Consider the following 56583-nt stretch of genomic DNA (forward strand, 5'->3'; position numbering starts at 1 on the left):
CATCACTTTATTGACCGCGATATCACCCTGAAAAGGATGCTGGGACTGCGCATCCACTCTCCCTCTGAAAAGGAAAAATGATATGTTCAAAAAAACGCTTCTGGCTGTTACCGCTACTGCCCTGCTGCTGGGATCACTGACCGCTAATGCCGCCGATTACAAAATCGATAAAGAAGGCCAGCACGCCTTTGTTCAGTTCCGTATTCAGCATCTGGGCTACAGCTGGCTGTATGGGACGTTTAAAGATTTTGATGGCTCATTCACCTTCGATGCAGACAATCCCACCGCCGATAAAGTCGATGTCACGATTAAAACCAACAGCGTGGATACCAACCACGCCGAGCGTGACAAACATATTCGTGGCCCTGAATTTCTGAACGTGGCGAAACATCCCACCGCGACGTTCAAATCGACTTCCGTGAAAAAAGACGGTGACAAACTGGCGGTCACCGGGGATTTAACGCTGAATGGCGTGACAAAACCGGTGACGCTGGAAGCCAAAATGATGGGCGAAGGAAAAGATCCGTGGGGCGGTTATCGAGCCGGTTTTGAAGCTGAAGGCGAGATTGCGCTGAAAGACTTTAATATCACCCATGACCTGGGCCCTGCCTCGCAGAACGTCGAGTTAATTATCTCTGTTGAAGGCGTCCGTCAGTAACAAAACACCCGCCTGAAGTCGGCCTTCAGGCGGGGTCGGTTATTTCCGCGTCGGTGCCGGAATGGTCATATTCAGCAAGCCACGCGACTTGTTAAAGATTTTATTGCCATTCTCACGTCCCGCCCGACGGGCACGCTGTTCTTCAGGCGACAGACGGGCTTCTTCCTGGCACAACGGGCTACAGCAGTGCTCATACTTCTCGGCACAACTTTCGCACTGTATAAACAGTAAGTGACAACCATCATTGACGCAGTTGACGTGCGTATCGCAGGGCTCACCACACTGATGACAATGCGCCAGAACATCATCCGATATACGCTCGCCCATGCGTTCATCAAAAACAAAGTTTTTACCTTTAAAACGCACCGGTAAATTTTGTTCCCGCGCCCGACGAGCATATTCAATAATCCCACCCTCGACATGATAAACATCCTGAAAACCGTTGTGTCGCATCCAGGCGCTGGCTTTTTCACAGCGAATCCCTCCGGTGCAGTACATCACGATTTTTTTGTCTTTCTTGTCTTTGAGCATATCCACGGCCATGGGCAGCTGATCGCGGAACGTGTCGGCAGGCACCTCTAATGCGTTATCGAAACGCCCGACTTCATACTCATAATGATTGCGCATATCGACAAAGACCGCATCAGGATCGTCGAGCATGGCGTTAACTTCGGCCGCTTTCAGGTAGTTGCCGACGTTACTGGCATCAAAGGTGTCGTCCTCAATCCCGTCAGCCACGATGCGATCGCGCACTTTCAGGCGCAGCACCCAAAACGACTTGCCATCATCATCCAGCGCAATATTCATGCGCAGATTGTCCAGCGCAGGATCAAAGCCGTACAAAAAGGCTTTCATAGCCTCGTACTGGCTGGCTGGCACGCTGATCTGCGCATTGATGCCCTCATGGGCAACGTAGATGCGACCAAACACCTTTAATGCGGTTAACCCGACATAGAGCGCATCGCGAAAGGCTTTGGGATCGGCAATGGTGAAGTACTTGTAAAAAGAGACTGTGGTGCGCGGTTCGGTTTCGGCCAACATACGCGCCTTCAGCTCTTTATTGGAAACAAGGTTGTGTAACACTGGCATGGTGTTCGTTCCTGTTATCAATAGAAGAAATTTAGCGCGCACATGATACCTGAAATGAAAAAAATGCGAAGCGTATAAGAAAAATTGATAGGTAAAACGGTAAATTTCGTTGCGCGATGGTGTTGTGCCCTCATTTTCATCTTCTGCAACACCCGGAGAAATGCTCTAACATTTCAGCCGCGGGGAAAAAAATGGCACAATAACCGCAACTGACGAATAACAGCACCGCAGGTGCACGACGCAGGATAACAGTATTCAAGATGACCCAATTGCCTCAATTTTCACGTGCACTTTTTCATCCCCGCTATTGGTTGACCTGGTTGGGTATCATTTTTCTTTATATTTTGGTCCTGTTACCTTATCCCCTGCTCTACGCGCTGGGTAGCGGTATTGGCCGTATCGCTATGCGGTTTATGAAGCGACGTGTGGCCATTGCTCGCCGCAACCTGGAACTGAGCTTTCCGGATATGCCGACCAACGATCGTGAAGCCATGATTAAGCATAATTTTGAATCTGTGGGCATGGGTCTGATTGAAACCGGCATGGCGTGGTTCTGGCCCGACTGGCGGATTCATAAATGGCACACACCTTCCGGTCTGGAACATATTCAGCAGGCCCATGATACCCAGCGCGGCGTGTTACTTATCGGTATGCATTTCCTGACGCTGGAAATTGGCGCGCGTATGTTTGGCATTCATAATCCCGGTATTGGCGTTTACCGGCCGAATGACAATAAATTGATCGACTGGTTACAAACCCGTGGTCGTATGCGCTCCAATAAAGGCATGCTGGATCGTAAGGACCTGAAAGGCATGATCCGGGCCTTAAAACGTGGGGATATCATCTGGTATGCGCCCGATCATGATTATGGTCCCCGCAGCAGCGTGTTCGTCCCCTTCTTTGGCGTCGACAAAGCCGCCACCACCGTAGGGACACATATGTTAATGCGTACCGGAAAACCGGCGGTTATCCCGTTTGTGCCGCGCCGTCTGCCGGAAGGACGCGGTTACGAGTTGATCATTTTGCCTGATGTCAGCGCTGATTTTCCGCTGACCAGCGAAGAAGACACCGCCGCGCGCATGAATAAAGTGGTGGAAGAAGGCGTACTGCTGGCACCTGAGCAGTACATGTGGCTGCATCGCCGCTTTAAAACCCGCCCTGAAGGCGAACCCTCGCGCTATTAACCTCACCGCTGCCCGACACCGATGCGGGCAGCGCTTTTCCCTTACGGGGTGGTAAACCGTTTGTTCTGCACCCGACCTGGCGGTACGACCTCGCCCTGCCCCCATTCCACCGTCGGGCATGCCCTTCATGTTAAGCTGGATAATGCGTTGCGGTTGAACAGGAGAAAACGATGCTCTGGCTGCTTTCAAAATATGCAATAACGGCCCTGATGGTGGTGGTGATCTCGGAAGCGGCAAAACGCAGCGATCGTCTTGGCGGCCTGCTTGCGGCGCTGCCACTGGTCACGATTCTGGTGCTTGTCTGGATGAAACTGGAAGGACAAACGCAGGCCAAAATTGCCGCCCACGCCTGGTACACCTTCTGGTATGTGGTGCCGACCTTGCCCATGTTTATCCTGTTTCCTTTTTTGTATCAGCGTACAGGCTTCTGGCTTACCCTGGGACTGAGCTGCGTCCTGACGCTTATCGTATTCGTTCTCTGGGCCGTTCTGCTGAAACGCTGGGGCATCGAACTGCTGTGATGGCCTTCTCTGCGAGACAAGCCAGCACGATGTACCGCCTGATTTCATCACATCATTTTGCCTGCCGAACCACCAGACATATTCGCCCTCTGACGCACTGACTTTCTCTCCTGCGATTTTGGTCTATCCTTCACTGAAATCACGTTAATCAGGCAAGGAGAGAAGCATGAGTATGTTCACTACACTGGAAGAAGCGATTGACGCTGCGCGTGAAGAGTTTCTCGCCAACCATCCAGACCTTGAGCAAGATGATGCAGCTATCAATCAGTTCGGTCTGCAAAAATATGTTATGCAGGATGGCGATATCATGTGGCAGGCAGAGTTCTTCGAAGACGAAGGGGATTCAGGCGAATGTTTACCGATTCGCAGTGGTGAAGCCGCTCAGGCAATTTTTGACGGTGACTTCGATGAGATTGAGTTGCGTCAGGAGTGGTTAGCGGAAAACACGCTGCATGAATGGGACGATGGCGAATTTCAGCTTGAGCCTCCACTGGACAGTGAAGAAGGTAAGGCTGCCGCCGAAGAGTGGGAAGACGATAACAACGATTCCGATCGCGGTTACGTGTAAGGTCCATGGCTGGCGTCGACCGGAATAAGCAACGTATCGACGACCAGTGATAACGGCAGGTCGAGAATGGTGATAATCCGCCATGCCCCCTCCCTGACGTCCCACTTTACGCCGGGATAAAACTGGTTACCGTGTCCCTGTCCGGGCACGGTACGGCTGATAATACTGCCACAGCCGCTCAGCGTAACGATAGCGAGGGACAGCAGCGTTAACATAACGAGTTTATTCACAATAGCGACTCAGGTTAGACAGCCGTCATTTTAATCATGACTCAGGTGGCGTTACCATCCTGTTTACGTAAAACTGCAAAATAATGTTGCTGTCTGTGTCGGGCCAGGGGCAAAAAAAAGCGGCATCTCTGCCGCTTTTTTCATTATGCCTGATGCGGAAGCGCGTCAGGATTAAGCGAAAGTTTTTGATAACTCTCTACCCATTGATGGTATTTCTCGCCACTTTCCCACAAACGGGTGTGAACGCGCGCCAGTACCACCGGATCGCTGATCAGCTGCAAACGTTGTTCACGACCCAGCTTCTCGGGCGCATCGCTCAGTGCCTGATCAACCCGCCGATCGCGCGCATGATCTAACAACTGGCTGTGCTTGTGCCGTGAGGTCGCCAGCGCTGTCGCCAGTGCGTTAAACGCCGGGTTAAACAACGCGTGCATAAAGCCGTTTTTCAGGACGCGCTGGCGGTTCAGCTCGACGTAACGGTCAGTATCGATCAGCTCTTTTGGCGGATCATACTCTTCCGGAATCAGGAACAGCTTCGCCTTCTTGGTCTTCAGGCCCAGCCCCGAACGGCTCGACATCACTGAGACAAACGGTGACAGAATCAGTGAGAAGACAATAGGCGCCAGCCACCACAGGAAGTTGAGATCCAGCCAGCCCATTCCGGCTGCCCATACGATACCCAATGCCATCTGCGAGCCATGACGTTTAAAGGCCTCGCTCCAGGGCGTTGCATCATCATCACGCTGCGGTGAGTTCCAGACGACTTCCCAGCCCAGGAACGCGCTGACCACAAATACGGTGTGGAACAGCATGCGCACCGGTGCCAGCAGAACCGAGAACAGCATTTCCAGCAGCAGCGACACAAACAGACGTAGTGCGCCACCGTAAGGTTTCGCGCCTTTACACCAGATCAGCACTACGCTCAGCAGCTTCGGCAGGAACAGCAGCACCAGCGTGGTGGAGAACAGCGCAATCGCCAGTTCAGGACGCCACTGCGGCCAGACCGGGAACAGCTGTCGAGGCTGCAGGAAGTAGGTCGGTTCCATCAGCGTGTGGACCACCTGTAGGGCGGTGGACAGCGCCAGGAACATAAACCACAGCGGGGCTGAAAGGTATGACATCACGCCCGTCAGGAAGACCGCACGGTGAACCGGGTGCATCCCTTTAACGAGGAACAGGCGGAAGTTCATCAGGTTACCATGACACCAGCGGCGATCGCGTTTGAGCTCATCCAGCAGATTCGGCGGCAATTCCTCGTACGAGCCAGGCAGATCATAGGCAATCCATACGCCCCAACCCGCACGGCGCATCAGTGCCGCTTCCACAAAGTCGTGAGACAAAATGGATCCCGCAAAAGACCCTTCACCGGGCAGCGGTGCCAGCGCACAGTGCTCAATAAACGGTTTCACACGGATGATGGCGTTATGGCCCCAGTAATGCGATTCCCCTAACTGCCAGAAATGCAGACCCGCGGTAAACAACGGCCCATAAACACGCGTCGCAAACTGCTGGCAGCGCGCATACAGCGTGTCCATTCCGGACGCTTTTGGTGACGACTGAATGATCCCGGCATTCGGGTTCGCTTCCATCATGCGCACCAGACCGGTCAGACATTCCCCGCTCATGACGCTGTCCGCATCCAGTACGACCATGTAGCTGTAGTTGCTGCCCCAGCGACGACAGAAGTCATCAATGTTGCCGCTCTTACGCTTCACACGACGACGGCGACGGCGGTAGAAGATCTTTCCTGCCCCACCGACATCACGCACCAGCTCCATCCAGGCCTTTTGCTCAGCAACAGCAATATCGGCATCGTAGCTGTCACTCAGGATATAGACATCGAAGTGCTCAGCGTTGCCTGTACGCACAACGGATTCCCAGGTGGCGCGCAAGCCTGCGAACACACGGCCCACATCTTCATTACAGATGGGCATGATCAGCGCGGTACGGTGCTCTGGATTCAGCGCCTCATCCCCGACTGTCGAGTAAGAGATGCTGTATTTATCCCGACCGATCAGCAGTTGTAAAAAGCCCATCAGTGCTGTCCAGAAGCCCGCCGACACCCAGCAGAACAGAATCGCAAACAGGAACAAAATTCCCGTCTGCAACACATAAGGCAGAATCTGCATGACAGACTGCTGCCAGTTCTGGTTGATCATGTCCATCGGATCCAGCAGCGTCCAGCCCTGGTAAGGCAGAATGGTCTTCATGTACCACGTTGCCACCACGGTTTGAAACACCGTAAGAATCAGGAGGATATAGCGGCGAACAGAACCGACATGGCGCCATTTTTCTTCTGCGCGCTGCTCTTCCGCCGTGGCATAACGCGGAACCGCCTTATGACCCCGTAATGAGTCCCAGGCACGTGCCAGCGGGTTAGTGCGCCAGGCTTCCGGAAACATCAGTGAACGCTTCACCTTTGGCATCGCTTTCAGGGTGGTACGTTCCAGATAGTCTTTGCCTAGCTGTGCACCACCCGCGAGGGAATCAGGCCAGGCCATTTCAATACGTGATGAAACGGACTTCAGCGGTGCATCGTCAGGACGATCGCTGGCGGCCACATCCTGACCCAGCGATTCGTGCAGTTGATGGAACGTCTGGGCATTCTGTAAAGACGCCGCCAGACGCGCTTTTCCTGCCGCATCCAGCGGCAGGGCTTCTACATAGCGTTGAGGTGTAAAAGTCAGATTATTCATTGGCAGGTAACTGATAGCTCCAGGTTTCCGTCAATGTTTTGTCACCGCTTACCAGCGCGGCACGCATTTCAGTCGCCTGCTTGTTATCTTTAACCCGGATACGCAGAACCAAGCGCCAGCCTTTGGTAACCGGATTGTAGCGAACGCTCTGTTCCACCACTTCCCCGTTTTTACCTACGCTGACCTGAGGCGCAACCTGGCTGTCGGCCGGCATTTCACTCATGTCTTTCCCTACGAAATCGATGGTGAAGGCCACGGTGCCATCCGGCTGACGAACCAGGTTTGACTGCTTCACGTCGCCCGCCGAGCGCAGCGTATCTTTGACCCAGGCAACATCATCTGAATGCAGCTTGTTTTCATTACGGCCAAAGTGCAGACGGTAGTCAAAGTCCATGGCTTTGCCGGGTTCCGGCAGATTTTCCGGTGTCCAGAACGCCACGATGTTATCGTTGGTTTCGTCAGCGGTGGGGATTTCCACCAGCTCAACATGGCCTTTGCCCCACTCGCCTAATGGCTCAACCCAGCCGCTTGGGCGCAGATCGTAACGATCGTCCAGATCCTGATAATTATTGAAATCACGTCCGCGCTGCAGCAGCCCGAAGCCTTTCGGATTTTCAATCGTGTAGGTGCTGACCGCCAGATGGCGCGGGTTGTTGAGTGGACGCCAGATCCATTCACCATTGCCGCTGTGGATCGACAAACCGTCCGAATCATGCAGTTCAGGGCGGAAATTCGAGACCGTCGATGGCTGATTGCGGCCAAACAGGAACATGCTGGTTAACGGCGCGATGCCCAGTTTACCGACCTTGTCACGCAAATAGACCTGCGTCTTAACATCGACGGTAGTCTCCTGGCCTGGGTGAATCGTGAAACGGTAGGCACCGGTGGCACGTGGAGAATCCAGCAGCGCATAAATCACTAACTGCTTGTCCTGGGGTTTTGGACGTTCAATCCAGAACTCTTTGAAACGCGGGAACTCTTCACCTGACGGCAGCGCGGTATCGATCGCCAGACCACGGGCAGACAGACCATAAACCTGGCCTGCACCAATCACACGAAAATAACTGGCCCCCAGGAAGCTGGCGATTTCGTCATCTTTCTTATTCTTGCTGTTCAACGGATACAGGACTTTAAAACCGGCAAAGCCAAGGTTTTTAACCGCATCAGCATCGTGCTTCACGTTGCCAAAGTTGAAATAGTCAGGATTGTATTTGATCTCACGTACGGTATTGGCGGTGATTTCATTGATCTTCACCGGCAAATCAAAGTACATGCCCTGATGGTAAAACTCGAGCTTAAACGGCGTACGCAGTTTGCCCCAATACGCTTTATCGTGGTTGAACTGAATCTGCTGATAATCAGCAAATTTCATGTCACGAAACTGAGAGGGTAAATTACTTTTTGGCGCTTCAAAGCTTTTTCCAGACAACTCTTTCGCTTGTTTCGCGACATCATCAAAGTTAAACGCCCAACTGTTGTTGGCATACAAAGCCAGCAGGACCGCTGCGCCAATCCAGCGCATTTTCGTCAGCCCCACATTATTTTTTACATTAGTCAGCACATCCCCCCCTTTCGTGTGCTTAATACAAACCCGCTTATCTTAATGGATAATTCGGCTTTCCGACAGCATATGCACAACAATGTTCCCGATAATCATCTACTCGCGAGGTGATTTTAGGACAATTAAACGTTACGGGCTCAACTGAGATTCAACTGATAGTATACTCTGTTATCTCCAGCTAGAATTTCCCTCCAACATAAAACGGTTTCAGGGCGAAACCGCCTAAAACGTACTAACGAACTGGAACTTTATGAGTACAAAAAAACCTGAGCGTGAATATTTTCTCGACTCCATTCGGGCCTGTTTGATGTTGTTAGGCGTGCCGTTTCACGTCTCCCTGATCTATTCGTCTCAGTCATGGGCCGTCAACAGCCACGATGCCTCACTATGGCTCACTACCCTCAATGATTTTATTCATTCGTTTCGTATGCAGGTGTTCTTTGTTATCTCGGGCTACTTCTCTTATATGCTCTATCTGCGCTATCAGCCTCAGCGCTTTCTGAAAGTCCGCTTAGAGCGCGTCGGGATTCCGATGCTCACCGCGGTTCCGCTGATCACGCTGCCGCAGTTCTTTATGCTGAAAGCCTGGACACCAAAGCTGTCGAACTGGAACAATTTGTCGCTGTATGACAAATACAATACGCTGATGTGGGAGTTGATCTCGCACCTGTGGTTTTTGCTGGTGCTGGTATTGCTTACCACACTGGGCATGCTCACCTTCCGCTGGCTACGCGATCAGCAGCGCAATATTGACTACCAACGTGTCGGCTGGACAAAGCTGGCTCTGGGGCTGTTGTTGTGGGCCGTGCTCTGGGGAGCGGTACGGCGGGCGATTTTTTATGCCCACCCTTCCCTGTTGGGCGATGCGCTGTTTAACTTTGCCGTTATGCAGTGTCTGTTCTTCCTGCCGTTTTTTATGCTGGGTGCCCTCAGCTGGAAACATCAGGCGCTGAAAACGCTGTTTGTCCGGGCAAACCCGCTGCTGTACGTTGGGGCCGTCGTGATGCTGGTCGCCTACATTGCAAACCAACGGCTGAACAGTGGCGAAGGCTGGCTGTATGAAACCGACGCGCTGATCAGCAGCATGATGGGGCTTTGCATGCTGAACGTTTGTTACAGCCTGGGTCATAAATGGCTGAATTCTCACTCTCCTCAGATCATGTACCTGGTCAATGCCTCCCTGTTCATTTACCTGGTGCATCACCCTTTGACCCTGCTGTACGGAATTTTTATGACGCCGCATCTGCACAACAACACGTTTGGCTTTTTTCTGGGCCTCTTAATGGTGTTTGGTGCCTCCTTCATTTTGTATGAGTTGCACCTGCGCATTCCTCTGCTGCGCTTTCTGTTCTCCGGTAAACCGCAAAAGCGTTAAGGTAAAGGCGACCATCCGGGTCGCCTTTTTTATTACAGTAGCCACTCAATAGGCAGCCGCCAGACCAGCCGGACCTGCAGACGTTGCCACCAGTTACAGCCGGGCTCATGCTTATGCACAACCTGCTGCGCTTCGCCCGGATATTCCAGCCAGTTTACCCGGCCCCACTTATCCAGTTGCAATGTCCAGGCTCTGTCACGCATGGATTCACTAAAGCGCCGGTGGGTTTCCGTGGCCAGGGTTTCACTTTCGATCACCAGTCCCATCTCCGTGTTTAACACGGCGGAACGCGGATCAAAGTTAAACGAGCCAATAAACAGAATGGCTTCGTCTACCGAGAAGGTTTTCGCATGCAGGCTTGAGCCAGAATTCCCGGTTAACCCGCGATCGTGCGGCGCATCGTTTACGCCCGCCTGCGGCTTTAGCTCATACAGCGCGATGCCATGACGCAGGAGCTTTTTGCGCCACTTGGCATAACCGGCATGCACAACAGAAACGTCGTTCGCTGCCAGAGAGTTCGTCAGAATCGCAATTTTCACGCCTTTACGCTTTAGCGACAATAACTGCGCCACGCCCGCGCGGGTGGGAACAAAGTAGGCGGAAATGATATCAAACTGACGCTGGGGTGAACCGATAACCTCCAGCATGCGCTGGGGCAGAAGCGATTTGCGACGGGCTTTACCCAGCCCCTTGCGCGGATCGTCACTCAACAGCCGGGCTTTTGCCCAGACAAACGGTAAGCTGTCCTGCGTCAGTTGCTGAATCAGTGGCGAATGGCTCAGTCGCTTCAGATAGTGCTGAACGCCCTCGTTCTCACGCCATTCGGGAGGCAGAACGACCTCAGGATGTGCCGTCACGTCCTGTTCCAGCACATCGTCCAAAGGGGAAACCGGTTTACTGTGCCAGTAGCGTTCAAAATCCTCCGCCACTTCCTTGACCACGGTTCCAATTGCCAGCACGTCGAGATCGGCAAACAGCGGTTCGTTACCTGTCCCAAAGTATTCATCGCCAATGTTGCGCCCACCCACCACCGTGGTGATGCCATCGGCGGTAAAGCTTTTATTGTGCATACGACGATTGAGGCGTGCAAAATCAGTGAGGTAACCCAAGGCGCGCAACGTGCGAAAGGAAAAGGGGTTGAACAGTCTGACGGTAATATTTGGATGATGATTAAGCTGCGCCAGCGTATCGTCCAGCCCTGGCGTATTGTTATCATCGAGCAGGAGCCGGACTTTCACGCCGCGATTGGCTGCATCCAGCATGGCGCTGAACAGGAGCCGACCAGACATGTCGTTTTGCCAGATATAGTATTGAATATCCAGCGTCTTTGTCGCTTTTTCCATCAGCAGGTAACGGGCAGCAAAGGCATCCAGCCCGTCACTCAGCGGATGAATACCGCTTAGCCCCGGATGACGCAGCCCGGGCGGAACAAGCCGTTGCTCAAGCCAACTCTGGCTCGGTGCAGGCTGGGGAAGATTAAACGCTTCGGTCATGGAGAGTCCCTGAATCTTACGGTCATTTATTATTATTCCTTCGCGCGGCACGGGATGCCAGTCGCGGTTGCGCAGCTGCAAGACTGAAAGCAATGTTTTTTAGTCTAGACTTACTCCAACGATCTGTGACCGACATTTGTCCGGCAGGAGAGGAATATGCGCAACCAGCCTATCACTGACGATCACGTACACCATCAACCCCGTCTGTTTCAAAGCTTTTTTCAGGGCAGTTTTCCCTGCTCCACCGCCTGCCGCACGCCAGGTAAGCGCCTGGATATGGTGATCAGCAGTGGCCACGATATGTTGTTCAGAAAAGACTATGCCGCGCTGGTCGACTTGCACCTGTTGACCGCACGTGACGGTGCGCGCTGGCATCTGATTGAGAAAACGCCAGGCCAGTACGACTGGCGTAGCTTTTTACCCATGGTCGATGCGGCGCGGGATCAACAGTTGCAGGTCATCTGGGAGCTGGCCCATTTTGGCTATCCGGACCATCTCACTATCTGGAAAGCCAGCTTTGTCGATCATTTTGAACGTTATGCCCGTGCGATGGCGACATTGCTGCGCGATCGGGGAATCGAACAGCCCTTTTTTACCCCGATTAACCAAATATCGTTCTGGTCCTGGGCGGGTGCGGAGGTGGCCTGGTTTAATCCTCACGTCAGTCAGCGCGGAAAAGAGTTAAAACGGCAACTGGTCCGTGCCTCTCTGGCGGCGATACAGGCGATTCGCGACGTGATTCCCGCGGCGCGATTTGTCCTTACCGATCCGCTGGTACAGATTGCCCATCATCCTGATAACCCCGACAGTAAACCCGGGGCCGATGCCCAACATCAGGCTCAGTTTGAGGCATGGGATATGCTGGCCGGTCGCCTTGATAAGGAACTGGGCGGGCGCGAAGAGTATCTGGATATTCTGGGTCTGAATTATTACCCCGATAACCACTGGTATTTTCCCGATCAGCCCATGGACAGAGACGATCCCGTACGGGCCCCACTCCACCTGTTACTGGCCCAGTACTGGCAACGCTATCAGCGCCCCATGTTAATCGCTGAGACGGGCGCAGAAGGCGAGGCACGGGCCCCCTGGCTGCAGGAAGTCAGTGAAAATGTTATGGTCGCGCTGGATCAGGGTATCGCGATGGAAGGGATTTCTCTGTACCCGGTGGTTGAGTATCCGGCCTGGGCCGATGACAGACGGTCGCCAGGCTCACTGTTAGGGCTGGCCGATCCGAACGGCAACCGAACGGTACACGAGAATCTGGCACTGGTGCTACGAAGCCAGCAGATTAAATTCAGTCAGCGAGTTCAGCGTTGACCGGTGGGCGGTTTAGGATAGCAGGTTTGTACATCGACATGGTCGACGGGCGTGGTAAGACGGCTGTCGTTAAACCATGTCATCAGAAACAGAAAGGTGACACCAATCAGGCAAGCCGTCAGCAGCCCAATAATCGCAATCAGTTTATCATCGCGCGATTCCATCCCTCACTCCTTTCAGGTCCGGTTGATAAACACTAGCTCATCCAAAGCGTGACGATCAGAACGAAAATTATAAGCGTTACCGACGTCACTGCAAGCACCACAATCGCGAAGTGCGCATCGGCAAGCGGCTGAGCCACGGGTTCCTCATGCTCTTCTGGTGGGTGGGGTAAGAACATGCTCTTCCTGGTCAAAACGGCATAATGGGGCGATAGTGCGCGACAGTGTAAAACAAACCCGTCGCGTTAGCCGTGATTTTACAAAACAGACCGCTGGCAAACTGATGGGCGACGATTACGGCCCCCTGGCGTCAGCCTGATGCCGTGCCCCACTCTGGTTTTCGCCCGACCAGCCCCCGCCGAGTGCACTGTATAACGCGATTTGGGCCTGCAACAGATTATTCTTTACCGTTACCAGATTTAGCTGCGTGGCAAACAGGGTGCGTTGCGCATCCAGTTCGTCCAGATAAGAAGCATAGCCATTTTGATAGCGATTCGTTGCAATACGCAGTGCCTCAGCGACAAACTGCTCTTGCTTCTGGAGCGCTTCACGCTGTGCTTCGCCCTGGCGAATGGCATCCAGCGCGTTATTGACTTCGGAGAACGCGTTTCTTACCACTTTCTCATAGGTGTAAAGTGCCTGATTGCGAGAAGCCATAGCGACATCGACCTGAGCGGTCAATGCTTCACGGTTCAGCAACGGTGCCAGAATACTGCCCCCTACGCTCCAGAGGCGGAACGGATCGTCCACCAGCTGATGCAAAACGGAACGCTGTAATGTGCCCGACGCTGTCAGATTAATTCCCGGCAGTAACTTCGCCTTTGACGCAGCCAGGCTGGCATCGGCGGCCAGCAGCTGGCGCTGCGCCTGGACGATATCCGGGCGACGATTCAGTAAGGCTGACGGCAAAATGCCCGGTATCGTCTGTGGCATCAGGACAGTAAAGTCGCGGTGACGGGCCACCTCCCGAGGGTTCATGCCGACTAAAATACTGAGCGCGTTTTCCTGCTGAGCAATCTGATGCTGTAACTGCGGTACCTGGGCTTGCGCGGACTGATACTCCGATGAGGCCTGCATCCACTCCAGCCGGGACGTATAACCTGTTTCAAACTGACGCTGCGCCAGTCGGAGCGAGTTACGCCGTAAGGCCAGCGTCGCTTCGGTCACGCGCAGTTGTTCATCCAGCGCGCAGAGCGTCATATAACCCGATGCAACGGAACTGGCGATGGTCAGTTCTGCGGCCGACGCGGCCGCCTGCTGCGCCTCCAGCGTGGCGCGGGTGGCATCAATCGTATCGGCCCGTGCGCCCCACAAATCGACATTGTAACTGGCCTGAAGCTGCCCCTGAAAAACGGAGGTTTCATAAGGCTGCCCGGTCACAGCCGACAGGGCACGTTGACGCGTTGCCGCAACCCCGCCACTGAGCGTGGGAAAGTTATCGCCCTCAGCGCCACGCAGTTGCGCACGATATTGATCCACCCGCGACCGGGCTATCAAAATATCGGGATTATGCTGTAATGCCTGCTCCACCAGTCGGTTCAGATCCCGATCGCCAAACGCCTGCCACCAGGCCGCCTCTGGCGGCGCGGAAGGCCCAACCTGCTCGCGCCATTGTGACGGAATGGGTAACGAGGCCGGGGCTTTCTCAACCTGTGTGCTGCACCCTGCTAACAGGGCGGCCAGCATGCCTGCCACTAACCGAGCGCCCTTCATGGTGCGGTCTCACTGACTGGTGAAGCCGCCGTATCAATACTGACCTCGACTGACATGCCGGGCCGTAACTGTTGCTGCACCTCCGGCGCGACGTCAATGCGTACGGGAATACGCTGGGCGATTTTCACAAAGTTACCGGTCGCGTTATCCGGTGAGATAGCGCTGAATTCTGAGCCTGCCGCTGGCGAGATATCGGCAACGCGACCGTCGAAACGTTTACCATCCAGCGCATCGACACGAATCGTCACCGGCAACCCCGCGCGAATATGCGCAAGCTGGGTTTCTTTATAGTTTGCGATGATCCACTTATGTGCAGGCACCACGGAGGTCAGGCGCGTCCCGGCCGTCACATAGGCGCCTTTACGCACCGATAACTGCCCTAACTGACCCGCATCGGGCGATATGATACGGGTGTTTGCCAGGTCGATTTCAGCCAGTTCCAGCGCCGCCTGCGCACTGGCAACGTCCGCCTCCAGCGACGCCCGGTTTACGATCACCGTTTGCAGATTTTGCTGAGCGACTGCAACCTGGGCTTCCGCCTGATGAAGCTGAGCCAGCCCCTGCGCGTTCGCTGCGCGTGCGGCATCCCGCTCACGCACGGAGAGCGAACCATCCGCGGCCAGATTCTCTACCCGCTTCAGATCCAGGCCACTTTTCACCGCCTGCGCTCTGGCGTTTTCCAGAGCGGCTTTGTTGCTCTGGATCGAGGCCTGCGCGCTAAGACGCTGCTGTTGATTGTTGCTCAGAGCGGCCTGCTTCATGGCCAGTTGTGCCTGCGCCTGATGCACTCGCTGGCGATAAATACGATCGTCAATCGTCATCAGCACCTGGCCTTTTTTGACCGACTGCAGATCGGCCACGTTCACAGCGGTCAGATATCCGCTCACCTGCGGGCTGATAAAGGTGACCTGGCCGCGTACATAGGCGTTTTCCGTGCTCTGGACCGGACTGGTAAAAGGCCATAGCTGCCAGGCATACAGAATAACCAGCACACCAATGACCGCAATGCCGCTCCCCAGGGCGATAGAGAGAATACGACGACGATTGGCCCGATCGCGTTCTGCTGCCTGAAGTTCATCCTGCTGACTCATACTTACTCCGTTCGTTCTTGTGCGGCGGCGAGCTGACGCTGCTCTGCCAGATGAAATTTGGCCTGTCGCCAGTCAAGGTAGCGTCGACGTGTTAAACGCCACAACACCCACATCAGCGTAACCAGCGCCAGGGTTGCGGTCAGCAGATAGGTGTCGTTGTAGGCCAGGACGTTCGCCTGCAGGGTGGCGACGGACTGAAGCTGGCTGGTGCTTTGGGCACTCAATAACGCGCTATCGCCAATCTGGCTGCTAAAGAGCCCACCATATTGTGTAAGCCGGTCGCTGACGTTGGGATCCAGTAACGATAATTGATCGCCGAGCAGGCTGGAGTGGTATTTTTCACGCCAGACCTGAAAGGTCCCCAAAATCGCGGATCCGATTAAACCGCCCAGATTTTGGCTCATGCCGAACAGGACCACGAAACTGACCAGATTTTTAGGCTGCGTGACGACGCTGCCAATTCCCATCAGCATGGCCGGCGCCATGAAAAAGGCACTGCCGAACCCCAGCAGAAACTGACTCAGGTACATATTGTTCGCGCGCGTGACCGGGCTGGATTGCGCATCCATCAGTGAGGCGATAATCATGACGACCAGCGATGCGACGATCGGCCAGTTAAGATGGGTAGGTTTGATAGTCAGCGCGCTGGCGGCAATGCCCGCCACCACACCGGCCATGATGGCAAGCGCCAGGCCGTGCATTTGATCATTCTGTAATCCAATCTGCTGCAGGAAGCCGACTGCCCCCGTATTCTGCTCTGCCAGTACGATGCGAATCATGATCATCACAATGCCTAAACGCACGATCATTCCACTGCTGAGCCAGCGCGTGTTTATGAGTGGATTGCGGCGATTGTGCTCAATCACAAAGGCACTGACGATCAGCACCAGCGCCAGGGCTGAACAGATCCCCAGCCAGGGCGTACTGAACCACCACTCAATACGGCCCAGCGACAGCACGCCACACAGCAACGCCATGCCCGGAGCCAGCAGGATAAACGTCAGGAAATCCATCTTTTCAAAAGCTTTAATACGATCGCCCGGCGGCAGCTTAACCACCAGCACCGCCCCTAATGCAATCAGCGCTAACCCCAGCTCAAACAGATACAGCCCTCGCCACTCGTCCAGTTGTAACAACTCACTGGAGAACAGGCGCGCCAGCGGAATAGCGAGCTGTGAGGCGGTGAGACCAATGACCAGCGCTTTTAAGCGATGCCTGGCAGGCCAGGCCTGAACCTGGTAATAAATGCCCAGCGAGCTTAGCGCCGCACCGACCATGCCATGGGCCGTACGCACGATAATCGCTGAACTCAGATCGTTGGCAAACAGATGGAAAAAGGCGACCAGGACGTACAGCACCAAAAACGCTTCGGTAAATACGCGTAAACCAAACTGCTGGCGAAATTTTACCAACAGCAGGTTGATAGAGATATTCCCCATCACATAAACCGCGGGCAGCCAGGCAATTTCGTTGGAATAAGCCGCAAAGGTGCCTTGCAGATTGGTCAGATTAGCCGTAACCAGCGCATTACTTAAGGCGCCGGTCAGCGAGATCAGCAACCCTATCAGCCCAAAGGCAACACGCTTGGGTGGGGAATGGATTGGCGTCGAAGGCGAGCCCGGCAGCATGGGTTTTTCATGAGGCAACCATTCACGCGCAGCGTAGGGATTGCGCCGGGCCATACTTACATACTTCCCATTCGGGTCAGCAGCGTTTGTAAAACGCGCTCTACCAGGGCGATTTCCTGAGGATCAATATCCGCCAGCAGTTGCGTGCGCAGCGCATCGGCCTGCGTCTTTACTTTTGCGAACGCTTCATTGCCCTTCTCGGTCAGCACCAGATGACGCTTGCGGCGATCTTCGGCGGGCTGGACCCGGGATAACAGGTCCTGTTTCACCAGGCGATCCACCAACGGCACCATACTCGCATCTTCCAGGCCCATTAACTGCGCCAGTTCGGTTTGCGTGAGGCGTTGAGGTTCACTGGCGATAAGCCCTATCGCCATCCAGCTACTGGTGCTCAAACCGCTGTCTTTAAGATGGCGGTCAACGGCCAGGCGCCAGGCATGGGCGGTCAGGTGCAGCAGGTGGGTAAAGGTACGGTTAGATGACATTTATAAGTAGCTGCCTAATTATTAGAGTTCTAATTAATTGGTTAAGTTATTATACGCAAAGCAAAATGCGAAAGAAAAGCATCTGTACTGTTAAATACTGGATAACAACGTCAAAATGTCCAGTCCTGATCCTGCTGTCAACACCTCGGGGAGGACAAAAGCGTGAACACCTCCACCCATAACTGGGTCGATCTGCGCCGCGACGCGCGTAGCGGCATCGAAACGATACGGGCGCATTTTACCGGACATGCTTACGATCCTCACTGGCATGACAGTTACTTAATTGGCGTGACGGAGCAAGGCGTGCAGCAGTTCCACTCCCGTCAGAAACGTCATCAGAGCCGACCGGGCACGGTCTTTATGTTGGAACCTGAAGAGCTTCACGATGGCGATGCCATTGATGCACAGGGCTTTACCTACCGCATGCTCTATCTGTCACCTCATCATCTGCACCAGCAGTTTGCACCTGGCTGTCTGGACAGTGTGCCCGGCAGTGAACTGCGTTTTGCCACCACGCTTCAGGATGAGAAATGGCTCTCCTGGGCGGTCTGGCACGCCTTCGACGCGCTCTGGCACAATCACCCGCAGTTAATCAAAGATGCGGCGCTGGAGCGGTTATTCCGCCATCTTCGTCACTTGCCTGTCTGGCGCAATACGCGGCCGGATGTGGCACCGACACTGGCCCATCAGGCACGAGACTGGCTTATTGCTTACCATGTCAATAACCCCGGCATTGCCCAGATGGCACAGGCGCTGAACGTGGATCGTTTTCGGCTTTCCCGCCTGTTCCAACAGCAGTGGGGCCTACCGCCTCACGCCTGGTTAGTACAGTGGCGGCTCAGTCAGGCACGCCGACGGCTGGCTATGGGCCATTTACCCGCTGAGGTGGCTGCCGATCTGGGCTTTGCAGACCAGAGTCATCTGGGGCGCTGGTTTAAACGCGCCTGCCAGCTGACGCCTGCACGTTACCAGCAACTATGCACAAATCTTCCAGACGCTGACCACTAGCCTTGCCACAATGGCATTTTGTGTCAGGAGAAGATAATGAGCGACTTACGATGTGTGATGATTTTGAACAGTGCGTTACCGGCCGGCAAAGCCACCAATGCTGCCGCCGTTATCGCTCTGACGCTGGGACAACGTCATCCCAGTCTGGTCGGTGAAGATCTGGAAGATGCGACAATGCAGCGCTATCCGGGGCTCATCCCCGTTGGCATTCCTGTCCTGGGGGCCGATAGTGCACAACTCAGCACCGTGTGGCACCAGAGTGAACAGACAGACTGTGACACTGTGGTCTTTCCCGAGCAGGGTCAGTCAACCACCGACTACCAGGCCTTCAGTGACACGATGAAGACGCTGCCCGCCTCGGAATGGCGCCTGCTTGGGATGGCGATAGTGGGCGACAAAAAAGCGGTTCGCAAACTCACTGCAAAACTCAACCTGTTTAATTAACCCTCCCGGGAAAGCACGCTGCTTTCCCGTCGGCCTGGTCCGCTTGTACACATTTCCTGTACAGGAAAGCGACAAACAAAATTCTTAACATCTTAATTGTTAAGGATTAGCATTTTATGCTTAATAATCTACTTGTACAAATAAACTTTAATTGTATAACTTTACATACAACGAGTTGTGATCACGACTCTGTAACGAATGATGCATCTGCGTCGCCTCTGAAGGTGTAATGGATTTCCACCCTCAGAGGTTTCTTTTTTGATTTTGATGACCTGCTTGTTGAGTTTGGCGCCATTGTATTTTTATGCGATGGCTTTTAGGTCTGTTTGTCGCGCACTCTACCGGGTAGCCGACTTTTTCAAAGGCTGACACATGCAAAACACACTGCCCCAAACGGATAAAGAGATCGCGGATTACTTCACCGCTGCGGCGAATAAACCCGACAGCGATATGGAGATTCTTGGTCTCGTTGTCGCGGAAATCCTACAGTCAGGTATGGCCGTCAATAATAAAGCCATTATTTCGAAACTGATTCATCGCCTCGAGCTGGAGCGCGACGAAGTGTCACTGGACGTTTATCGTCACCTGCTTGAGATGGTGGTGTATAAAACGCCAGACGACCTGACGTTATAATCTTTTCTCCATGGATGGAGTCATTTCGCTTTTTCTGGCTTCTTCTTTAAGCTGTCGGTAACATTCGCCCTTCACCAAATCCTGTCTTCCTTGCCTTTCGCGCAAGCTTAAAATAAAAGAGCCTGTTTACACTATGAATCAACAACATGATGTCGCCACAACTGCCGTTGTGGAAAACGATGTCAGTGTCGGCCGCGTCTTACGCTCGCCTGCACTGCTGACGCGAGAATGCCTGGCCGGCGTGATCACGGCGCTGGCGCTTATTCCGGAAGTGATCTCGTTTTCGGTTATCGCCGGTGTCGATCCGAAGGTCAGCCTGGTGGCCTCTGTCGTACTCTGCCTGACGCTGTCTTTGCTTGGCGGCCGCCCTGCCATGGTAACCGCCGCAGCGGGTTCGGTTGCGCTGGTGATTGGGCCTATGGTCCATGCGCATGGCGTGGCCTATATTCTTCCTGCCGTTGTAATGGCCGGGATCATTCAGATTCTGTTCGGCGTGACAGGTATGTCACGTGCGATGCGTTATATTCCCCGTTCGGTCATGATCGGCTTTGTGAATGCGCTTGGCGTTTTAATTTTCTTTGCTCAGGTCCCGCATGTCTGGGGTCAATCGCCGCTGGTGTGGGCACTCTTCGCTGTGACGCTGGCCATCGTGCTGCTCCTGCCCCGCGTGCTGAAAAGTGTGCCCTCTCCCTTAGTGGCCATCGTGGTCGTGACCGCCGTGGCGCTGGCGATGGGCTATCGCGTCCCGACGGTGGGTGATGAAGGCCCCATGAGCGCAGGTCTGCCAGACTTTACGGCACTGACCGTTCCGCTCAACTGGCAGACCTTATCCATCGTCTGGCCCACCGCGCTGAGCGTGGCGTTTGTAGGACTAATGGAATCGCTACTGACCGCCAAGCTGGTGGATGACCTTACAGATACGCCGTCCAGCAAACGTCGCGAATCCTGGGGGCTGGGTATAGGTAATATTTTGGCCGGTTTTTACGGTGGTATCGCCGGATGCGCCATGATCGGACAGACCATTGTCAACGTGGAACTGGGTAAAGCACGTAGCCGGGTTTCAACGTTTGCCGCCGCCCTCGTGCTGTTACTGCTGGTGACGGGCCTGAGCCACATCATGGCGCAGATCCCGATGGTGGTGCTGGCCGGCATCATGATGATTGTCGCCGTCAAGACGGTCAACTGGCACAGTTTGCAGCCCGCGACGCTGAAACGGATGCCCTGGTCAGAAACGCTGGTCATGCTGTTAACGGTAGGTATTACCGTGTTAACCAGTAACCTGGCGCTGGGGGTGCTGGCGGGTGTAGTGGTGGCAATGATGTTGTTTGCCCGGCGCGTCGCGCATGTGATTCATGCGGAAAGAACGTTGAGTGAGGACGGACAGTCTGTGCGCTACGATGTTCGCGGACCGCTGTTTTTTGCCAGCAGCAACGATTTGTTTGAGCACTTCGATTACGCACATGACCCTAAATCTGTCACCATTGATTTAACGCACGCACAGATATGGGATGCCTCCACCGTCGCTGCACTGGATGGTATCGAATACCGTTATCAGCGTCATGGTGCCAGCGTCACCATTGAAGGTCTGGATATGCGCAGCAGCGATTTTCATCGCCGCCTGAGCGGTAATCTGAGCTGAGACACTGGCCTGCTGCGGCACGCAGCAGGCCCCTCTTACGCCTGCTGTCGCCGTGCCCGATAGCGCGCGACCATCGTAATTAATGCCTGGTATAACAGGCCAGCATAAAGACTCATCAAAACAGCCAGGCCAATTTCTTTGCCCTGCGCCTGCCATGACATAAACCACATGAAGACGCCCCATAACACTGAAAAAATCAGCCAGCCGCGGACGAATTTCAAAATGCCATTCATAAACGCCACTCCTCTTTTGTGATGCGCTACTTTAGCTGGCGTTGAAACAAAAAACCGGATTAAACGCGCGAGATGAGAAGTATCTCAAAAAACGGATAGAGGGCGGAATCGCTTCGCTTTTCTGCTTTACCACCGTTATGTTTAGTAACAGCTAACTACAATTAGCTTACTGTTAATTTCACAAGGGAAATAGCATGAATCGTCGTCTGACTTTTTTCGCTGCTGTTGTCGCTGCCTCAACATTGACCGCGTGCGCACCGCCGCCACCGGGCCCCGGCTGTGCGCCACCCCCACTGCCACACGATCATCGCCCGCCGCCGCCTCCGCCACCACCACCGGGTCAGGCACTGGCCCCACCACCGGCAGGCACCGTTGCACCACCGCCGCCTGCAACCGGGCAGCAACCTTCACCACCGCCCGCCCGCACCTGGTGATCTCCTGAAATCGCCTCACCTTTCATTTAGCCTGCCTGAGTCGTTCATATATCAGGCAGGCTGAATGCGTTTAGCTGTCCGTGATACAGGGGTAAAGGACTACTGAGGTTTTTGTGGATGTTGATCGATGCGCTTTACGTGTACCAGTTCTGCCAGGGTGATTGCCGGGCGAAGTAATAACTGAAGGCTCCCCACGACAAATAACCATGTTCCACCTGTCATCAGCGAGTCGAAGAAAAACAGGATGCTGCCCGTCAGGAACCATACTGCGATAAAGAGATCGTTGAGCGCGCCAAGAGCGCGGTAACGTCGAGCGATAATGATATGATCTGAACCCACAGTGATTTCTGCTTTGTTTCCCGGCACGGCTTGCCCTTCTCTGAATAATGAAATGACTGCAGACAAGATTAGTACACAGAGAAGAAAGGTAACCTACTGGCCTCAGCCTGTCCGCCACAGTAACCCCGCCGCGCGGGAAAAAAGTCGTATCCGACCGTAAGAACATATCGTTTAACGCCTGCCAAAACATCTCCACGCCATTTTTATGTTGATTGTCAGGGAACACACTGCCATTGCTCAAACGACGGATAAGCGCTAACGGCACCATTAAGTCTTAGGGACACCTGGTCTGAATCTGACTCTGCCGCTTCTGCCAGCACGATCAATCTCGCAAAACCGAATAGCGACACGCTGTAAAAGTCAGTCAACGGGATAAGAACAGAGCACGTTGCCCGCCTTCCGCACCGAAGGCTGTCGGCAATATAAAAGGTTTATTTTTTACAGCGGCTAAAGCCTGCCGCGGGATTGCCGATAGTAAGGAAGTAATTGTTAGAACCTTACATTAATAGCCAATTTTGCTATGCCCACATCCGAGTGGGCTTTTTTATGCCTGCAACATACACATCGTGCCTTTTGCTGATCAAAAGTTATTCACTTGTATCTAAAAACCCCATTCGCTGTATGCTTGCCGGGTCAGCGCATGCTGACAACTGCATTTTCCCTTGTAACGATTTCTGCCTGTGTAACGCAGGCTTTTTTAATGAACGGATTGAACCGCTTAAAATCCGCAGCCTTCTCAATCTGCCTCCTTTTCCTCGCGTTTATTTTGGCCCTGAATGTATTGGTCAAAGGTAATCCATTCCGTTTTGATCGAGAAACGGCAATGATGCGTGACAGGACTGCCCGTAGCCAAAGGCGAAAATACCAGATAATGCCTTCTGTCACCGTCATGTCTGTCAAAACGGGGATGGAGAGCATAGTCAAAACTGTTACTGGTTTTGATATTGTCACCCACATTCAGGATGAGCGTTTTGGTGATAGATATCATGCTGCCTGTACCCGTAAAGCCTCTCTTTCTCAGTCTACCGGGCTTGTTTCCACTCATCGTGCAGACGTCATCTGGATGCCTCTGCTGGATTACTGGATTGCCAGACGTGACACGTTATAAAAAACAGCGTCAGGTCAGCACAGGAGGAGACAAACGGCAAAGGGAGAAAGGGGTTTAACAGGAGCCTGAGACCAGAATCAGAAATGACATAGCAGGAAGGGCTTATAAAAACAAAAAACCGCCCAAAGAGGCGGCTTAAACGACATTGCTACAACTTGATTTTATTGGTGTTTCAATATGGTGCCCGGGGCGGGACTTGAACCCGCACGACCTTACGATCGAGGGATTTTAAATCCCTTGTGTCTACCGATTTCACCACCCGGGCGAGGTATAACTGGAGGCGCGTCCCGGAGTCGAACCGAGGTACACGGATTTGCAATCCGCTGCATAGCCACTCTGCCAACGCGCCTAAAACCGATTTGCCGCCAGGATTGCCTGGTCTGCGAATTTGGAGCGGGAAACGAGACTCGAACTCGCGACCCCGACCTTGGCAAGGTCGTGCTCTACCAACTGAGCTATTCCCGCATCATCTTACCGTTCAGATAACTCGCTGCTGAAGGGTCAGACTTTACTACGCTTTATCGAACTTACTGATTTTTCTTAGCTTCTGCAGCTGTGCTGCCGTTCGATGCGATGCATTCTACTGAGATGACGCGGTGAGTCAATAAAATTATCCCCACATTGCGTCCGTTTGCTGCTTTTTGAATCGCATCGATCACGGTTCGAGCAAATCGCCTCTGGCAGCGCTTAAATACTGGAACATGGACCAGAACGTCAGTACCGCGGCAATGTACAGCGCGACCACGCCAACACCGACCACCATACTGTCCGGACGCCACAGCAGAGCAAAAAGCGAAAACATCTGCGCGGTGGTTTTCACTTTACCGATCCAGGAAACCGCAACGCTGCTCCGTTTACCTATCTCTGCCATCCACTCGCGCAGGGCTGAAATAATAATTTCACGGGCGATCATCGTGGCAGCGGGCAGCGTGATCCACCAGGCATGGAAATATTCCGCAACCAGTACCAAAGCAATGGCCACCATCACCTTATCCGCCACCGGATCGAGAAACGCACCAAAGCGGGTTGTCTGCTTCCAGCGGCGAGCCAGGAAGCCATCGAACCAGTCGGTCACGGCGGCAACAACGAAAATCAACGCGGTAACAAAGGGCGCCCAGTGAAAAGGCAGATAGAAAGCCAGCACAAAGAACGGAATAAGAACGACGCGAAACAGGGTAAGACAGGTCGGAATGTTAAATTGCATATGCTGGTAACTGTCTGGATTGGGTGGTGTTTAACGTATGTTCCTACATTGCCCCCCCTGTTTCAATGCTAGTGTTTCAACGAGTAGTAGATTTTTTCCGCCAGCGCATGCGATATACCGGGCACATTGGCGATCTCCTCGACCGACGCATTCATCAACGGTTGCAGGCCGCCCATGTACTTGAGCAACTGCTGTCGCCGTTTTGGTCCCACGCCCTCGATACTTTCCAGTGCGCTGGTGTTTTTGACTTTGGCCCGTTTTTTACGGTGCCCTGAAATTGCATGATTGTGAGCGTCATCACGAATATGCTGAATGACATGAAGCGCTGGCGCATCGGGTGACAGGGAAACGCCCTCACCTTCTGACTCGAAAAATAAGGTTTCCAGACCGGCTTTACGATCGGTGCCCTTTGCAACGCCCAGCAAAATGGGGCGGGATTTATCCCAGGGCACGTCCAGCTCTGCGAACACCTGTTTTGCCTGTGCCAGCTGACCTTTGCCCCCATCTATCAGGATCACATCGGGGATTTTTTCTTCCTCAATCGCTTTGCCATAACGGCGACGTAGCACCTGATTCATGGCCGCATAGTCATCGCCGGGTGTGATGCCGTTGATGTTATAACGGCGGTAGTCAGCGCGAAGCGGGCCGTTTTGATCAAACACGACGCAGGAAGCGATGGTTTGTTCACCCATGGTATGACTGATGTCAAAACACTCCATACGGCCAATCTTCTCCAGTTGGAGGAATTCGGCCAATGCGGTGAGGCGCTGATGAATCGTGGAATGCTGCGACAGACGCGTTTTTAATGCCGAACCGGCATTGGTCCGAGCCAGCTTGAGGTAACGCGCGCGGTCTCCGCGAGGTTTACTTTGAATGTTTACCCGTCGACCGGCTAATTCTGTTAATGAATCTGCCAGTAATTCACGTTCGGGTAAGGTGAAATCGAGTAAAATCTCGCTGGGCAAGGTGCGCATTTCACTGCCCTGCAAATAGAACTGTCCGACAAAAGTCTGGACGACTTCAGCCAGGTCCGTATCCGCAGGGACTTTGGGAAAATAGCTTCGGCTTCCCAGTACTTTCCCCTGGCGGATAAACAGGACGTGCAAACACGCCATTCCGGCGTCATACGCAACGCCAATCACATCCAGATCGTCGCCCTGATTAGAGACAAACTGTTTCTCGGTAATGCGTCTGACAGCCTGAATCTGATCGCGCAGCCGGGCCGCGTCTTCGAAGCGCAGCGATTGACTGGCCTCTTCCATGCGCGCAACCAGCAGATTCAGCACCTGATCGTCTTTGCCCGCTAAAAACAATCTGACGTAATCTGTTTGCTGGGCGTACTCCTCCTCACTGACCAATCCTGCCACGCAAGGGCCAAGGCAGCGGCCGATTTGATATTGCAAACAAGGGCGCGTGCGGTTGCGGTACACGCTGTTTTCACATTGACGTATCGGAAAGACCTTTTGCAGCAACGCCAGCGTTTCTCTTACCGCATAACCATTAGGAAACGGACCGAAATACTCTCCTTTGGCGTGCTTAGCGCCCCGGTGCATTGCCAGACGCGGATGTATGTCGCCACTCAGAAAAATGTAGGGGTAGGATTTATCGTCACGCAACAGGACGTTATAGCGCGGTTGATAAAGCTTGATGTAATTGTGCTCAAGCAACAACGCTTCGGTTTCAGTGTGGGTTACGGTGACATCAATGTGATGGATGTTACTTACCAGCGCTTCGGTTTTTCGGCTACCCACCTGGGTGCGAAAGTAGCTTGTCAGTCGCTTTTTCAGATCTTTCGCTTTACCGACATAGATAACCGTTCCGGATACATCGTACATCCGGTAAACACCTGGTTCGCTGGTGACCGTACTGAGAAAATTTTTGGGATTAAAGAGGTCACTCACTACTGATTAACGGCTCCGCATTGAACAGGCCATGTCTGATGGCCAGATGCGTTAACTCTACGTCGCCACTGATGTTCAGCTTACTGAACATTCTGTAGCGGTAGCTGTTAACGGTTTTAGGACTGAGATTCAGCTGCTCGGAAATTTCCGTCACCTTTTGTCCTTTGGTGATCATCAGCATAATCTGCAATTCCCTTTCCGACAAACAGCTGAAGGGAGATTCGGCTTTTTGCGGCTCAATCTGGCTTAACGCCATTTGCTGAGCAATGTCCGAGGCAATGTAGCGTTGGCCGGCCTTAACCGAACGAATCGCGTTCACCACTTCCTGCGGCGCGGCACCTTTACTCAGATAACCTGCCGCACCGGCCTGCATCACTTTGGCAGGCAGCGGGTTTTCAGTGTGAATCGTCAGCATAATAATTTTGATATCCGGGTTGTAACGCACAATTTTGCGCGTGGCTTCCAGCCCACCGATACCCGGCATATTCATGTCCATTAAGATGACGTCAACCTGATTAACCCGACACCACTTAACTGCATCTTCGCCACAACACGCTTCGCCAGCGATCACCAGACCTTTGATATCTTCAAGAATACGGCGGATGCCGGCACGTACCAGCTCATGGTCATCGACAAGAAGGACAGTGATCAACGCGAAGCACTCCGCAGCTAATAAAGAGGTAGCATTTAACGATTGCAAGCGGCAATCATACCTGTTTTTGCATTAAAAGCACAGATACAAAGTGGCAGGTCAGATCGCGTCAGTGTTTTATCTTCATGCAACCTGGCTCTGTTCTTGTTTACGCCTGCAGGAACAGACCTGACAGCCTGCATAATGTAAAAAAAATTTTTTATCAAACAGTTACAACAATCAGACGATATTGTATTTATGAGATTTTTACCAAACTGAGACGCTCTCGTCAGTTACTATTCACATCCGTGATTAATTAATATGACTGAACTGATATAGTTAAACAGCCTGCGTTGCCCACGCTAACAGCAAGTAATCTTTCATGTGATATACTCACCGGTTGCTGCGCGTAAAGATTGTAGAGACGATGTTAATCACCAAGGAGAAATTCATGAGCGATGAAGATTTCGCTACCTCGCAGGAAACGCAAAAATTATCTGATGAAGTGGCTTGCCTTAAGATGATGATTACTTTGATCCTGAAAGGGATGGGCCAGGCTGATGCCGGAAAAGTAATCATTAATATGGAACGTTATGTGAAAACACTGGGCGAAAAGCCGCAGGCAGACGTGTTCAGTAACACCATTAAACAAATCAAAGCGGCTTATCGCCAGTAATGGCTTGTGCTGCCCCCGCCCGGGGGCAGCGCGCTAACCGTTCGAATGCCAGTTAACGGACACGCCGAGGGAAGGCAGCACCTCTTCCGGGCTGAAACGCCGCGTACCGCGGTATTTCTCTGCCAGCGCAGGTTGACTGACGGGGATACGGATGGCAAAGAGATTATCCTCTGACAGAATTAAACCCGGCGTCAGAGGTTCATAGACGACCTGATGTTCTTCAAACATTTTTTCCAGCATCGGCGTAGCCGAACTGATAATGCATTCAATGCCGTTCAGCTCCGCCAGCTGTACCGCATGCCACAGAATATTCAGCGGTAGCTCAGGATCCACTTCCAGTCGTGCAGAGAAGCGGGACATTTCCCAGACCTTTTCATGATCGAACGGCAAAACAATGCCTTCCGTTTGCTCGGGTTCCGTCCAGGGCATCAGGCGGGCGCAGCCGCTAATGCCGCTTCGCACGCTCCAGGCGATTAACCAGGTCACATCAGAGCGGTCATACCGGTCGTATTCTTGCCCTGGTGTACTCAGACGCGGTGGAATCGACCAGCCTTCACCCCGCGCAAACACGCTGTAACGGTAGCTGCCAAGTTCGGCAAGCAAAGAGGATGGCATATCCTTTAACTGCGTTTGAACTATTTTCATCATGCGCCTCTAACATCCCCATGTTTGCAATGATTTCTATGCGCCTGCCAAAAGCGCACCCGCGCAGGGTAGAGAAGTCCCTTCAGGTAAGGAACTACTAAAGTTGGCAGTTGCTTTTCTTTTAAATCACACCAATTGCTGCGGCATAGCAGGCAATCTGCGTTTTATTGGAAACATTAAAACGTTTTTTCATATTTTTTTGGTAAAAATTTACGGTGTGTTCAGAAATCGACAAAATAAGTGAAATTTCCTGAGAGGTTTTTCCCTCTGCGGTCCATTTCAAAATTTCCAGCTCACGCTGGCTGAAATCATTTCCCTGAACCATCAGCGCTTCATCATTGAGGCGTTCAAGTAAGCACAAGCTTTGCTCGGCGAGGAAGTGCAACTTTACCTCCAGCTCCACTTGCCGACAGTCAGTAATAAAGGGACGATGCGAACCTATAGATAATATACCAACGGCTCGATTTGACGCCATTGCAGAACAAGAAAATCCGCTCAGCAGCCCAAAATTACCCGCGTCTTGCCACATTTCCTTCGCCGAGCAAAAGAGTTCAGGTGTCCATTCGACCCCCTTTCCAGCACGCAGGCAGCGCTGCAACACGGGGTCAATGGCATAATAATTCCGTTCCTTATAACGTTTAATCCACGCTTCGGGGTAAGTATCATGCAAATAAACTCGCGGACGCGTAAAAGGAACGCGATGCTGGATAAAAAAAGCGAAAAAATCGAAGCCCAGTGACTGGATATAATCCTGTAAAAGCCCCTTTAATTGCGGAGCTGCCGTTAATACCTGAAACTGCTGTTCAACATTTTCACGCCAGGGAAAATAATCTTCACCTATCATATTGCCTCAAATTCAACAACTTGCCGGGTATTTCTGATTAACACGTTATGTAATTAACTTACTCTTTGTTGCGACGTCATAAAAAGCATTATTTTCATTCTGGCGACAACGACTTGCAGAGAAAAGGATAAAAATACAGGGTAAGCAAACGCTTCGGGATAACTCAGGCGAGTGCAACAGAGGAAATAATAAGATTTTTGTTACATTTTTTCAATCATTTAACATAGCCATGATCAACAAATATCACTCGATAAGTTGCGCCCGGCAACGTATTATGCTGAAAAAAAACGCAGATCATATCTTGTAAAACACGATGTCTTTTTCAGGCAATAACCGCCGCATGTTTTCTGCAGTCAGGCAGAGAAAGCCCCCCTTTTCTGGTACGCGTTTTACCCGGATCTTTTGGTCCTACAAAAGATGGCTTATGGCTCTGCGTCGTTGGGCAGACGGCCGTACAAGGCCTGTTGACTGGCCAGTCATAACGGCACTGCCCGTCTTTACAGGCAAGACGCCTGGCGGATGGCGCAGACCTGTGGCCGCTGTCATTTTGGCCTGGTGCGGACTTGTACAGATAACTTATTTAATAAATAACGCATCTGAAAAGAGAAAAATAATTATTTAACGATACTGTCATCCTCCTTTATTTATGTACAGATAACTCAAATTTATCGCCCTGTTAAAACGGCATCATTCACCCAGTCAGGTAATAAAAACGCAGTATCCTCTCTCAATTTGGTCATTTAGCAGGCAATGAACGGTGATAACACCGGGTGAATGATTTAAATAACACTGACGCCATGAGAAAAAATAAGCCGATGTGACACCCTTTTTAAAACGGTAAAAAAGCAGAACAGAAGAAAATAATATTAAACCCACGACACAGTTTTACGGTGAAAGTAAAGGTTAATCTCACCTGCAATAACCCGCCCCCCGCATGCCCAGATGAAAATGTGTAGCATGCGCGCGATTATAATCAGGCCCAAGCGCATTACCAAAAAAGTTACAACCCGATCGCCATAATGCATGAAGTAATAGTGATTTCTGGCCAGGTTGTTGCCAGTTTTTTCCTGGCACCAACCACTCGCCGTTAGCAAGCTGGTAGGCGGTAATATCCCAGGCATCCGCGCTGGCATGTTCACTCAGCCGTCCGGTGGCCTGATGGTAGATGTTGCGGCAGGCATAACTTCCGACATGTTCAATTCGGGTCAGATCACTGCCAGACAGATGTAACATTTGCTCGCGGCTGTAAGCCACGTACATTGTAGCCGCAACGGCCATTGGGCAACTGGCGAGGAAACTGCTGCTGAGCGAGACGGGCCCAAAATTTTGCAGCCTGAGGGGGCCGGACAACGGGCAGGCCCCTGTCACCGCCGGCCGTTGACTGAAACGTACAACGCCGGCCTGCTGTGCACGCTGCATCACGTCAAGACAGGCGGCGGGATCAGTTTGCAGTCTTTTGAGTTTTAATCGCGTCATCCAGCCCGGCGGATCCGTTACAGAGAGTGGCGTAAAGGGATTAAATTGCGCAGGAAGGTGCTGTTTTAACCATGGCAAACTCATCCACCCCACTCCGGTCATGATGATAAGCAGAACAAGTGTGCGCATAGAACCTCTGTAGCTGAAAGAAGCTGTACGGAGGTAGTGTAGAAGCACACGGCAGGATACGCTTAAAAGATGACACAGGGTGATGAAATATTACTTAATCTGACGTAAAAATCGCCAACGTTAAGTGAAAGCGCCGTTTTAATGCCAGCGTTGTCCGATATTGTTAAAAAACAATTACCGTTTTCATTAACACTTCCACTATCTTATGCCAAATTGCTCCCGGCAATCCGGTATTCTCAACAGCCACCAGAGCTGACACAACATCAAGACAGGAAAGACACTTTCATGGTTGATCAATCTACTCAAACGCAGGCGAGCTCACAGGGCGATGACACGCTGCGACGTAATCTTCATAACCGACACATCCAGCTCATCGCTATTGGCGGTGCGATTGGCACCGGTTTGTTCATGGGCTCGGGTAAAACAATTAGTCTGGCAGGGCCTTCGATCATTTTCGTTTACATGATCATCGGCTTCATGCTGTTTTTTGTCATGCGGGCAATGGGCGAATTACTGCTGTCGAATCTTGAGTATAAATCCTTTAGCGACTTTGCGGCTGACTTACTGGGTCCCTGGGCCGGCTACTTCACCGGCTGGACATACTGGTTCTGTTGGGTTGTTACCGGGATTGCCGACGTGGTGGCTATAAGCGCCTACTTCCAGCTCTGGTTTCCCGGCTTTTCGATCTGGATGAGCGCACTGCTATGTGTTTTTGTTTTCCTGGCCTTAAACATTGCCACGGTGAAATTATTTGGCGAGATGGAGTTCTGGTTTGCCATCATCAAGATCGTGGCGATTGTCGCGCTGATCATTACCGGCATTGTGTTAGTGTCCATTCATTACCCGTCACCGGGTGGTGGCACCGCTGCACTGAGTAATATCTGGGATCACGGGGGGCTTTTCCCGAAAGGACTGAGCGGATTTTTTGCCGGATTCCAGATCGCCGTCTTTGCGTTTGTCGGTATCGAGCTGGTGGGAACAGCGGCGGCCGAAACGCATGACCCGCACAGGGTTTTACCGCGGGCCATTAATGCCATTCCGCTGCGCGTCATTATGTTCTATGTTCTGGCGCTGCTGGTGATTATGTCCGTTACCCCGTGGACCGAAGTGATGGCCGATCGCAGTCCGTTTGTGGAAATGTTCGTGCTCATTGGCCTGCCAGCTGCGGCCAGCATTGTTAACTTCGTGGTCCTGACGTCGGCGGCATCCTCAGCCAACAGCGGTATTTTCTCCACCAGCCGCATGCTGTATGGTCTGTCGCAGCAGGGCGTTGCCAGCCGTGCTTTTGGTCGTTTATCGTCACGCGCGGTGCCCACGACCGGCTTGTTCTTTTCCTGCTTCTGCCTGCTGTGTGGTGTGGCTCTGATTTACCTGATCCCGAATGTGATGACGGTCTTTACGCTGGTGACCACCGTGTCTGCCATTCTGTTTATGTTTGTGTGGACAATTATCCTGTGCAGTTACCTTGCATATCGCAAAAAATTTCCGGAACGTCATGCCGCCTCGACATTTAAAATGCCTTTAGGCAAATTCATGTGCTGGGCATGTATGGCGTTTTTTGTCTTTATACTGGTGCTGCTAACACTGCAGGAAGACACGCGACAGGCACTCATGGTCACGCCGTTGTGGTTTATCCTGCTCGCCGCAGGCTGGCAACTGCGTCGACGCACGCGTCGTTGATATAGAGACTGAAAAAAGCCCGACGCACGTCGGGCTTTTTTATAACCGCTCAAGTATACGATTGACGCCGCGGCGCAGGGCCCGTTCACCAGACGGCAGGCGCTGTGGCTGCAAATCAGGGCTTTCCGCCGTGCCCAAACCAAACGTAAACGTGTAATGGCTCCCTTCTCCCATACGCAAATCTGCAATGGTGACCTGCCCGTCACGCTCATCCATGGCATAAAAGCCATGGCTGAACCAGGCAACACGTTCTGCCAGCCAGTTTCCTTTAAACGGGACGAATAGCTCAGGATGACGCGGCCGCCACGTTACCGTGACAGGACGAGCAGGCGACAGCAAAGACCAGTAAGCCTCGCCATAGCGGTCAGGCGTGATGATGACGCTGCGCCAGACCAGCGTATTGAATGCCGTTGGGGTGACCAACACCTTGTCAGTCGCCACCCCCTGCTGTTCGAGTGAGTGTTTAATGTGTTCATCAGCCACCTGCTGAATGACTATACTCCAGGCGAGGTAGCCGGTACTGAGTGCCAGCCCCGCGTGATTCCAGCGTAATCCCCGTCTGTTACGCCGCCACAAAGCGACACAGAGCCCGATGATAAGCGGCAACGTATAAAGCGGATCGACGATGTACATGCTGCCAATCGCATAAGGATGATCGGTGAGAGGCAGCCCAAGCTGAGTGCCATAGACTGTCATCAAATCAAGAAGGGGATGCGTGATCAGCGCCAGCCAAATAGCAGGCCACCAGGCGATCCATGTCACGCCGGATTTGAACAGCCGCGCGACCAGCGCGGCGAGCAACGGTGAACACAACGTCAGATAGAGTAAGGCATGGCTTTCAGTCCGGTGCAGCGTCATGTTGCGGATAGCATCACCGTGGTCGATAAACACATCCAGATCGGGCAATGTGCCACTGATTGCGCCTACCGCCGCGGCTTGCCAGGCAGGTACGCGCCGCCCCATCACAGCCAGCGCCACGGATGCGCCCAGAACACATTGTGAAACAGAATCCATCACGCCACTCCCTTGTCTGTTACAGGGCTGAGTTTGATCGCGTTTTATTAACGAACGCGAATGCCTTCAATAATAATGCGCTGAACGTTCTCCACCGTTTCCTCGAAGAAAACAGGATTGCTGAGTTGATTCCCCGTGATCGCTTCGACCTGGCTGGCAAAGTCAGCATAATGCTGTGTCGTCGCCCACAGCATAAAGATCAGATGCTGAGGCGCAATCGCCGTCAGCCGTCCTTCAGCTATCCAGCGCTCAATTATCGCTGTTTTGTCGTCCATCAACGTCTTCAGATCGCCGGCCAGTTCACCTTTCAGCAAGGGCGCACCCTGCAGCATTTCCAGGCAAAACAACTTTGATGCCTGTGGATAATCGCGAGAAACCTCCAGCTTAAGGCGAATATACTGACGCACGGCGCGCAACGGCTCCTGCTCGTAAGTCAGGGCACGTAGCGGTGCCAGCCAGACATCCAGGATCTCTTTTAATACGGCAATATAAAGCGCTTCTTTAGAGGGATAGTAGTACAGCAAATTGGTTTTGGAGACGCCAGCCTGCTCCGCGACTTTCTCCAACCGCGTCCCGTGAATACCAAACTGGGAAAAACAGGTCAGGGCAGCCTGCAGAATTGCCGCACGTTTCGCTGCAACGGCGACCGCACGACGCGTTGGCCCGGGCGTAGCCTTTTTCATACGTTTCTCCTTCACGTTACCGTTACGCATCACGGCAACAGACTGTTTTCAGGCGGTAACGTGCCGACAGCTGTGATATACGGCGCAGGGAAAGGGCCACACTGACAGGGCCATAAGCACTTATTCTCGCGCCACTATTCATCGGAAGAGGCCGATGGCATGCTACGTTTCCAGCGCAACTCGCTGACAATGACTCCGCAGACAATCAGGATACCGCCAAGAATGGCAGCGGCCGGCAGACGCTCGCCTGCTAAACGCCCCACCACACCCGCCCAGACCGGTTCACCGGCATAAATGACCGTGGCGCGTGTCGGTGATACGCTGCGTTGAGCCCAGTTCATTGTTACCTGTATCAGCGCACTGGCTGCGCCGAGCCCGACCGCGCTGACTAACAGCGGGGTCGATAACGCAGGCACGGATTCACCATTCGGGATCATAAAGCAGAAGGCACACAGTGAAGCGACAGCCAGTTGAATGAAGGTCACCCGACACACATCAACCTGACCGGCAAAACGACTGATAAGAATGATTTCTCCGGCAATAGCCAGCGTGCTGAGTAACGTCGCGGCTTCCCCTTGATTCAGCGCAATTCGGCCATCCTGCGGCCCCGCGACCAGAATCAATCCGCAGAACGCCAGTGAAATACCCAACCACGCCATCAGTTTTGGCGGACGGCGCAGAAACAGCCACTGCAACAGCGGCACCACGGGAACATAAAGCGCGGTGAGAAACGCTGACTGACTGCTGGATATCGTCTGCATGCCCCAGGTTTGTAAGCCGTAGCCCCCCGCAATCGTGAGGCCGATCATCGTGCCCGCTTTGACTTCGCGCCAACAGACGGCAGCAAGATAGCGGCGGAAAAAAAACGCCAGTAACAGCGCAGCGGTAGCAAAGCGTAAACCGACAAAGAAGAACGGACCTGAATAATGCATCGCCTGATGCACGACCAGAAACGTTCCCCCCCAGATTACCGTAATAAAAATAAGGACCAGTTCCTGACGCGTAATACCGACGGTCAGTTTGCGAGTCGTATCCGACATAATTCACCTGTATCTGTTTTCAGGCGCTATTGTGATCAGTGATTCGGGCGAATGCAATTCCGTTTCCTGCCGCGTGACTGTCGCCTCGCATCAGGCGGCACCCCGTCGCCTGACACGGTCTGGGCTGGAGCGATAACAGGTGAACATACCTGCACCGGTTTGCGATCTTCTGATGCATGAACGTTCAGTGCCACATCGCTTCACGTGAGGCGGCTTGATGTTCATCGAAGGACATGTGCGTGAAAGCCTGTGTGACATTCCACCTTTTAGGTCTCTGGATCGCTGAAAATTACATTTAGAAACAGACTCTACGCTAAGAATTGACTTAAAAGACGACGATTAATCCTTAAAAAAACCCATTCTCAGCATTTTCAGCGTCGTTACGCTGCGTTACGCTGACTGTCTGACCGGTGATTTCTCACAGTCAGGTAAAGCTCTTCTATACTTTTCGATGTGTTGACTAACTCCCGGAGAGATCAATGGCTAAGATTCTGGTGCTTTACTATTCAATGTATGGACACGTTGAAACCATGGCGAACGCTGTCGCAGAAGGCGCACGCAAGGTGCCTGGCGCCCAGGTAGATGTGATGCGCGTCCCTGAAACCATGGATGCACAACGCTTTGCGGAAGTTGGCGGTAAAACTCAGCAATCCGCGCCTGAAGCGACGCCAGAGATACTGCCTGACTACGATGCCATCATCGTGGGCACCCCTACCCGTTTCGGCAACATGTCAGGGCAGATGCGAACATTCTGGGACCGGACAGGCGGCCTGTGGGCCTCTGGCGCGCTCTACGGCAAAATTGCCAGCGTCTTTACCTCCACCGGTACCGGAGGAGGACAGGAACAAACCATTACGTCTGTCTGGACCACCCTCGCCCACCACGGCATGGTCATCGTGCCTATCGGCTATGGTACCAAAGAGATGTTTGACATTTCTGAGGTCCGCGGCGGTACGCCTTATGGTGCCACTACGCTGGCCGGTGGTGACGGTTCACGTCAGCCAACCCAGGAAGAATTGATTATTGCCCGTTTCCAGGGCGAACACGTTGCCGGGCTGGCAGCAAAACTTAAGGACTAACCTTTCAGAAGGAGATCAGTATGTCGACGAATCAGTCAAAAGCACATCACGTAGGTGAATGGGCCAGTTTGCGTCACACCTCGCCCGAAATTGCCGAGGCCATTTTTGAAGTCGCAAACTATGACGAGCGCCTGGCGGAAGAGATCTGGCGTCAACAGGGAAGCGATGACGTATTAATCCGCGCGTTTGAAAAAACCGATCAGGACGTCCTCACGTGGGACGACAAAACGGTTGAGCGAAAGAACGTCTGACGGCATGGCGGGCCTGGCCCCGCCCTTTTTTTATCGTTGACCACGGAGAATTCTATGTCTTCTTATCAAAGCATCAACCCGGCAAACAATCAGTTAATGAAAAGCTGGCCTTCCCATGACAGCGCGGCCGTGACGCAAGCGCTGGAAACGGCGGATCGGCTGTTCCACTCTGACTGGAGTAAAGGCGCTATTCAGCCACGACTTCAGGTATTGAAAAAACTGGCTGATCTGATTGATGACCGTGCGGAAGAACTGGCGACTATTGCCAGTAAAGAGATGGGCAAGCTGATTGGCCAAAGCCGTGGCGAAGTCAAAATCTGCGCGCAAATCGCCCGCTATTACGCTGAGCATGCAGAACGCATCCTGAAGCCACAACCTTATGAAAGTGAGTTGGGCGATGCCTGGGTTGAGTATCATCCCATTGGTGTGCTGGTTGCGGTCGAACCGTGGAACTTCCCCTACTACCAACTGATGCGCGTGCTGGCACCAAATCTGGCACTGGGTAATCCGGTACTGGCTAAACACGCCAACATCGTGCCGCATTGTGCCGATGTCTTCGAAAAGCTGGTGAAGGAAGCGGGCGCGCCTGAGGGTGCCTGGACCAACCTGTTTATCTCTACCGATCAGGTTGCGGAACTGATTGCCGATGACCGGGTACAGGGCGTGGCTCTGACAGGATCCGAACGGGCGGGAAGCGCCGTTGCTGAACAGGCTGGTAAGCATTTGAAAAAATCCACGCTGGAGTTGGGCGGCAATGACGTCTTTGTGGTCACGGAGGATGCCGATCTGGATGAAGCCGTTCGTCAGGGCGTGCAGGCGCGACTGAGCAACTGCGGTCAGGTCTGTACAGCAGCCAAGCGTTTTATTCTGAACGAGAAGATTGCGGATACCTTTATCGATAAATTGAGTGCGGCGCTTAACGCAGCGGTGTTGGGCGATCCGCTGGATGAGAAAACCACTCTGGGACCGCTTTCGTCGGCTGATGCGCGCGATCGTCTGGTTAAACAGGTTGATGAAGCCGTCGCAAACGGCGCTAAGCTGGTCACAGGTGGTAAAGCGGTGGCGGGCGTAGGATGCTATTACCAGCCCACGCTGCTTACCCATATCACCCGCGATAACCCTGCCTATTTTCAGGAGTTTTTTGGCCCGGTGGCGCAGGTTTATGTGGTCGCCAGTGATGACGAGGCGGTGGCCTTGGCCAATGATTCACACTATGGGCTGGGCGGTTCCGTGTGGACACGCGATATTGCGCGTGGCCGTAAACTGGCCTCCGCCATTGAAACGGGCATGGTGTTCATCAACTCGCAGAGCGACACCTCTGCGGAGCTGCCTTTCGGCGGTGTGAAGCGTTCTGGCTACGGACGCGAACTTTCCGATCTGGGTATCAAAGAGTTTGCGAACCAGAAACTGGTGGTTGTGGCCGGATAAGCGCAGCCTGAAGCGTAAAAAAAACCCCGTCTTAACGGGGTTTTTTGTTTTCAGTGACCGAAAGCTATTAGTTGGCTGCAGCGGGCTGCTTCGCAGGGCTGTTATCCGTTTTATTTTGCGCGTTGGCGGCGTTTTCCGCTTTGGCTTTGTCATCCGCCGCTTTCTGGGCAGTAGCCTTATCAGCGCTGGCCTTCTCATCCGCCGCCTTTTGCGCAGCGGCTTTATCCGCGGCGGCTTTATCAGCTTTCGCTTTCTCGTCAGCCGCTTTGTCCGCCTTTACCTTATCGTCAGCCGCTTTCTGGGCAGCAGCGTTATCAGCCGTCGCCTTATCGGCGCTGGCTTTATCGTCAGCTTTTGACTCCGCAGGATTCGCCGCGCCCGCGTTGGCACTGGCCGCTGGCTGCTCTGCCGCCGCCGGTTGCAACGCGGTCCCCTGCAGCGCGCTGTTCAGCACCTGGGTAAACTGCTCCCAGCTGCAGTAACCGTTCGCGTCAGTCGGACAACCCGCCAGTTGCAGGGTGACGCGCTTCGGTGGCGTTTTCAGACTTAACACCTGGGCATCGCGCAACTGATCGGCGGTCTGATACACGTATTCCATCTTCAGCAGGTCTTTGTTGTTTTTGGCATCATGCCAGCGTTCAAACACCACCTGTCCACCAATGGGCGTTTTCTCATAGGTCTCTGGCAGATCATAAGGTTTGACCTGTAAGGCGCTCAATAATGACGCTATGTTGGAGTCATGCCCTACCATCAGGGTCACTTTGGGTGAGTCAGCTTTATCCTGATCGATGAGCTGGCTGCGAATATAGTCCACCAGTGGAGCCGCGACGTTGCGTGCCACATCTGGTGTGGTAAACAGCGTGTCCTGATAGCCGTTTTTAATCGCTGACAGTGACTGCCACTGCTCAGGGGTTTTAATTTGCCCCCAGGCAACCTGATCCAGCGGAAAGCCTTCGTAATATTGCAGCGTAAAGGCATCCATAAGGGAATTCCCCACTTTCAGCGGTCCGTTCACGCCAGGCTCTTTGCCGTTTTCAACAATAAAGGTATTTTGCCCACTGCTCAGATCGCACTGCTTTTTGTTATTACAGGCCGGAGAAGACTTGTAGTCGACAATTTTGTCCAGACGCTGATACGCTGGCTTCAGGGCCAGCTTCTCATTAGCGGCAGTCATGTCCGCCAGCGCTTTTTTGATGAATTCTTCATTGCCATCGGTGATCACGGGATTAAATACCGGATCCATGCTGCCCATTTCATCCTGATGGGTCACCGCAATATCACAGCCCGGGAAGGCACCATTTACAAAAAACTGGGCCGTCGCTACGGTACGTTGCAGACTGTTTGCGTAGACAAACACGCTGTTGCTGTCCGGACAGGCGCCGTTCTTCACCAGGCCCTGCTGCGCAAGCCACTGGCGCGTGTAGTTACCCATATAGACTTCGAGCACGCCACCTTTGGTGGTCAGTTGCCCGCCGGGCACCTCCCACTCTGGCCAGCTTTTTTTGGTGGACTGTGCCAGTACGCTACCATTATCCGCAAGCGGCGCACGCAGATTATGGCGGCTAAACATCAGTACCTGCTGGAGCTGCATCTCGTTATCCGCGGCGTGGGCCAGCGTCCCGATCGGTAATGCAGCGAGTACCGACAATGCGCAAAGACTCAGTTTCTTGATCATTGTGCCTATTCCATTCATTCAGTAAAAAAACACTCTGGCTATCAACCGATTAGCTCGCCATAGAGCGACGTGACGGATAGTGTAACTCAGCTTGCCCCTGAAAAGCGCCAGGTGAAAGTAAAAACAATTACTGGACTATAGCAGAGATACCGGACGCGGGTAAAAACAGTCCAGTTTACTGAAAAGGCAGGGATAATAATGGAGAAACGTGTAAGGCACGTAAAACGAAACAGGCCAGCACGCTGTGCTGGCCTGTAAATGTGGCGGAGGAAGAGAGATTCGAACTCTCGGATGGTTTCCCATCGGCGGTTTTCAAGACCGCTGCCTTAAGCCGCTCGGCCATCCCTCCGGGTTGTCATACTACTGCAAAGGCAAGATGCGATAACGCTGTCTTGCCACTTCACTCTTTAAGAGATGAAGTGGCGGAGGAGGAGAGATTCGAACTCTCGGATGGTTTCCCATCGGCGGTTTTCAAGACCGCTGCCTTAAGCCGCTCGGCCACCCCTCCGCAATGACGCGCACTATAAACATCCCCTATGGAGATGTAAAGCCTGTGATAATCCGTTCGCCTGAAAAACAGTCAAAAAAGCGTTATTCGTTGTCAAAATCGCCAGTGTGCTCAAAGAATTAGCGTTTTTTTCGCGTAAAGAAGGGTAAAACCTCTTTTCCCGCTTTATCGCGCTGCGTATTCTCAACGCATATTTGGTGTTCTGCCTTACAGGAGCGCAACATGGACAGAATAGTTTCATCATCATCGCGACAGTCATTACTGAGTACGCACAAGGTCCTGCGTAACACCTATTTTCTGCTGGGCCTGACCCTCGCCTTTTCCGCGCTGACCGCAACAGCGAGTACACTGCTGGCCCTGCCCGCCCCGGGTTTGATCCTGATGCTGGTGGGCTTCTATGGTCTGATGTTCCTGACCTACCGTCTGGCTGACAGCCCGACGGGAATTTTAGCTGCTTTCGCATTTACGGGCTTCCTGGGCTACTGTCTGGGTCCTATCCTGAGCACCTATCTGGCCGCAGGGATGGGTGACGTGATCGCCCTGGCGCTCGGCGGAACGGCACTGGTGTTTTTCTGCTGCTCTGCCTATGTGCTGACGACAGGACGGGATATGTCCTTCCTTGGCGGCATGATGATGGCGGGCTTTGTCGTGTTACTGGTCGCCGTTGTGGCGAACCTGTTCCTGCACTTGCCAGCGCTGCAACTGGCGATTAGCGCCCTGTTCATTCTGTTCTCGGCGGGGGCTATTTTGTGGGAAACCAGCAACATCATTCATGGCGGCGAAACCAACTATATTCGTGCAACGGTCAGCCTGTATGTTTCCCTCTATAACATCTTCGTGAGCCTGTTAAGCATTTTAGGTTTCTCACGCAGTAACTAACGCACTGCAGGTAAACTGAAAAACCCCGCTCAGGCGGGGTTTTTGCTTTTTCTGTGGGGCCAGTTTGGTAAACTGCAGCCCGAACGAATCTGAGGATGCACTATGAATTACAACGGTGACGAAATTGCTGTCGATGCCGAAGGTTATCTGAAAAACCATCAGGACTGGAGCGAAGGCCTGGCGCTGCAGATTGCGGCAGAAGAAGCCATCACCATGACAGATGCCCATTGGGAAGTCGTGCGCTTCGTACGCGACTTTTATCTGGAATTTAATACTTCCCCCGCCGTAAGAATGCTGGTGAAGGCGATGGCAAAAAAGTATGGCGAAGAAAAAGGAAACAGCCGTTACCTGTTTCGCCTTTTCCCCGAGGGCCCTGCTAAGCAGGCAACCAAAATTGCCGGTCTGCCAAAACCGGCAAAATGCCTGTAATCAACCCGTGGTGAAGCCGTGCGGCATGTCAGCGGCATGATGCGGCTCCACCAGGACCTTTTCTACACGGGCTGTGCGCGGCCCGCCCGCTTTTAACCAGTCGAGTAATGCATTAACCTGTTCGGCATCGCCGCAGGCCAGGACTTCCACACGACCATCTTCAAGGTTCCGTGCGTAACCCTGCACGTTAAGTGTATTTGCTTTCGCCTGGGTGCTGTAACGGAAACCCACGCCCTGCACCGTACCCTGTACCCAGGCTTTGTAACAGACCTTCGCCATGGCCTTCTCCTGCCTTTCGTTGCAATTTGCCGTTATCCACTGGACAATAGCGCCTCATTTTTTCAGGTAAGCATAGCAAATATGACCGTTCGATTGATTCTCGCGAAGGGACGTGAAAAGTCCCTGCTCCGTCGCCATCCCTGGGTTTTCTCTGGGGCCGTTGCTCGTCTGGAAGGCAAAGCGCAACAAGGTGAAACCATTGATGTCTGTGACAGTAATGGCAAATGGCTGGCTCGCGCCGCCTATTCACCGCAGTCACAGATTCGCGCCCGCGTCTGGAGCTGGCAGCAGGACGAATCCATCGATATCGCCTTTTTCGTGCGGCGTTTTCAGCACGCGCTGGTCTGGCGTGAATGGCTGGCTGAGCGCGATGGGCTGGACAGCTATCGCCTGATCGCTGGCGAGTCGGATGGTCTGCCTGGCGTGACTATTGACCGTTTCGGACGCTTTCTGGTGCTGCAGTTATTATCCGCCGGCGCAGAATACCAACGTCCGGCTATCATTTCAGCGCTGCAGCAGTGCTTTCCGGATTGTGCTATCTACGATCGATCTGATGTCGCTATCCGTAAAAAAGAAGGGCTGGAACTGGCGCAGGGCACCGTTACCGGTGAGTATCCTCCCGCACTCTTGCCGATCACCGAACACGATATGAAACTGCTGGTGGATATTCAGGGTGGGCATAAAACAGGCTATTACCTTGACCAGCGCGACAGCCGTTATGCCACACGGCGCTATGCCAAAGATGCTCGCGTGCTTAACTGTTTCTCCTACACCGGTGGCTTTGCCGTATCAGCGCTAATCGGCGGTTGTCAGGAAGTTATCAGCGTAGATACGTCTCAGGACGCGCTGGATGTTGCACGACAAAACGTTGAGCTGAATAAGCTGGATCTCGCGCGTGCTAAATTTCAGCGCGATGATGTCTTTAAACTGCTGCGCCGCTACCGTGATGAGGGTGAAAAATTTGATCTCATCATTATGGATCCGCCTAAGTTCGTGGAGAATAAAAGCCAGCTCATGGGAGCCTGCCGTGGCTATAAAGACATTAACATGCTGGCCATTCAGTTACTGAATCCCGGCGGAATATTGATGACCTTCTCCTGTTCGGGCTTAATGGCTACCGACCTTTTCCAGAAAATCATCGCAGATGCCGCACTGGATGCCGGCCGTGACGTGCAGTTTGTTGAACAGTTCCGCCAGGCGGCCGATCATCCCGTGATTGCAACCTATCCTGAAGGACTTTACCTGAAAGGCTTCGCCTGCCGCGTCATGTGACTTGAAATGACTGTTCCTGCCCCCATATAACAGGCAGGACAGTTTTTTTCGGAGGTCATCATGATTGCCAGTAAATTTGGTATTGGTCAGCAGGTTCGTCATCGCCTCTCCGGCGTGCTGGGTGTCATTGTCGATGTCGATCCTGAATACGCGTTAGATGAGCCGCACCTGGATGAAATTGGTGCCGTCGATACCATGCGCAGTGCGCCCTGGTATCATGTGGTGATGGAAGATGAGCAAGGCAGTCAGGTTCATACCTATGTGGCCGAAATTCAGCTGGCCGGTGAAACCAGCCCGGAACATCCTGAGCAGCCCTCAATGGATGAACTGGCCGCCTCGGTACGTAAACAGCTTCAGGCTCCTCATCTGCGCCATTAACAGCGGGCGGCAACGGTGTTGCCGCGCCTGATATTAGTGCCCCAGCCCCAGTCTCGGGATCTCGATTTTGGGGCAACGATCCATAATCACCGTCATTCCCGCATCCTGGGCCAGCACGGCGGCCTGCTCATTGATTACCCCAATTTGTAACCAGAGCGAATCAGCTCCGGCAGCGATGGCTTCCTGAGCCACTTCCCATGCCGCCTCTGAATTGCGGAACACATCCACCATATCGATTTTTCCCGGCACCTCTGCCAGCGATCCATAGGCTGTCTGCCCTAACAGGGTTTTGCCTGCCAGCTTCGGACTCACCGGAATAACCTCATAGCCTTGATCAAGCAGATACTTCATTACGCCATAACTGGGGCGTTCCGGACGATCACTCGCCCCCACCAACGCGATGCGTTTTGTCCGGGTCAGTACGTCACGAATAGTCTGATCATTCATGTCCATCTCCTTTCACTTTAATCTTTAGTGTAGATGAGGCGTTACAGAGTTCGCACCTGGCGTAAAGACATATTGTGCCGCTTCGCTCGAATATATATGTATAATTGTAAACTTAATGCCATAATGTAAAAAATTGCTACATCCACCCACTTTTGACCGGAGTCGAAATGAAGCTGTCAATGGCTGTAACGGGGTTTATTGCCCTCCTCGTTTCGGCGTCCTGTTCTGCAATTACGTTAAAACTTGATCCGCAGATTACGCTGATGGTACTGGACGGGCGTAAGATTTCAGGCTCTCTCTTGAAAGGGGCCGACAGCCTGGAGCTTGAACGGGGTCAACATCAATTTTTATTTCGGGTAGAACAACCGGCAGATCCGCGTAAGACGGCGCTACCGGGCTACCAATCCGTGCCCATGATCGTGGCATTCACTGCGGCGGCAAAAACCATCACGATTCGCCTGCCACCGCTGACCAGTGCGCGCGAGCGACATAACTTCGACCGGACGCTGGCCTTCAGGCTGGTGGACGAGAAGGGCAAAGAAATATTCAGCGTGCGCGATCGTCTGCCCACCAGCCCGGGCGTGGACATCGAAAAAGCCATGGTTAAGTATAATCGCATGGGCCTGGCGGCCTCTGTGCCGCAATTCGCGAATCTTACCGCGCCCTCTCCTTCCGCCCAACTGACGGCGGACCTCGCCTGGTCCGTTCAGAGCACAACGCCTTCAATTCAGCGCTGGTTTGAACGTTTTGATGAAGCAACCCGCCAGCAATTTATCAATCTGGTCAAAATGCTGCGGGCAAGTTGATAGACAGAAAGCGTACAAGGTAAACTGCGGCAACGGGCTGTTGGGCTCACTGGCATCAGGATGCTGTTATGGACTACACCGTACGAACGCTTGGTCAACAAAAACATATCGCGCTGGTCGCCCATGACCATTGCAAAGCTTCTCTGCTGGACTGGGTTACACGAAACCAATCCGCACTTGAACCCCATATTCTTTACGCAACCGGGACGACAGGTAATCTCATCAACCGTCACACCGGCCTGAACGTGAACGCGATGCTCAGTGGCCCGATGGGCGGCGATCAACAGGTCGGTGCGCTCATTGCCGAAGGCAAAATAGATGCGCTGATGTTTTTCTGGGATCCGCTTAATGCCGTGCCCCACGATCCTGATGTTAAGGCCCTGCTTCGTCTGGCGACAGTGTGGAATATTCCGGTCGCCACCAATCGGGCAACGGCCGATTTTATTATTCAGTCACCGCTTTTTTCGCAAACAGTGGACGTGCGAATCCCGGATTACGCACGCTACCTTGCCGAACGCCTGAACTGATTCAGGCTTTACGTAATACGGGTACATCCAGTGCCCGGAACGCATCGACGAAGACTGAGGGTTGTTGTTTATCGAACAGCAACCAGACCTGTTGCCGCGCGCGCGTCAGGGCAACATACGCCAGCCGGCGCTCTTCTGCATCAGGGAAGTCTTCGGGCTGCGGCAGCAGCCCCTGCTCCATAATGGACTCACGCTGCGGCGCGGGAAACCCTTCTTTGCCTTGCTGCAGACCCAGCACAATGACGTAATCGGCCTGCTGACCTTTACTGGCATGAATGGTCATAAAATCGATACGCATTTTTGGCCAGCGGGTTTTTGCCTTATCCAGCAGTTCAGGACGCAAATAGTGATAGCGAGCCAACAGCAGTACGCGCTCATCCGCTTTAACATAACCGCTTAGCTTGTTAAGAAGTGCCTCAAACTGATCGTGCGGGAGCAAAGCAATCGACTTTTTATTCCCTTTCGTCAGACTGTTTAAGGGCTTACGCAGTTGATGCGGATTTTGCTGGATAAACCGATTCGCCACTTCACCAATACGATCATTGAAACGATAGGTCGTATCCAGCACACAACGATCGCCCTCACCAAAATAGTGATGGAATGCCGTTGTCAGACTCATCTCTGCGCCGCTGAACCGGTAAATTGCCTGCCAGTCATCGCCCACCGCAAACAATGTCGTGCGTGTGTTTTGCTGACGCAGCGCGCTGAGTAAAGCCGCGCGTTGTGGCGAGATATCCTGAAATTCGTCAACCAGAATATGCTTCCAGGGGCTGACAAAGCGGCCCTTTTCAAGGATCGCGATGGCCTGATGAATCAGCCCGGAGAAGTCGACTGCGCCCTCGTCCTTAAGCGCACTTTTCCAGGCCTTCAGAAGGGGTGCCATCAATTTAACCCGCTTACTGAATACGTCGCGCAGCGCGTCAGGTACATCCTCAATCATGGCGGCCTGTGCGCCGCCATGCATCCGCATCAGGCCAAGCCAGCGTTCAAGACGAGACGCCAGGCGCTGTGCTAAACGATCATCCTGCCAGAAAGGGCCTTCGCTGACCTCCCACTCCAGTTCATCACGCAACCATTGCCGCCAGCCATTCGCCTGGGCTTTCTTTTCATTACACTGCTGGCGCCAGTGGTCGATCAGCCATGTCCGACGCGCGTCGGCATCGCTTTCGAGTTTACTGATGACCGGCTGTTTATGACTTCCTTCCCGAATGATATGCAGGGCCAGCGCATGAAACGTATGCGCCTGGATATCCCCGGCCCCTAAGCGGCTTTGAATACGGTCATTCATCTCTTCCGCCGCATGACGACCAAATGCCAGCAACAAAATCTGATCGGCAGCGGCCAGTCTGCGCTGTAACAGCCACCCCGCGCGGGCCACTAATACTGACGTTTTGCCGCTGCCAGCGCCCGCCAGCACCAGCACAGCGTCTTCGCCGTTAACCACCGCTTCTGCCTGTGACTCGTTCAGCGGGGTGGATTCCACCGTGGCGAAAAAATCCCGGTAGCGGGTCAACATGGCGGCCGTCCAGTCACGATTGCGCTGCGTCATCGCCGTCTCGCCCTGCTGCAGCCAGTATTGGCAAAATGCCCAGTTTTCACGGCAGGAATCAAACTGCTCAATGCGGGAAAGCGGCAAAGGTAACGCGTCAAACTGTTTGCGGATCTTATCTTTGATCGCCTGAAGTTCGCTGCGCTTCAGCCAACGCTCCTGTTCGCTGAATCCCTGAATGTCGTCGCGCAGCGCCTGTAAAACCGCGGCGCATACTTCACTCATTTCCTGACTCCAGCTTTGCCACGACTGCATGAGGTAGTGGAAAAAACGCTGCGTCTCCTGCCATTCCGTACCGTGCAAACGCACAACCTTGTTGTCCGCCAGTAAAAATTCCAGTTCACCCCACACCATTCCCCGTTTACAGGTGATGTCGGACAACTGATTGAAGGGGATCAAATATTCGTGTTTGTCGCCGCTGACCTCAACGCCCGCGGATAACAGGCGAACACGATGATAAGGATGCTGGGCAAGCCGTTTGCCCATGGATGTTGCTTTAAGTTCCACGCCGACACCAACGACCGAGATAGAGAGTAATCGGAGTTTACCTGTCAGACTCTTGACGCTCCAGCCTTAAAACACGCTAAACTTGGCGGCACAGATTGCGGAGTGCAAAAGGAAAAGCCTGTTATGCGTACTGTTTTAAATATTCTTAATTTTGTCCTGGGTGGATTTTTCACCACGCTGAGTTGGTTATTCGCCACGCTCATCAGTATCGTCCTGATCTTTACCCTGCCCTTAACGCGCTCCTGCTGGGAGATCACTAAGCTGTCATTTCTGCCGTTTGGCAATGAAGCGGTCCATGTTGACGTTCTGCGTCCGGAGAATAAAAGCTCTATCATGAACACCGGCGGCACGTTTCTGAACATTTTCTGGTTTATCTTTTTCGGTTGGTGGTTATGCCTGTCGCACATTTCTGTCGGCATCGTGCAGTGCATCAGCATTATTGGTATTCCGGTGGGCCTCGCCAATTTCAAGATTGCCGCCATTGCACTCTGGCCGGTAGGACGTCGGGTTGTCTCTGTGGAAGAGGCGCGTGCCGCGCGTGATGCCAATGCCCGCCGCCGCTATTAGTATGCTGTCCGGGTGGCGAAAGTATCTTTTTAACAGCACCTGGCGTTATCTGCTGCGCATTCTGTTTGCCTTATCAGGATGTGCGGCTGTGCCCTGGATACTGCAGCAAATTGAGTGGACGATTCCGTTAACCCTCGGCGTGGTTGCCGCCGCGCTGGCCGATCTGGATGACAGGCTGGCCGGGCGGCTTAAAAACCTGCTGATTACCTTACTTTGTTTTTGCATCGCTTCGGTTTCAGTAGAGCTGCTGTTCCCGCATCCGTTGGTATTTATTATCGGCCTGGCAGGTTCAACATGGGGATTCATTCTGTTAGGCGCGCTGGGACAGCGCTATGCCACCATTGCATTTGGCGCCTTACTGATTGCCGTTTACACCATGCTGGGCATTGGGTTGTTCTCACAATGGTATATGCAGCCCATGCTGCTGTTGGTTGGGGCTCTGTGGTATAACCTGCTGACGCTGCTGGGCCATTTAATGTTTCCGGTTCGTCCAGTGCAGGAACAACTGGCAGCCAGTTTTTCACAGCTGGCCCACTATCTGGATGCCAAAGCCAATCTGTTTGATCCTGACGCGGGTGAACAGGATGATGCTGCATTTGTTAAAGCCGCGATGGTAAACAGCCAGCTTGTTGCACAGCTCAATCTGACCAAGACCACCTTGCAAAGCCGTTTACGAGGTGACAGAGGCTCACGCGGTACCCGACGCAGCCTGCACTATTACTTCGTGGCTCAGGATATCCATGAACGCGCCAGCTCTTCGCATCTGCAGTACCATCTTCTGCGTGGCGACTGGCGTTACAACGAGATCCTGTTTCGCTTTCAGCGTTTACTGAATATGCAGGCACAGGCCTGTCGCCAGCTTGCCCGGGCGATTCTGCTGCGCGAACGCTGGGAACATGATGGCCGCTTTGAGCGTGTTTTTGAACGTCTGGAAAATGCGATTCACCGGCTGGCACAGAGCGAGCCGGATGCCGCCCATACCGGTGCACTGCTTTGGCTGCTTCGCAACCTGCAGGCCATCGATGCACAACTGGCCTCAATCGAAACCGAGCAGGCGCAGGCAGTTGATCCGCAGCACAGCGACAACCTGCTGTCACGCGAAGAACTGAGTGGCTGGAGTGATATTAAACTGCGCCTCAGCCTTCACCTGAGTCCGGCCTCTGCCCTGTTTCGCCACGCCGTACGCATGTCGATTGTGATGTGTGTGGGATACGGATTTATTCAGATTACCGGGCTGGAGCGCGGCTACTGGATCCTGCTGACCAGTCTGTTTGTTTGCCAGCCTAACTATAGCGCAACCCAACGCCGACTGGCGCTACGCATTGGCGGCACGCTCGCGGGCATTGCGCTTGGACTGCCCCTGCTCTGGCTGGTCCCTTCCATTGAAGGCCAACTGGTCTTGATTGTGGTCACGGGCGTCATGTTCTTTGCGTTTCGTCAGGTGCAGTATGCTCATGCAACCTTGTTCATTACTCTGCTGGTGTTGTTCTGTTTTAATTTGTTAGGCGAAGGCTTTGAAGTGGCCCTGCCCCGGGTAGTGGACACGTTACTGGGCTGTGCGCTGGCCTGGCTGGCCGTCACCTTTATCTGGCCAGACTGGCGTTTTCGCCAGCTTCCGGCGGTGGCGACGCGCACACTCAATGCCAATTGCCGTTATCTGGATGCCATTATGGAACAATACCATCAGGGCAAAGATAATCGCCTCGCTTACCGTATTGCCCGCCGCGATGCACACAATGCTGACGCGGAACTGGCCTCCGTCGTGTCGAATATGAGCAGTGAAACCCGTACCAACCCTAAGCTGCGGGAATGGGCCTTTCAGCTACTTTGCCTGAACCACTCGTTGCTCAGCTATATCTCCGCGCTGGGGGCGCACCGCGATAAAGTCACTGATCCAGTGCTGCTGGCACTTCTCGACGACACGGTGTGCTATGTCGAAGATGTGCTGCAAACCGACATCGTCAGTGACAGCCGGGCTGAGGAAATGCGTCGGGAACTGGAACAGCGCATCACCCGGTTTACCGCCGGACCTGATTCACGTACGCCGCTGGTGCTTCAGCAGTTGAGTTTACTGGTTGTCCTGCTGCCGGGAATCGCCCGCCTGCGACGCGCATTAGGCTCCCATTAAGACTCCTTCTTTGCCTTTTCTACCATTTTGAGCGCAGCCTGGTACCATTCGCCCAGCTCCGCTTTGACCGTCGGTGGCAGAGCGGCTTCATGATGGCCAGAAATGGCTCCTTCAAGCGCCAGCAAGGTTTTAAAGCCGAGGTGCTGGTTATGACGTTTAAGTTTTAACCAGCACGCCCGGGCTCCCACTTCGTGCAGATGTTCGACGCTGCAAATGCCTACCTCATGGAGCATCATTTCCAGCCGTAAAGTGACATTGGGTAAATCTTTTAAACGCACACGTCCCTGCCGATCGTCCTGTTCCCTGCGCGCAGTCTGTAATGAGGCCGCTGAAAGGGCAACCAGGTGCGCCTGGTCACACCATAAATGCTCATCGACTCTGAAATAATTCAGGCTAACCGCCATACCACGCTTGCGAAAAGTGAGCGGCTCCAATGGGCGTTGTGCAACATATTCTTTTAGCGCTTCGCTGGCGCGCAGATAAAGCTGATCGTCCTTTATCAGCGCAAACACGACGCGTTCAACAGCTAACGCGTAACCGCCGAACTGAGTGCGGGATTCAATGTTACCTAAAGGTGCCAGTTGTTGCTTTGATCGCAAAATGACCCGCTGTTCTTTCTTCATATCATCACCTCCCTGTAACAAACCCATGTTAAAATCTTTACTATTCAGTCAGTTAGAAGATAGGGAAATTCAGTTACAGGTTCAATGAATAAATCGTATTGAACACAAAATTATGAAAATTTTGCGAGGCATTTTCAGAAATTCAGGTTGATCTTTATCCAGGATGCCATTACTGTACATCCATACAGTCAACTGCTGAGTGATTAATTTATGCGCACCCAACATCCCCGTAATGTATGCCCGACTCACCGTTACGCTTCGCCTTCTGACCCCGCTTCTCAGAGCGGCTGGATTACTGAATTGCGCTATAGCGAAAAACCGGGAATGATGCAGATGCTGCTGTTACCGTTGCTTCAGCAACTGAGCCAGCAATCCCGCTGGCAGCTTTGGTTAACACCGGCGCATAAGTTGAGTCGGGTCTGGATGCAGGAAGCAGGCTTGCCCCTGGAGAAAAGTATGCATATCGCCGACGCTGAACGTTACAACGCCGTCGAGGCCATGATTAAGGCCCTGCGTACGGGAAATTACAGTGTCGTTTTAGCCTGGATTCCCTACGATCTGGATGAAGATGAGCGTCGGGAACTGGAGCTCGCTGCGGCTGAAGGTGAAGCGTTAGGACTCATCCTGCGCTCGGGTGAGTCCTCCAAAACGCCAGTCAGACCAGAAAGTCGGCTAAAAATTCAGTCTGATTTGTTTCATTAAGTAAAAAATGAGATTTATCTCAAGAAATTTTTTCTCTCGCGTTGGGCTAAGACACTGATTCTGCTCCTGCCAGTAATGACAATGGCTTAGCCCCCATTTCGCGGGTTACCCCCATCACAGAAGTTCACCCTAAATTGTTAGAATTTATGTATAAAACACTGTTTTTTTACATAAGTGCCTCACATCACACTTGTAAGTTTCCAATCTCGTTGTAGACTTTATCTCGCCAGGGTGCTCAATAACCTCCGTTTTTTGCGGTAGAGTCATAAGCGAGCGTTTTGACCCGGCGAAGGATTAAACCAAGAGCAACCTTTATGCTCATTGCCTATTTGGATGATAACGAGGCGCAAAATGAAAAAGACAGCTATCGCAATTGCAGTGGCACTGGCTGGCTTCGCTACCGTAGCGCAGGCCGCCCCTAAAGATAACACCTGGTACACCGGTGCTAAACTGGGCTGGTCTCAGTATCACGACACTGGTTACTACGGCAATCAATACGAAAACAACGATGGCCCAACTCACGAAAGCCAACTGGGTGCTGGTGCATTCGCCGGTTACCAGGCTAACCCATACCTGGGTTTCGAGCTGGGTTATGACTGGTTAGGTCGTATGCCTTACAAAGGCAACGTCACTAATGGCGCTTTCAAAGCACAGGGCATCCAACTGGCTGCTAAACTGAGCTACCCAATCGCTGACGATCTCGACGTTTATACCCGCCTGGGCGGTATGGTATGGCGTGCAGATTCTACTCAAACGAATCCAACTGTTGGCCGCATCAGCGACCACGACACCGGTGTTTCTCCACTGGCAGCGGTTGGTGTTGAGTATGCTCTGACCAAAAACTGGGCAACCCGTCTGGATTACCAGTGGGTGAACAACATCGGTGACGCACAGACCGTTGGTACACGTCCAGACAACGGCATGCTGAGCCTGGGTGTTTCTTACCGTTTCGGTCAGGATGATGTTGCTGCGCCAGCTCCGGCTCCAGCTCCAGCACCAGCGCCAGTTGTTCAGACTAAGCGCTTTACTCTGAAATCAGACGTTCTGTTCACCTTCAACAAGTCAACACTGAAGCCAGAAGGCCAGCAGGCTCTGGATCAGCTGTACAGCCAGCTGAGCTCAATGGATCCTAAAGACGGTTCAGTCGTTGTTCTGGGCTTCACCGATCGCATCGGTTCAGAGCAGTACAACCAGAAACTGTCTGAGAAACGTGCTCAGTCTGTAGTAGATTACCTGGTATCTAAAGGTATCCCTGCTAACAAGATCTCTGCTCGCGGCATGGGTGAATCTAACCCAGTGACTGGCAACACCTGTGACAGCGTGAAAGGCCGTAAAGCCCTGATCGACTGCCTGGCGCCAGACCGTCGTGTAGAAATCGACGTTAAAGGTATCAAAGACGTGGTAACTCAGCCTCAGGCTTAAGTTATACGTGATAAAAAACCCCGCGCATGCGGGGTTTTTTTTGTCCTTTAATCCGGAGCAGGCCTGAATATTGCTCCGTAAACTACCCGTTGTCAGTATCCGACTTGCCCAGTATAGCCTGCAAATCCTGCTTCAGCGTCGACATCTGGCTGGCGTACTTTTCTTTGCGTTCGGCATCTTCAATTAGCTGCACAATCGTTTCAGACAGGGTGCAGTTGCGCCGTTGCGCCAGGCCGGCCAGCCGCTGCCAGACCAGATATTCAAGATCGATGGATTTTTTTCGTGTGTGCTGATGCTCGGCATTGAAATGCCGTTTTCGCCGCGCACGGATCGTTTGTTTAAGCCGGTTGTCCAGTTCGGGATGAATGTGTTGGCTAATCCAGTCGTTAACGTCGACGGGATTATTCTCCATGATTAACAGCTTATCGACTGCCGCCTGTGCCGCGCTGAGTTCAAGGTGACGCGTGATCAGTTCACCTTCCCGATGTTTTTTCACCAGGTATTTCCACTTCCATCCACATTCAAGATTTTCGAGCTGCTGGTATTTCATCGGAATCTCATCGTGATCACGTAACGAACTAAGAATAACAGCTTTTTTACTGGATGCAGCAACGAAAAACATGTCGTCAGTGTCACAACTTCTGATTGAACTCCGCAGTGCTTAAGCACAGTGAATCCTGTATAATCTCGCTTTTCTCAAAACAGACAAATGCGATTATTTTGACCAGCACTCAACTCACGTGGCAAACCTTACAGCCGGATAGCGCGCAATATCAATCCGTTTTCTCCCGAATTGCTGATGAAGAAACCGATGCTTTAGCAACGGTGCAGCCCCGATTGCTGAATGCGCTGGCCCACTTGCACCATCAGAGTCAGGGTTTTCCTTTGCTGCTGGTTCGCAGCCAGGAAAACCGCGATTATCTCTCGCTGATCGCCAGTGCGGCACAGCGCGTAATGGGCACCGCTTCGTCCCTGGCGGGCGGGGATTATCATATCCTGGCCGACAACGTCACGTTGCAGCCGCCCACTGACAGTCAGCGTCCTTTTACCAGCCAGGGTGGTGTGCATTTTGCCGACTGGATTGAGCAGGAGCAGCTGTTTGGCTGTGTCCGGGTACATAAAGATCGTATTCAGCTGGAACCTGGTCTGATCCATCGTGCCAATGGCGGAACGCTGGTGCTTTCACTCCGTGCGCTCCTCGCTCAGCCCCTGCTCTGGCTGCGGCTGAAAAGGAGCATTGAGCAAGGCTACCTCGAATGGCTGTCGCAGGATGAGCGCCGCCCTTTGCCTGTCTCTGTCCCGCCGCTTCCGCTGAAGTTAAATCTGGTGCTCTGTGGCGAACGCGATACGCTCGCTGATTTTCAGGAGCTGGATGCCGAAGCGCATGAGATGGCGATTTACACTGAATTTGAAGAAAACCTTCAAATTGTGGATGAAGATGATGTGCTGGCATGGTGCCGCTGGACAGTAGATTTGGCCGCACAGGCTGATATCGCTGCGCCAGATGAGGACTTTTGGCCTGAGCTCATCAAAGAAGGCGTTCGCTATAGTGGCGATCAGGAAACCTATCCCCTTTGTCCACGTTGGCTGCTGCGTCAGCTGCGTGAGACCGCGTTGATGGGTGAAACACTAAACGCTGAAGCCTTGCGTGACGCGCTGGAAGCACGTCTGTGGCGCGAAAATTATCTGAATGAACGCATGCGTGATGAGATTTTGCTGCGCCAGATTTTGGTCGAAACGGAAGGCGAAGTGGTGGGCCAGATCAACGGTCTTTCCGTCGTGGAATATCCCGGTCACCCGCGGGCCTGGGGCGATCCCTGCCGTATCACCTGCGTGGTTCATCCTGGCGACGGAGAATTTACCGACGTCGAACGCAAAGCGGAGCTGGGCGGCAATATTCATGCTAAAGGCATGATGATTATGCAGGCCTATCTTATTGCGGAGCTGGAGTTAGATCAGCAACTGCCTTTTTCTGCTTCGCTGGTGTTTGAACAATCCTATTCGGAAGTTGACGGCGACAGCGCGTCGCTGGCAGAACTGTGTGCTCTGATCAGTGCCCTTGCCGATACACCGCTAAATCAGCAAATTGCGGTCACGGGCTCGGTCGATCAGTTTGGTAATGTCCAGCCGGTCGGTGGCCTGAATGAGAAAATTGAAGGCTTCTTCGACATCTGCCATCAGCGTGAGCTCACGGGTCAGCAAGGTGTGATTATTCCTGCCTGCAATGTGCGCCACCTGAGTCTGAATCAGCAGGTTGTGAGTGCGGTCGAAGCCGGTCGTTTCCATATCTGGGCAATCGATACGGCTGATGAAGCGTTGCCCTTATTGACCGGAAAAGTCTGGAACACGGAAGACGGCGAAGGCGAATGCCTGCTGCGTACGATTCAGGAGCGCATCAGTCAGATGAATCAGCCTGAGCCCACCCCTCGGGCATGGCCGTTGAGATGGCTTAACTGGTTCAACCACCGTTAATCTCATTTGCTCAGTGTACAACTGTTCGCTAATATTCGTGATTCACTAAAAGAAGGCTTAATAAGAACATGGTAGATAAACGCGAATCCTATACCAAAGAAGACCTGATCCTGTCTGGTCGCGGTGAACTGTTCGGCGAAAATGGTCCGCCACTCCCTTCCGGCAATATGCTGATGATGGACCGCGTGGTCAAAATGACCGAGGACGGCGGGAAATATGATAAAGGCTTCGTGGAAGCTGAACTGGATATCAATCCAGATCTGTGGTTCTTTGGCTGCCATTTCATTGGTGATCCGGTGATGCCTGGCTGTCTGGGCCTGGATGCGATGTGGCAACTGGTTGGCTTCTATCTCGGCTGGCTGGGTGGCGAAGGAAAAGGCCGCGCGCTGGGCGTGGGTGAAGTTAAATTCACCGGTCAGGTTCTGCCAGACGCGAAAAAAGTCACCTACCGCATTCACTTTAAACGCGTGATTAACCGTAAACTGGTTATGGGCGTGGCAGATGGTGAAGTGTTTGTTGACGGGAATTTGATCTATACAGCCAGCGATCTGAAAGTTGGCCTGTTCAAAGATACTGCTGCATTCTGACGTTTCATTCCACAGAAACGAAAACCTCCGCACAGTGCGGAGGTTATATCCCTTTTCAGTGACATCCGGCTAAGCCGCAGCCGACCTGTCCTCCATGGCTTGTCGCCAACCTCCCAACCAGTGAGACTTAGCGTCTATCATTTGATACGGACACATCTCTTTAGAGCGTCCTGTAATGCCAGCTTGATAACCACGTGAATGGGCGCGCTCAAGGCGGTCTCGTTTCTGTCTCTTCATACTCCGTGTCCCTCATGTAAGGTCTGTGGAATCTGGTGGAAAGAAAAAGGTGGCGAATTAATGTTCAGCCACCCTTTTGTTTTACTCGCTCTGTATGAAAAGATCAATGCGCAATATTCACGCCAGTGTCACAAATATGACCTGCTCCAGACATATACTTTCTGTTTCACCCTATGAAACTGTGACGATATCCGTATGATTTATAAAGAAAGCCTGGAAAACGTCAGAAAAATTATATGTGCTGAAACAACACGTTAACTAAAGCCCTGTTGCGGTTGACTCTGCCGTGGTTGCACCGCG

General features: G+C 52.9%; 59 protein-coding genes and 5 tRNA genes (2 of these 64 cut by a window edge). 29 read left to right on the forward strand and 35 right to left on the reverse strand.

Annotated elements, in window-relative coordinates; all coding sequences use genetic code 11:
• Positions 1–81: the final stretch of a cytochrome b gene (locus C1N59_RS13080; protein ID WP_394549690.1), read on the forward strand. The gene continues 495 nt to the left of window position 1, outside the view; only the last 81 of its 576 coding nucleotides appear in the window; its start codon lies off the left edge, out of view; it ends in the stop codon at positions 79–81.
• Position 82: 1 nt separating this feature from the next.
• Entirely contained in the window at positions 83–658 is a 576-nt protein-coding gene (locus tag C1N59_RS13085; protein WP_162286204.1) for a YceI family protein, read from the forward strand.
• 39 nt (positions 659–697) lie between these two features.
• On the opposite strand, the gene C1N59_RS13090 is transcribed toward C1N59_RS13085, so the two are convergent.
• Entirely contained in the window at positions 698–1747 is a 1050-nt protein-coding gene (locus tag C1N59_RS13090) for an oxygen-dependent tRNA uridine(34) hydroxylase TrhO (protein ID WP_033737572.1), read from the reverse strand.
• 260 nt (positions 1748–2007) lie between these two features.
• On the opposite strand from C1N59_RS13090, the gene C1N59_RS13095 reads away from it, so the two are divergent.
• From C1N59_RS13095 to C1N59_RS13105, 3 genes are all read left to right on the forward strand, one after another.
• Complete coding sequence (locus C1N59_RS13095) at positions 2008–2931, forward strand: Kdo(2)-lipid IV(A) acyltransferase (RefSeq protein WP_006118797.1); 924 nt, start codon at positions 2008–2010, stop codon at positions 2929–2931.
• Between the two features lie 170 nt (positions 2932–3101).
• Entirely contained in the window at positions 3102–3452 is a 351-nt protein-coding gene (locus C1N59_RS13100) for a DUF3147 family protein (protein ID WP_033737573.1), read from the forward strand.
• Between the two features lie 166 nt (positions 3453–3618).
• Positions 3619–4020 carry a MysB family protein gene (locus C1N59_RS13105; protein ID WP_283787290.1) on the forward strand — a complete coding sequence of 134 codons (402 nt, stop codon included), beginning with the start codon at positions 3619–3621 and terminating at the stop codon, positions 4018–4020.
• Here C1N59_RS13105 and C1N59_RS13110 read toward each other — a convergent pair.
• The 3 genes from C1N59_RS13110 to C1N59_RS13120 all read right to left on the reverse strand — a co-directional run bounded on the left by C1N59_RS13110 (position 4011) and on the right by C1N59_RS13120 (position 8477).
• Positions 4011–4235 (reverse strand): YceK/YidQ family lipoprotein, encoded by a 225-nt coding sequence (locus tag C1N59_RS13110; protein ID WP_033737575.1) that lies wholly within the window; start codon positions 4233–4235, stop codon positions 4011–4013. The two genes, C1N59_RS13105 and C1N59_RS13110, sit on opposite strands and share 10 nt — an antisense overlap.
• A gap of 158 nt (positions 4236–4393) precedes the next feature.
• Entirely contained in the window at positions 4394–6946 is a 2553-nt protein-coding gene (gene mdoH / locus C1N59_RS13115) for a glucans biosynthesis glucosyltransferase MdoH (RefSeq protein ID WP_283787292.1), read from the reverse strand.
• The gene (locus C1N59_RS13120) at positions 6939–8477 is read right to left on the reverse strand and encodes a glucan biosynthesis protein G (protein WP_172677658.1); all 1539 of its coding nucleotides are present in this window, start codon (positions 8475–8477) and stop codon (positions 6939–6941) included. Before C1N59_RS13120 ends, mdoH begins: the two co-directional genes overlap by 8 nt.
• 280 nt (positions 8478–8757) lie before the next feature.
• On the opposite strand from C1N59_RS13120, the gene mdoC reads away from it, so the two are divergent.
• A complete protein-coding gene (gene mdoC, locus C1N59_RS13125; protein ID WP_033737578.1) occupies positions 8758–9882 on the forward strand; it encodes a glucans biosynthesis protein MdoC in 1125 nt (374 codons plus the stop codon).
• Between the two features lie 32 nt (positions 9883–9914).
• On the opposite strand, the gene C1N59_RS13130 is transcribed toward mdoC, so the two are convergent.
• Positions 9915–11375, reverse strand: coding sequence for a phospholipase D family protein (locus tag C1N59_RS13130; RefSeq protein ID WP_039341167.1), 1461 nt, complete (start codon positions 11373–11375; stop codon positions 9915–9917).
• A gap of 156 nt (positions 11376–11531) precedes the next feature.
• On the opposite strand from C1N59_RS13130, the gene C1N59_RS13135 reads away from it, so the two are divergent.
• Positions 11532–12692, forward strand: a complete 1161-nt coding sequence (locus C1N59_RS13135) for a glycoside hydrolase family 1 protein (protein ID WP_033737580.1) — start codon at positions 11532–11534, stop codon at positions 12690–12692.
• Here the strand turns inward: C1N59_RS13135 and C1N59_RS13140 are convergent.
• The 6 genes from C1N59_RS13140 to C1N59_RS13165 all read right to left on the reverse strand — a co-directional run bounded on the left by C1N59_RS13140 (position 12683) and on the right by C1N59_RS13165 (position 17770).
• On the reverse strand, positions 12683–12856 hold the full coding sequence (locus tag C1N59_RS13140) for a hypothetical protein (RefSeq protein ID WP_367143172.1): 174 nt from the start codon (positions 12854–12856) through the stop codon (positions 12683–12685). The two genes, C1N59_RS13135 and C1N59_RS13140, sit on opposite strands and share 10 nt — an antisense overlap.
• Before the next feature lie 32 nt (positions 12857–12888).
• Positions 12889–13032 (reverse strand): hypothetical protein, encoded by a 144-nt coding sequence (locus tag C1N59_RS13145; RefSeq protein WP_006118788.1) that lies wholly within the window; start codon positions 13030–13032, stop codon positions 12889–12891.
• Between the two features lie 115 nt (positions 13033–13147).
• Positions 13148–14566 (reverse strand): efflux transporter outer membrane subunit, encoded by a 1419-nt coding sequence (locus tag C1N59_RS13150; RefSeq protein ID WP_394549691.1) that lies wholly within the window; start codon positions 14564–14566, stop codon positions 13148–13150.
• Positions 14563–15657 carry an HlyD family secretion protein gene (locus tag C1N59_RS13155; protein ID WP_394549692.1) on the reverse strand — a complete coding sequence of 365 codons (1095 nt, stop codon included), beginning with the start codon at positions 15655–15657 and terminating at the stop codon, positions 14563–14565. Before C1N59_RS13155 ends, C1N59_RS13150 begins: the two co-directional genes overlap by 4 nt.
• A 2-nt stretch (positions 15658–15659) precedes the next feature.
• On the reverse strand, positions 15660–17339 hold the full coding sequence (locus C1N59_RS13160) for an MFS transporter (RefSeq protein ID WP_110267697.1): 1680 nt from the start codon (positions 17337–17339) through the stop codon (positions 15660–15662).
• A 2-nt stretch (positions 17340–17341) separates the two neighbouring features.
• Positions 17342–17770, reverse strand: coding sequence for a MarR family winged helix-turn-helix transcriptional regulator (locus tag C1N59_RS13165; RefSeq protein ID WP_033737583.1), 429 nt, complete (start codon positions 17768–17770; stop codon positions 17342–17344).
• A gap of 162 nt (positions 17771–17932) precedes the next feature.
• On the opposite strand from C1N59_RS13165, the gene C1N59_RS13170 reads away from it, so the two are divergent.
• The 4 genes from C1N59_RS13170 (at position 17933) to C1N59_RS13185 (ending at position 21494) form a co-directional block, all read left to right on the forward strand.
• Entirely contained in the window at positions 17933–18778 is an 846-nt protein-coding gene (locus tag C1N59_RS13170) for an AraC family transcriptional regulator (protein ID WP_394549694.1), read from the forward strand.
• A 36-nt stretch (positions 18779–18814) separates the two neighbouring features.
• Positions 18815–19222 (forward strand): DUF2000 domain-containing protein, encoded by a 408-nt coding sequence (locus tag C1N59_RS13175; protein ID WP_394549696.1) that lies wholly within the window; start codon positions 18815–18817, stop codon positions 19220–19222.
• 372 nt (positions 19223–19594) lie between these two features.
• Positions 19595–19855: a biofilm/acid-resistance regulator YmgB/AriR gene (locus C1N59_RS13180; protein ID WP_394549697.1), complete on the forward strand. Its 261-nt coding sequence runs from the start codon at positions 19595–19597 to the stop codon at positions 19853–19855.
• A 133-nt stretch (positions 19856–19988) separates the two neighbouring features.
• Complete coding sequence (locus C1N59_RS13185) at positions 19989–21494, forward strand: SulP family inorganic anion transporter (protein ID WP_394549698.1); 1506 nt, start codon at positions 19989–19991, stop codon at positions 21492–21494.
• Between the two features lie 35 nt (positions 21495–21529).
• Here C1N59_RS13185 and C1N59_RS13190 read toward each other — a convergent pair whose 3' ends face one another.
• Entirely contained in the window at positions 21530–21727 is a 198-nt protein-coding gene (locus C1N59_RS13190; RefSeq protein WP_006118780.1) for a DUF6404 family protein, read from the reverse strand.
• 533 nt (positions 21728–22260) lie between these two features.
• The gene (locus tag C1N59_RS13195; RefSeq protein WP_237166121.1) at positions 22261–22500 is read right to left on the reverse strand and encodes a YrhK family protein; all 240 of its coding nucleotides are present in this window, start codon (positions 22498–22500) and stop codon (positions 22261–22263) included.
• A gap of 640 nt (positions 22501–23140) precedes the next feature.
• Here C1N59_RS13195 and C1N59_RS13200 point away from each other — a divergent pair.
• On the forward strand, positions 23141–23608 hold the full coding sequence (locus C1N59_RS13200) for a hypothetical protein (RefSeq protein WP_394549700.1): 468 nt from the start codon (positions 23141–23143) through the stop codon (positions 23606–23608).
• 178 nt (positions 23609–23786) lie between these two features.
• Here the strand turns inward: C1N59_RS13200 and C1N59_RS13205 are convergent.
• The 6 genes from C1N59_RS13205 to uvrY all read right to left on the reverse strand — a co-directional run bounded on the left by C1N59_RS13205 (position 23787) and on the right by uvrY (position 27365).
• Positions 23787–23873 (reverse strand) — tRNA-Leu (locus C1N59_RS13205).
• Positions 23874–23883: 10 nt separating this feature from the next.
• A tRNA-Cys gene (locus tag C1N59_RS13210) sits at positions 23884–23957 on the reverse strand.
• Positions 23958–23997: 40 nt separating this feature from the next.
• Positions 23998–24073 (reverse strand) — tRNA-Gly (locus tag C1N59_RS13215).
• Positions 24074–24263: 190 nt separating this feature from the next.
• Positions 24264–24812: a CDP-diacylglycerol--glycerol-3-phosphate 3-phosphatidyltransferase gene (gene pgsA, locus C1N59_RS13220; RefSeq protein ID WP_006118776.1), complete on the reverse strand. Its 549-nt coding sequence runs from the start codon at positions 24810–24812 to the stop codon at positions 24264–24266.
• 68 nt (positions 24813–24880) lie between these two features.
• A complete protein-coding gene (gene uvrC, locus C1N59_RS13225; RefSeq protein WP_394549701.1) occupies positions 24881–26713 on the reverse strand; it encodes an excinuclease ABC subunit UvrC in 1833 nt (610 codons plus the stop codon).
• A complete protein-coding gene (gene uvrY, locus C1N59_RS13230) occupies positions 26706–27365 on the reverse strand; it encodes a UvrY/SirA/GacA family response regulator transcription factor (protein ID WP_394549703.1) in 660 nt (219 codons plus the stop codon). Before uvrY ends, uvrC begins: the two co-directional genes overlap by 8 nt.
• Before the next feature lie 430 nt (positions 27366–27795).
• Between uvrY and C1N59_RS13235 the strand changes: the two genes are divergently transcribed.
• Positions 27796–28020, forward strand: a complete 225-nt coding sequence (locus C1N59_RS13235; RefSeq protein ID WP_006118773.1) for a DUF2594 family protein — start codon at positions 27796–27798, stop codon at positions 28018–28020.
• A gap of 33 nt (positions 28021–28053) precedes the next feature.
• On the opposite strand, the gene C1N59_RS13240 is transcribed toward C1N59_RS13235, so the two are convergent.
• The 3 genes from C1N59_RS13240 to C1N59_RS13250 form a co-directional block, all read right to left on the reverse strand.
• Positions 28054–28665 carry an acyl-homoserine-lactone synthase gene (locus C1N59_RS13240; protein ID WP_006118772.1) on the reverse strand — a complete coding sequence of 204 codons (612 nt, stop codon included), beginning with the start codon at positions 28663–28665 and terminating at the stop codon, positions 28054–28056.
• Positions 28666–28786: 121 nt separating this feature from the next.
• Positions 28787–29509 carry a transcriptional regulator SdiA gene (sdiA, locus tag C1N59_RS13245; protein WP_394549704.1) on the reverse strand — a complete coding sequence of 241 codons (723 nt, stop codon included), beginning with the start codon at positions 29507–29509 and terminating at the stop codon, positions 28787–28789.
• Positions 29510–30418: 909 nt separating this feature from the next.
• Positions 30419–31114 carry an extensin-like domain-containing protein gene (locus tag C1N59_RS13250; protein ID WP_033737593.1) on the reverse strand — a complete coding sequence of 232 codons (696 nt, stop codon included), beginning with the start codon at positions 31112–31114 and terminating at the stop codon, positions 30419–30421.
• A gap of 285 nt (positions 31115–31399) precedes the next feature.
• Here C1N59_RS13250 and cycA point away from each other — a divergent pair, with 285 nt between their 5' ends.
• The gene (gene cycA / locus C1N59_RS13255) at positions 31400–32794 is read left to right on the forward strand and encodes a D-serine/D-alanine/glycine transporter (protein WP_039341206.1); all 1395 of its coding nucleotides are present in this window, start codon (positions 31400–31402) and stop codon (positions 32792–32794) included.
• 39 nt (positions 32795–32833) lie between these two features.
• Here cycA and C1N59_RS13260 read toward each other — a convergent pair whose 3' ends face one another.
• The 3 genes from C1N59_RS13260 to C1N59_RS13270 form a co-directional block, all read right to left on the reverse strand.
• Positions 32834–33808 carry a metal-dependent hydrolase gene (locus tag C1N59_RS13260; RefSeq protein WP_394549705.1) on the reverse strand — a complete coding sequence of 325 codons (975 nt, stop codon included), beginning with the start codon at positions 33806–33808 and terminating at the stop codon, positions 32834–32836.
• 47 nt (positions 33809–33855) lie between these two features.
• The gene (gene rutR, locus C1N59_RS13265) at positions 33856–34491 is read right to left on the reverse strand and encodes an HTH-type transcriptional regulator RutR (RefSeq protein ID WP_205957409.1); all 636 of its coding nucleotides are present in this window, start codon (positions 34489–34491) and stop codon (positions 33856–33858) included.
• A gap of 134 nt (positions 34492–34625) precedes the next feature.
• A complete protein-coding gene (locus tag C1N59_RS13270) occupies positions 34626–35531 on the reverse strand; it encodes a DMT family transporter (protein ID WP_394549707.1) in 906 nt (301 codons plus the stop codon).
• A 479-nt stretch (positions 35532–36010) separates the two neighbouring features.
• On the opposite strand from C1N59_RS13270, the gene wrbA reads away from it, so the two are divergent.
• Genes wrbA through C1N59_RS13285 form a run of 3 tightly spaced genes read left to right on the forward strand, consistent with a single transcriptional unit; the run spans position 36011 to position 38289 of the window.
• Positions 36011–36610 (forward strand): NAD(P)H:quinone oxidoreductase, encoded by a 600-nt coding sequence (gene wrbA, locus C1N59_RS13275; protein ID WP_006118683.1) that lies wholly within the window; start codon positions 36011–36013, stop codon positions 36608–36610.
• Between the two features lie 20 nt (positions 36611–36630).
• Positions 36631–36861 carry a YccJ family protein gene (locus tag C1N59_RS13280; protein WP_006118682.1) on the forward strand — a complete coding sequence of 77 codons (231 nt, stop codon included), beginning with the start codon at positions 36631–36633 and terminating at the stop codon, positions 36859–36861.
• Positions 36862–36915: 54 nt separating this feature from the next.
• A complete protein-coding gene (locus tag C1N59_RS13285; protein ID WP_394549709.1) occupies positions 36916–38289 on the forward strand; it encodes an NAD-dependent succinate-semialdehyde dehydrogenase in 1374 nt (457 codons plus the stop codon).
• Positions 38290–38356: 67 nt separating this feature from the next.
• On the opposite strand, the gene agp is transcribed toward C1N59_RS13285, so the two are convergent.
• From agp to C1N59_RS13300, 3 genes are all read right to left on the reverse strand, one after another.
• Entirely contained in the window at positions 38357–39964 is a 1608-nt protein-coding gene (agp, locus tag C1N59_RS13290) for a bifunctional glucose-1-phosphatase/inositol phosphatase (RefSeq protein ID WP_205959428.1), read from the reverse strand.
• 261 nt (positions 39965–40225) lie between these two features.
• Positions 40226–40313, reverse strand: a tRNA-Ser gene (locus tag C1N59_RS13295).
• A gap of 71 nt (positions 40314–40384) precedes the next feature.
• Positions 40385–40472 (reverse strand) — tRNA-Ser (locus tag C1N59_RS13300).
• 222 nt (positions 40473–40694) lie between these two features.
• Between C1N59_RS13300 and yccA the strand changes: the two genes are divergently transcribed.
• A complete protein-coding gene (yccA, locus tag C1N59_RS13305) occupies positions 40695–41351 on the forward strand; it encodes an FtsH protease modulator YccA (RefSeq protein WP_006118679.1) in 657 nt (218 codons plus the stop codon).
• Positions 41352–41453: 102 nt separating this feature from the next.
• Entirely contained in the window at positions 41454–41780 is a 327-nt protein-coding gene (tusE, locus tag C1N59_RS13310; RefSeq protein ID WP_006118678.1) for a sulfurtransferase TusE, read from the forward strand.
• On the opposite strand, the gene yccX is transcribed toward tusE, so the two are convergent.
• Entirely contained in the window at positions 41781–42059 is a 279-nt protein-coding gene (gene yccX, locus C1N59_RS13315) for an acylphosphatase (RefSeq protein WP_394549710.1), read from the reverse strand.
• A gap of 81 nt (positions 42060–42140) precedes the next feature.
• On the opposite strand from yccX, the gene rlmI reads away from it, so the two are divergent.
• The gene (gene rlmI, locus C1N59_RS13320) at positions 42141–43331 is read left to right on the forward strand and encodes a 23S rRNA (cytosine(1962)-C(5))-methyltransferase RlmI (protein ID WP_394549711.1); all 1191 of its coding nucleotides are present in this window, start codon (positions 42141–42143) and stop codon (positions 43329–43331) included.
• A gap of 60 nt (positions 43332–43391) precedes the next feature.
• The gene (gene hspQ / locus C1N59_RS13325; protein WP_394549712.1) at positions 43392–43709 is read left to right on the forward strand and encodes a heat shock protein HspQ; all 318 of its coding nucleotides are present in this window, start codon (positions 43392–43394) and stop codon (positions 43707–43709) included.
• A gap of 33 nt (positions 43710–43742) precedes the next feature.
• Here the strand turns inward: hspQ and C1N59_RS13330 are convergent, their stop codons facing one another.
• Complete coding sequence (locus C1N59_RS13330) at positions 43743–44156, reverse strand: CoA-binding protein (RefSeq protein WP_033737602.1); 414 nt, start codon at positions 44154–44156, stop codon at positions 43743–43745.
• Positions 44157–44323: 167 nt separating this feature from the next.
• Between C1N59_RS13330 and C1N59_RS13335 the strand changes: the two genes are divergently transcribed.
• Entirely contained in the window at positions 44324–44962 is a 639-nt protein-coding gene (locus C1N59_RS13335; protein WP_006118673.1) for a YccT family protein, read from the forward strand.
• A gap of 68 nt (positions 44963–45030) precedes the next feature.
• Positions 45031–45489, forward strand: a complete 459-nt coding sequence (gene mgsA, locus C1N59_RS13340; protein WP_039341234.1) for a methylglyoxal synthase — start codon at positions 45031–45033, stop codon at positions 45487–45489.
• Position 45490: 1 nt separating this feature from the next.
• Here mgsA and helD read toward each other — a convergent pair whose 3' ends face one another.
• The gene (gene helD / locus C1N59_RS13345; protein WP_394549713.1) at positions 45491–47545 is read right to left on the reverse strand and encodes a DNA helicase IV; all 2055 of its coding nucleotides are present in this window, start codon (positions 47543–47545) and stop codon (positions 45491–45493) included.
• 123 nt (positions 47546–47668) lie between these two features.
• Between helD and C1N59_RS13350 the strand changes: the two genes are divergently transcribed.
• Together C1N59_RS13350 and yccS are read left to right on the forward strand one after the other, a co-directional pair.
• The gene (locus C1N59_RS13350; RefSeq protein WP_033737606.1) at positions 47669–48112 is read left to right on the forward strand and encodes a YccF domain-containing protein; all 444 of its coding nucleotides are present in this window, start codon (positions 47669–47671) and stop codon (positions 48110–48112) included.
• Positions 48093–50240, forward strand: a complete 2148-nt coding sequence (gene yccS / locus C1N59_RS13355) for a YccS family putative transporter (protein ID WP_394550856.1) — start codon at positions 48093–48095, stop codon at positions 50238–50240. The genes C1N59_RS13350 and yccS overlap by 20 nt, the downstream gene beginning before the upstream one ends.
• On the opposite strand, the gene C1N59_RS13360 is transcribed toward yccS, so the two are convergent.
• Complete coding sequence (locus tag C1N59_RS13360) at positions 50237–50863, reverse strand: TfoX/Sxy family DNA transformation protein (protein WP_054634362.1); 627 nt, start codon at positions 50861–50863, stop codon at positions 50237–50239. The two genes, yccS and C1N59_RS13360, sit on opposite strands and share 4 nt — an antisense overlap.
• 210 nt (positions 50864–51073) lie before the next feature.
• On the opposite strand from C1N59_RS13360, the gene sulA reads away from it, so the two are divergent.
• Together sulA and ompA are read left to right on the forward strand one after the other, a co-directional pair.
• On the forward strand, positions 51074–51565 hold the full coding sequence (gene sulA, locus C1N59_RS13365; protein WP_039341244.1) for an SOS-induced cell division inhibitor SulA: 492 nt from the start codon (positions 51074–51076) through the stop codon (positions 51563–51565).
• 351 nt (positions 51566–51916) lie between these two features.
• Entirely contained in the window at positions 51917–52987 is a 1071-nt protein-coding gene (ompA, locus tag C1N59_RS13370) for a porin OmpA (protein WP_394549714.1), read from the forward strand.
• Between the two features lie 82 nt (positions 52988–53069).
• Here ompA and matP read toward each other — a convergent pair whose 3' ends face one another.
• Entirely contained in the window at positions 53070–53537 is a 468-nt protein-coding gene (gene matP, locus C1N59_RS13375) for a macrodomain Ter protein MatP (protein ID WP_394549715.1), read from the reverse strand.
• Between the two features lie 95 nt (positions 53538–53632).
• On the opposite strand from matP, the gene C1N59_RS13380 reads away from it, so the two are divergent.
• Both C1N59_RS13380 and fabA read left to right on the forward strand, forming a co-directional pair.
• Positions 53633–55459 (forward strand): AAA family ATPase, encoded by a 1827-nt coding sequence (locus tag C1N59_RS13380; RefSeq protein ID WP_039341249.1) that lies wholly within the window; start codon positions 53633–53635, stop codon positions 55457–55459.
• Between the two features lie 68 nt (positions 55460–55527).
• Complete coding sequence (gene fabA / locus C1N59_RS13385; RefSeq protein ID WP_006118663.1) at positions 55528–56046, forward strand: bifunctional 3-hydroxydecanoyl-ACP dehydratase/trans-2-decenoyl-ACP isomerase; 519 nt, start codon at positions 55528–55530, stop codon at positions 56044–56046.
• 69 nt (positions 56047–56115) lie between these two features.
• Here fabA and rmf read toward each other — a convergent pair whose 3' ends face one another.
• Together rmf and pqiC are read right to left on the reverse strand one after the other, a co-directional pair.
• Positions 56116–56283, reverse strand: coding sequence for a ribosome modulation factor (gene rmf, locus C1N59_RS13390; RefSeq protein WP_006118662.1), 168 nt, complete (start codon positions 56281–56283; stop codon positions 56116–56118).
• Between the two features lie 258 nt (positions 56284–56541).
• On the reverse strand, positions 56542–56583 hold the 3' end of the coding sequence (gene pqiC, locus C1N59_RS13395; protein WP_033737612.1) for a membrane integrity-associated transporter subunit PqiC. The gene runs 543 nt beyond the window's last position; the window shows 42 of its 585 coding nt (coding positions 544–585); the start codon falls outside the window, past its right edge; its stop codon occupies positions 56542–56544.

The sequence above is a fragment of the Pantoea sp. SGAir0183 genome, from assembly GCF_043545505.1.

Coding starts and splice junctions, on each gene's coding strand:
- C1N59_RS13085 (WP_162286204.1), top strand. CDS start 83: ATGTTCAAAAAAACGCTTCTGGCTGTTACCGCTACTGCCCTGCTGCTG.
- C1N59_RS13090 (WP_033737572.1), bottom strand. CDS start 1,747: ATGCCAGTGTTACACAACCTTGTTTCCAATAAAGAGCTGAAGGCGCGT.
- C1N59_RS13095 (WP_006118797.1), top strand. CDS start 2,008: ATGACCCAATTGCCTCAATTTTCACGTGCACTTTTTCATCCCCGCTAT.
- C1N59_RS13100 (WP_033737573.1), top strand. CDS start 3,102: ATGCTCTGGCTGCTTTCAAAATATGCAATAACGGCCCTGATGGTGGTG.
- C1N59_RS13105 (WP_283787290.1), top strand. CDS start 3,619: ATGAGTATGTTCACTACACTGGAAGAAGCGATTGACGCTGCGCGTGAA.
- C1N59_RS13110 (WP_033737575.1), bottom strand. CDS start 4,235: ATGTTAACGCTGCTGTCCCTCGCTATCGTTACGCTGAGCGGCTGTGGC.
- mdoH (WP_283787292.1), bottom strand. CDS start 6,946: ATGAATAATCTGACTTTTACACCTCAACGCTATGTAGAAGCCCTGCCG.
- mdoC (WP_033737578.1), top strand. CDS start 8,758: ATGAGTACAAAAAAACCTGAGCGTGAATATTTTCTCGACTCCATTCGG.
- C1N59_RS13130 (WP_039341167.1), bottom strand. CDS start 11,375: ATGACCGAAGCGTTTAATCTTCCCCAGCCTGCACCGAGCCAGAGTTGG.
- C1N59_RS13135 (WP_033737580.1), top strand. CDS start 11,532: ATGCGCAACCAGCCTATCACTGACGATCACGTACACCATCAACCCCGT.
- C1N59_RS13140 (WP_367143172.1), bottom strand. CDS start 12,856: ATGGAATCGCGCGATGATAAACTGATTGCGATTATTGGGCTGCTGACG.
- C1N59_RS13145 (WP_006118788.1), bottom strand. CDS start 13,032: ATGTTCTTACCCCACCCACCAGAAGAGCATGAGGAACCCGTGGCTCAG.
- C1N59_RS13150 (WP_394549691.1), bottom strand. CDS start 14,566: ATGAAGGGCGCTCGGTTAGTGGCAGGCATGCTGGCCGCCCTGTTAGCA.
- C1N59_RS13155 (WP_394549692.1), bottom strand. CDS start 15,657: ATGAGTCAGCAGGATGAACTTCAGGCAGCAGAACGCGATCGGGCCAAT.
- C1N59_RS13160 (WP_110267697.1), bottom strand. CDS start 17,339: ATGGCCCGGCGCAATCCCTACGCTGCGCGTGAATGGTTGCCTCATGAA.
- C1N59_RS13165 (WP_033737583.1), bottom strand. CDS start 17,770: ATGTCATCTAACCGTACCTTTACCCACCTGCTGCACCTGACCGCCCAT.
- C1N59_RS13175 (WP_394549696.1), top strand. CDS start 18,815: ATGAGCGACTTACGATGTGTGATGATTTTGAACAGTGCGTTACCGGCC.
- C1N59_RS13180 (WP_394549697.1), top strand. CDS start 19,595: ATGCAAAACACACTGCCCCAAACGGATAAAGAGATCGCGGATTACTTC.
- C1N59_RS13185 (WP_394549698.1), top strand. CDS start 19,989: ATGAATCAACAACATGATGTCGCCACAACTGCCGTTGTGGAAAACGAT.
- C1N59_RS13190 (WP_006118780.1), bottom strand. CDS start 21,727: ATGAATGGCATTTTGAAATTCGTCCGCGGCTGGCTGATTTTTTCAGTG.
- C1N59_RS13200 (WP_394549700.1), top strand. CDS start 23,141: ATGCTGACAACTGCATTTTCCCTTGTAACGATTTCTGCCTGTGTAACG.
- pgsA (WP_006118776.1), bottom strand. CDS start 24,812: ATGCAATTTAACATTCCGACCTGTCTTACCCTGTTTCGCGTCGTTCTT.
- C1N59_RS13235 (WP_006118773.1), top strand. CDS start 27,796: ATGAGCGATGAAGATTTCGCTACCTCGCAGGAAACGCAAAAATTATCT.
- C1N59_RS13240 (WP_006118772.1), bottom strand. CDS start 28,665: ATGAAAATAGTTCAAACGCAGTTAAAGGATATGCCATCCTCTTTGCTT.
- sdiA (WP_394549704.1), bottom strand. CDS start 29,509: ATGATAGGTGAAGATTATTTTCCCTGGCGTGAAAATGTTGAACAGCAG.
- C1N59_RS13250 (WP_033737593.1), bottom strand. CDS start 31,114: ATGCGCACACTTGTTCTGCTTATCATCATGACCGGAGTGGGGTGGATG.
- cycA (WP_039341206.1), top strand. CDS start 31,400: ATGGTTGATCAATCTACTCAAACGCAGGCGAGCTCACAGGGCGATGAC.
- C1N59_RS13260 (WP_394549705.1), bottom strand. CDS start 33,808: ATGGATTCTGTTTCACAATGTGTTCTGGGCGCATCCGTGGCGCTGGCT.
- rutR (WP_205957409.1), bottom strand. CDS start 34,491: ATGAAAAAGGCTACGCCCGGGCCAACGCGTCGTGCGGTCGCCGTTGCA.
- C1N59_RS13270 (WP_394549707.1), bottom strand. CDS start 35,531: ATGTCGGATACGACTCGCAAACTGACCGTCGGTATTACGCGTCAGGAA.
- wrbA (WP_006118683.1), top strand. CDS start 36,011: ATGGCTAAGATTCTGGTGCTTTACTATTCAATGTATGGACACGTTGAA.
- C1N59_RS13280 (WP_006118682.1), top strand. CDS start 36,631: ATGTCGACGAATCAGTCAAAAGCACATCACGTAGGTGAATGGGCCAGT.
- C1N59_RS13285 (WP_394549709.1), top strand. CDS start 36,916: ATGTCTTCTTATCAAAGCATCAACCCGGCAAACAATCAGTTAATGAAA.
- agp (WP_205959428.1), bottom strand. CDS start 39,964: ATGATCAAGAAACTGAGTCTTTGCGCATTGTCGGTACTCGCTGCATTA.
- yccA (WP_006118679.1), top strand. CDS start 40,695: ATGGACAGAATAGTTTCATCATCATCGCGACAGTCATTACTGAGTACG.
- tusE (WP_006118678.1), top strand. CDS start 41,454: ATGAATTACAACGGTGACGAAATTGCTGTCGATGCCGAAGGTTATCTG.
- yccX (WP_394549710.1), bottom strand. CDS start 42,059: ATGGCGAAGGTCTGTTACAAAGCCTGGGTACAGGGTACGGTGCAGGGC.
- rlmI (WP_394549711.1), top strand. CDS start 42,141: ATGACCGTTCGATTGATTCTCGCGAAGGGACGTGAAAAGTCCCTGCTC.
- hspQ (WP_394549712.1), top strand. CDS start 43,392: ATGATTGCCAGTAAATTTGGTATTGGTCAGCAGGTTCGTCATCGCCTC.
- C1N59_RS13330 (WP_033737602.1), bottom strand. CDS start 44,156: ATGAATGATCAGACTATTCGTGACGTACTGACCCGGACAAAACGCATC.
- C1N59_RS13335 (WP_006118673.1), top strand. CDS start 44,324: ATGAAGCTGTCAATGGCTGTAACGGGGTTTATTGCCCTCCTCGTTTCG.
- mgsA (WP_039341234.1), top strand. CDS start 45,031: ATGGACTACACCGTACGAACGCTTGGTCAACAAAAACATATCGCGCTG.
- C1N59_RS13350 (WP_033737606.1), top strand. CDS start 47,669: ATGCGTACTGTTTTAAATATTCTTAATTTTGTCCTGGGTGGATTTTTC.
- yccS (WP_394550856.1), top strand. CDS start 48,093: ATGCCCGCCGCCGCTATTAGTATGCTGTCCGGGTGGCGAAAGTATCTT.
- C1N59_RS13360 (WP_054634362.1), bottom strand. CDS start 50,863: ATGAAGAAAGAACAGCGGGTCATTTTGCGATCAAAGCAACAACTGGCA.
- sulA (WP_039341244.1), top strand. CDS start 51,074: ATGCGCACCCAACATCCCCGTAATGTATGCCCGACTCACCGTTACGCT.
- ompA (WP_394549714.1), top strand. CDS start 51,917: ATGAAAAAGACAGCTATCGCAATTGCAGTGGCACTGGCTGGCTTCGCT.
- matP (WP_394549715.1), bottom strand. CDS start 53,537: ATGAAATACCAGCAGCTCGAAAATCTTGAATGTGGATGGAAGTGGAAA.
- fabA (WP_006118663.1), top strand. CDS start 55,528: ATGGTAGATAAACGCGAATCCTATACCAAAGAAGACCTGATCCTGTCT.
- rmf (WP_006118662.1), bottom strand. CDS start 56,283: ATGAAGAGACAGAAACGAGACCGCCTTGAGCGCGCCCATTCACGTGGT.